We start from the raw sequence: 57,077 nt of genomic DNA on the forward strand, positions 1-57,077 counted from the left end.
CAGCATGGGCATTAAGGTCGCAGGGCCCGCCTTGGCCTCCACCTCGGTCTGTTGCCACAGACCTTCACTGTCGCGGCTCAGCATCCGGCTTTCGCTTAAAATCAGTAAATTCTCAAAGGGCTGGCTTTGTGCCCATATCAGCCCCTGTTCAGGCGAAAACACGAAGTTGCCCCGGCTGACCAGTGGCCGCTTTAACGCCTTGAGGGTACGGGTCTGTTCAAACTCGCCGCGCACCGCGCCCTGTGGCTTAAGGGCCGTGCTGAGTGCCCCGAGACTGACGTCGGCGTTCTGGGCAGTGTCTGCAGCCTGCGCTGGTAGCGAGAACAGCACGGATGCCAGTATTCCAACGCAAAACTTAACAATCAGCCCCATAGATACCTCTTTGTCCGTCAGTGGTTACAGCTCGCCCAGCAGCGGGCGAATTTTGGCCTGAAACACCTCGGGTGTGACGAAGCAGAGTTCGTTATTGCTCATGTCCACCGCCGCCTGAATGGTATAGCCCTTGGTAAGCCGCTCGCCACTTTCGGCGTCACGCACCTGATAATTGATCCGTAAGCGGTTTTCCCACTCTACCAGATCGGCGCTGACGCGAATTTTCTGCCCGAAGGTGCTGCTGCGAACATACTTTATCTGCACATCCACTATCGGCCAGGCAAAGCCGGATGCCTGCATCTGGCGGTAGTTGTAGCCAAGTCTGTCCAACAGTTCACAGCGCACAATTTCAAAGTAACGCAAATAGTTACCGTGCCAGGTGATCTGCATCGGATCCACATCGTGGAAGGGAATAATGATTTCCGTCTCGGCGTGAAGCAGTGACTTCATCGGCACACCTCCCACTCAGCGGCCTGAATACGTGCCAGCGTCTGGCGCAGTGTGGCTTCGAGCGGTCTGTCTTCGGTCACCAGCGGGCAAGCCTCGCTCACCTGAGCCAGGGTCTTGGCTACAGAAGCGGTAAGTGACGACTCACACAGCTCGCCCTGACGGATGCGCAGACGCATACCCTGCGCCATCGCAAGCAGCGCGGCGGCGGCCACCTGTTCGGTCAGCTCCAGCACCCGCAAACAGTCTCGGGCGGCAATGGTGCCCATGCTGACTTTGTCCTGGTTGTGGCACTCGGTGGAGCGGGAGAACACGCTGGCGGGCATGGTCAGCTTGAGCGCTTCGGCGGTCCAGGCCGATACGCCAATCTGCACCGCCTTGAAGCCGTGGTTGATGGGGCGGCGGGCACCTTCGGCGCCTGAGAGATTCGCTGGCAAGCCATTGTTAAACTTGGGATCCATCACCAGCGCCATCTGGCGATCGATAAGATCGCTGATGTTCGCCACCAGGTTCTTGAGGCTGTCCATGGCAAAGGCGATATGGCCGCCGTAGAAGTGGCCGCCGTGGAGAATGTGCTCGCCCTCACCATCGACAATTGGGTTGTCGTTGGCGCTGTTGAGTTCGTTCTCAATAAACTGGCGCAGCATCGGCTGGGCGTCGGCCAGAACCCCTATGATGTGAGGCGCGCAGCGGATGGAATATCTGTCCTGCAGCCGGTCGGAGTTGCGTGGATGCTCGTGGTGATTGAGGTCGTCACGGATCCAGCTTGCGACCCGGCTCTGGCCCGGATGGGGCTTGGCGGCGAACAGGATGTCGTCAAAATGGTTGGAGTTGCCCTTGAGGGTCAAGGATGCCATGGCGGTAATGCGCGACGACAGGCGGGTCAGGTAGTCGGCGCGGTCATAGGCAAGACACGCCAGCGCCGTCATCACCGCGGTGCCGTTCATCAGCGCCAGGCCTTCTTTCGGCCGCAGCTTCAATGGGGTGATATTGAGCTGCTGGAACACTTCACTGCTGGGCAGGCGTTCACCGCGGTAAAACACGTCGCGCTCGCCTATTAACACCCCGGCCAGATAAGACAGCGGAGTCAAGTCGCCGCTGGCGCCCACCGAGCCTTCTTCAGGAATAACCGGGCAGATGTCTTCATTAATCAGGGTTTCGATGCGCTCCAAAAGCTCAAAACTGACACCGGACTTGCCGATGGCAAGTGAATTCAGGCGGCAGGCCATCACAGCGCGGGACTGCATGGGCGTGAGCTCGCGGCCCATGCCGCAGCCGTGGAAGCGCGACAGGTGCAGCGGCAGTTCGTGCACCAGATCCAGCCCTACAGTCACAGTACAGGAGTCGCCGTAACCTGTGGTTACGCCGTACACCACGCCCTCTTCAGAAAGCAAACTGTCGATAAAGCGGGCGCCGCGCTGGATGTATTCCACGTATTCCTGGTCGCGTCTCAGTGCAACCCTGGCGCCTTTGGCGATGGCGACTACCTGCTCTATGGTCAGGGCACCGTAGCCAAACTTAACAGTCTCGTTCATTTCAGTTGATTGGTTAGTCATTTTACCGTTCCTGTGGCGTTTGCCCGGGCCCAAGCCTCATTGGCCGCGGCGCCAAAAATCGAAAAAGTTGAACCACTGCAGCGGCTCTTTGCGGGCGTAATGCTCAAGCCTTTGGGCATAGCGTTCGACCGCGTTTTGAATACGTTCACTTCTGCCGGCTCTGGGGCCCTTGAGGGTGTCGGCAAAGGGCTCCACATGTACCCGGTAGCGGCCATGCTCCCGCAGGCAAAACATCAGAAACACCGGGCAGTCCAGCAGGCTTGCCAGAATAAAGGGCCCCTGTGGGAAAGGCGCGGCTTCGCCAAGGAAGGGCACTTCCACTACCCGGCCAGCATTGCCACTGGCGGTGCGATCCCCGGCTATCACCACCAGTTCACCGGCGGCGATTTTGTCTGCCAGCATGATGGAGGTAGAAGGGTCCAGCTCATTGATATGAATGAGATTTAAGTCGCTGTCCGGGTTTAGCTGCTTCAGCACCCTGTTAAAGTTTTCGGCGTTGGCGGTCATCACCATCACGTTCACTTTGACTTTGCGCTGGTGGATGGAGATGGCGCGGCAAAGCTCAAGGTTGCCAAGGTGCGATACCAAAAGCACGCCGCCCTGACCGCGCGCAAGCATGTCTGCCAGTAGCGCCCGCTCGGGGAAATCGACTTCGCTCAGCTTAATCCGGTCGCACCAGGCATCGATACGGTCAAGGGCGGCATTGCCAAAGGCGAGGAAGTGCCTGAGGCTGTGTCGCCAACTGACCCGAGGCTGCAGCCCTGGATGATTTGGCTCCAGTGCCTGTACCCGTTCAAGAAACGCCATCGACGCCTTGCGGGCTGCGCCGCCGGTCATAAAGAAATAGGCAATCACAGGGTACATAATGGCGCGGCACAGCCAGTGGCCGCCGAAGCGGTAACTCTCGGCCAAAAGCTTAATGCCCCAGTAACTGCCCCGCTCGCTGATGGACGACCAGTGGGTTTGCTTTCTGCCGCGGCCAAGCAGGCTTGGCAGGCGTTTAAGCATGCCAAAGAAGAGTTTGGTGTGCAGGGCGCTGATGCGTACGTTATCGGCAACGCCCTGAAAATGGCTGACGCCGTCTTCGGGATAAATTACCGCTGTCGGCACATGCACCACATCGACACCACGCCAGTAGAGCTTGACCAGCACTTCGATATCAAAATCCATGCGCTCGCCAAGCTGTTCGCTTAAAAACAGCTCCTCAGTGGCCGCAAGCGGATAGACCCGAAAGCCGCACATGCTGTCCTGAATATCGAAGCTTAAGGTCTCGACCCACACCCAAAAATGGGTGATGTAGCGGCCATAGAGGCGGCCCTTTGGCACAGAATCATCGTACTCTGGCTTGCCGGAAATCACGGCTTCGGGGTGCTCGGTTGCGGCAATCAGCAGGCGCGGAATGTCATCCAGATTGTGCTGGCCGTCGGCATCCACCTGCAGCGCATGGGTAAAGCCTGCTTTGTAAGCGGCGCGCAGACCGGTCATTACCGCCGCGCCCTTGCCCCGGTTAAAAGGGTGATGCAGCAGGGTGACCCAGGGGTATTTGGCATCGAGGGCCATCAGCAGATGGCAGGTGGCCTCGTTGCTGCCATCGTTGACCAGAAATACCGGCAGCCCCAAAGGCGCCAGTGTTTCGAGGGTGCGCTCGATGGCGTTGGTGTGGTTGTAATTGGGGATGACGATAGCAACGCGCATCAAGACTCCCGGCTGTTCACGGCAAGTGCGATGCGGCCTGAGCCAAAGCGGCGCTCGCCATCGCTGTAGGCGAAGGTGAGTTTGCCCTTGGCGGCGTTGTTGCTTATCAGCAAATCCACTTCGGTGCCGGGCAGCAACAGCTGCTGAAACTTAAGCACTTCAAGGCTTGCCACGCTGGCATCATAACCAAAATGTTCGCAGCCAAACCGCACCGCCCAATCGAGTTGAGTCACCCCGGGAAGCACGCTTTGCCCCGGGAAGTGGCCATTAAAAAACGGCAGGTCAGCATCGATGGCGAGCCTGAGCCTAAGCTCTATCTCAGTTTCTTCGCGCGCCAAAACCTGTGGCAGCAATGACTTAATCATGGGTGAACAGCTCAATCAAAGTTTGGTGAACGCGCTTGCCCTGTTGATTCAATGGCAGCTCATCGGGGTAACGCCAGCGCCTTGGCAGAGTGACCCGCTCAAATTCACTGAGCAGATGGGCTTTAAGCTGATTATTGAGCGCCAGCTTGCCGTTGGTCGCAAGCCATGCCTTGCCCTCGGCAGATAACTCGACCACCGCGCCAAGCTGAGTGCGCGGCTCTGTTAGCAGCACCAGTGCGGCGCGGCTCACCAGCGGGTGGCGCTCGAGCAGGGCTTCCATTTGCACCAGTGACAGGCGCTTTTCTTCAATTTTGACAATCCGGTCCAGCCGACCCTGCAGCACAAAGCGGCCATTGTCATCGATGGCGATTTTATCTTCGCAGCGCATCTGTTTATCTGGCTGTTCAAGATAAGGCGAGCGCAGCAGCAGCGCGCCATCGCCGGCGCTGGCTATCTCAATGCCGGGAAAGGCCTGCCAGGGTTCGGATGCCGAGGCTTGTCTGCGCCAGCCAATGCCGCCGGTCTCGGTGCTGCCGTACACTTCAATCGGCAGGCTGCCATAGACTTTCTGAATGCCGTGGGCGGCTTCTTCACTCAGAGGGCCGCCGGAGGAGAATACCAGGCTTGGGGAGTGCAGCTGGCGCTCGTTTTCCAGCGCGTCCGGCAGGCGGCTTAGCTGCGCGGGGCTGCTGATAAGGCACAGGTTTGGCAAAAGCGCCGTGTAGTAACTCAGGGTTTCAGGGTATTCAATCTGCTCACTCAAAAACGGCCGGCTGGCGGCGAGTGGCCAGAGAATTTTAAACAGCAGACCGTAGATGTGTTGGTGGGAGACAGTGGCCAGCACGCTGCAATGGGGCAGGGCGGCGGCAAAGGTGGCTTCAAGGGTGCTGACTTCGGCATCGAGCTGCGACAGGGTTTTGTGTACGGGTTTTGCATCGCCGCTGGAGCCCGAGGTGTAGAGCGTCAGGCTGCCGCTGGCGCTGACATCCGGCCATGGCGCCTTTGGCTGAGACAGCTCTTTTTTAAGCATAATCCAGGGTTTGTCAGCGTTTTCTGTGCCAGTCAGCGGCAATTCAACGTCGCTCAGCACGCCGTCGATATGGGCCGCGAGCCCCTGCAGCGTGCCGCTTTGGGTATTGGGCGGCAGCACCAGCTCTTTGCCCGCCAGCAGGCCGGCGCACAGGCCGATGGCGAACAAATCGGAGCTTTCGCTTGAGAGCAGCCAGCGTTTGGCGGGGGTGTCATTCAGACGCTGCCACAGGTGATGCACCTGAGTAGTAAACAGGGCGCCGGTAAGAATGTCGTGGTGGTTGAAGCTAATAAGCTGCGCCGGCGCCGGGCCTTTGCCTAACCATTCCTTGAGCAGAGATTTCATGCGGTTACAGTCCACTTGTCATGCATTTTTCCGGCGCCCCTTTTTCAGCACCAGAGTGCGGTACAGCCACTCGCCGCCAGCCAGCAGACCCATCAGCAGGTAGGCAATCAGGCCGTTGTACAAAGTCCAGATTTCCAGGCTGGTGAATTGGGCGGTATAAAACGCCATGCCGCCATTGACCACAAACAGCAGGCACCAGAGCACTGTGAGCCGGCGAAGATAAGGTATGGCTTCGTCCGGCAGGTCCGGCTCGCCGAGGCGTGCCAGCCGCTCTACCATGCTGGGGCCGCGCAGCAGCGACTGACCAAATACCCCGAGCATGGTCAGGTTAATCACTATCGGATAGTAGAGTAACCAGTCCTGGCGTTTGGCTATCAGGCTGCCGGCGCACAGGGCTATGCCGGCAAACAGCGGCAGCGCCATGGCGCTCAGTTGTTGGCGCTTAAGCACCAGCCGCAGCAGTAACAGCAGGCACAGCAGGCCAGCCAGCATGCCGGGCGGCAGGTAAGTAAGTCCAAACCAGACCGCCAGCGGATACACCAGCAGCAGCGCCGCGGTCAGCAGCTCCAGCGCACGCATCAGGCCTGAACCAGCGCCTCGATGGCGTTAACGACATCTTCCACTGTGCGTACCGATTTGAACTCTTCCGGCTTAATTTTTTTGCCGGTGAGCTGCTGCAGCTTAATCACCAGATCCACCGCGTCTATGCTGTCCAGATCCAGATCCTGATACAGGTTGGCTTCGAGGCTGATGGCATCGGCGTCGATTTCAAAGTCGTCCACCAGGATGGCGCTCAGCTTTTCAAGAATTTGCTCACGATTATCCATGGCTTACCCCTGACCGCGCTGCGATTCGATAAAGGCCGCCAGCGTCGCTACGCTGTAAAAATGGGCCTTGGTGGCGTCGGAGTTGGCTTCAATTTTCACATCAAACTGTTTTTTGATGGCAAGGCCCAGTTCCAGCGCATCGATAGAGTCGAGCCCCAGCCCGTCGCCAAACAGCGCAGCCTCGGTATCTATATCCGCTATGGTCACGTCTTCGAGGTCCAGCGCATCGATGATGAGCTGTTTGATTTGATCCTGTAATGTCATAATTCTACTTCAAGTCGTTGTTTATAATAATTTTCCATATCCCTTGTCAGCTTCCTCGCCATCCTGGCTTCTCCTCCGTCCCCGTCCTGATAATCCAGTACCTTAAGCGGCATGCCGATTTCCACTGTCATGCCTATGGTGCGGCGGGGAATTTCCCACCAGGGGTCCTGCTTGGTCAGTCCCGGTGGCTTGGTGTGCAGCAACACGGGTAACACATCGCTGCCGGTACGCAGCGCGATATTGGCCGCGCCGCGTGCAAAGGGGTTAATCTGCTCGCCAAGCACGGTGCGGGTGCCCTCAGGGAAGATTATCAGATTGGTGCCACGGCCGAGTACTTCGCGGCAATCTTCCAGCAGCAGTTCGGCACCGCGATTGGGAATATAACCCGCCGCCGACACTACGCCACGTAAAAATGGATTGCGCCACAACCCCTGTTTGACGATGCAGCCGGCGTTGGGCATCAGGCTTATCAGCACCACCACATCAATCAGGGTCGGATGATTGGCAATCACCAGCATGGCCTCGGCGCGGCTGAGTTTATCTATATCTTTGGTCGAAAGCCGGATAACGCCTGCCGCCGAGAGCATGCGCACAAAGCCGCGAAACATCAGGTGCACGGCTTTTTGCACCCGCTTGATACGCACATCGCGCTCGCCGGGCCAGTATTTAAGCAGTGGCAGAATCGTCAGCGAGCTCAGCAGGCCACCGAGGCCAAAACAGACGTAACACAGCATGCCACCAAGCCAGCGTGGCACATAGGCAATCCCGCTCAGGCGTCGCTGGCAGGGATCTGTACCTGTGAGCCTGTGGGCCTGCTCAGTCATGTTGCAGGCTCCAGTCAAATCCCGACAGGTGGCCCTGGCAGTTCTCGCCTTTGGCAAGGCTTGCAAGCAGTTGGCCGTAGCTGATGGGTGTGAGCGCATTGCCCTTGCTGACACTAAGCTGCGGCCGACCGGCCTTTGGCGGTGCCAGCAACATGCCCAGCGCCAGTGGCAGCTCATATTCTTCGGTGTAGTCGTTGTAGACAGGCGGCACCGGGTCGTCGCCAAACACCAGTAGCAGCGGGCTTGGATCGTCACACAGCTGGGCGTAGGCCTCAATCATCGCCTGCGAAAGGCTTTCGGTGCCGGCGGCAATGGACGTTGAGGCGGCGCGATTGTCATTGAGAATGCCGAACAGGCCGCTGGCGGTGTTGTGCACCGACTGGCTGAACCCCATGGGCGACAGGGGCTCGCGGCTGATCACGCTTTGCAGTAATTCGATGGTGCGGTTGAGTTCGCCGTGGCGTGATGCAAAAACGCTGCGGCACTGGGATTGGGGAGTACATTGAAAGGCGACTTCCAGCATCATGCGACTTAAGCGACTGAACCTGCGTCGCTGCATGGCGGGCACCTGTGCCAGGGCAGGGCTGATGTCACTCTCAGGCTGAGAAAGTGATTTCTGCCATTGGGCCCAGCTGTCCCTGTCTTGATAAGCGGGAGACCATCCACCCCACGCCATCACGCTGAAAGTTAATTGCACTGCTTTGCCTCTGACGCCCGTAACGGCCGTCGTAAGTTATCCATCACTTGAGCCGCATCGGGCAGGTGTGTTGTCCGGTTATCGTTGGCAGGCGGAAACCCTGTGGCTGTCCGTCATTTTTTGGACTGAATATTCTATCTCAAAACACCCTGATAACAGAAGCCCCCAGAGGCCTGATGGCGTCTGGGGGCTAGTACTCTAAGTTGTACACATTATTGCAACAGCGGGCGCAGTTTCTGCAATGCCGCTTTGACCTTGCGGGCGTTGTCTGGCCCCATGCGGATCATCAGTTTTTGTGCCGGTGGCAGGGCTTCGAGCGCCGGATCGTCAAACTTGAAGTTGACGCTGACACTGTGCAGCTCCATCGGTTGATCCACAAGCGGTGCCTCCAGCAGCTGATCTATGGCTTGCTGGGTGCGGTCGGCGAAGGAAATGTCGGTATAACCCAGCTCGTCGAAGGCTTGTTCGAGCAGCGGCGACAACTGGTTATACAGGGCTGCAAGCTGTACATCGCTCATGCCGGCGAGCATGTTGGCGTACAGGTCGTAGCGGCCGTAACCGGCTGGGTCGAGGAAGGTTTTGTTGCCAATGTCGCTCACGGCAAACTTCTGCTGCGGCCCTTTCACGGGGCTTTGTTTGCGGGCAAGCTGGCCAACCGCCAGGTTATCGACAAACACCACAAACTGGCGCACCAAATCCTGCTGGGCCAGCAAGGGGCCAAGTTTTTGCGCGCCATTAAGCGAGGTTACCTTACCGGCAACAAAGGCATCGCTTTGCTCCAGCGGCGGCACAGGCTCAGGTGGCGGCAGGGTTTGCGGCAGGCTGTTTGCACTTTCCGATTCGGTTTGCGCTGGCGCGTCCAAATCCAGCGTCGAAAGACCGGGGTCAACCGGCGTTTCTTCAATTACTGGCTCGGTTGGAGTCAGGGTTTGACCGCCATTGATATCGGCGGGCAGTTCGCTTGCCTGTTGCCCTTGCTCCAGCAGATTGGCGCCGGTTGGCTCGGGCGTGCGGCTGAAATAGGCCCACAAACCGGCGATGGCGGCAATCAGTGCCAGAATAAGAATCGCCGACATGCGGGTGCCGCGCTGGCGGTTGTCAGCGTCGTGATGTACCCGCGCCTCGGTCATCAGCGGCGCAGGGGCACGCTCAGCCTCGGTGCTGATGGCAGGCTCGCTGGCTGCGGCTTTTTCAGCCTTGCTGTCAGCTGTGCTGCGCTCAGCGGCGGCTTGGGTTTTGCTGTCCGCGTTGTCGGCGTCAAGCGCTATGGCCGGCTCAGCGGGCTCGGGCTTGATAGTCACGACCGGCTCGGTGTTGGCAGCCGTGGTATCCAGCACAGGTTCAATTTTGTCAGGGGTTTGGCTGTCGCTCGCCTGTGAAATTCTGTCTTCGGGATTGACTTGCATCCTGGCTCCTCGTGCTCAGACTTGGGGTCAAAGGCCTCCATTGTCCCAGTTCAGCGTCGGAAGTCCATAGTTGGAGGCTGAACAAAAACAATATTTAATCAGCGGCGCGGTGTGCCATGGGGCCGCAGGTGGCTTAGGCTCAAGCCTGCACGTACTGCTCGCGCCCGCCAAGCCAGCGCTCGATAATGGCGTCTACCCGTTCGGGGTTTTGTGACATCAGGTGCCGTGCAAGTTTTTGAATATGCGGAATAAGTGCCTGATCGCGCACCAGGTCTGCCACCTTCATCTGCGCTATGCCGGTCTGGCGGGTGCCGAGCACTTCGCCGGGGCCGCGCAGCTCCAGATCTTTCTGGGCAATCACAAAGCCGTCGTTACTTTCGCGAAGCACCCCGAGGCGCGACTGGGCGGTGAAACTGAGCGGCGCCTTGTAAAGCAGCACGCAGTGGCTTGCCACCGCGCCCCGGCCGACGCGGCCGCGCAGCTGATGCAGCTGGGCAAGCCCAAGCCGCTCGGGGTTTTCGATAATCATCAAACTGGCGTTGGGCACATCCACACCCACCTCGATAACCGTGGTGGCAACCAGCAAATCCAGTTTGCCCTCTTTAAAGTCGGCCATGATGGCCTGCTTTTCTGCGCCCTTCATCCGGCCATGCACCAGACCTATGCCAAGCTCCGGCAGGGCTTCTTTTAATCCTGCGGCCGTGTCTTCGGCGGCCTGACACTCGAGCACTTCCGATTCTTCAATCAGGGTGCAGACCCAGTAGGCCTGACGTTTATCCTGCAGCGCGGCCTTTCGCACCCGCTCTATGATGTCCATGCGGCGGGTGTCGGGAATAGCGACCGTGGTGATGGGCGTACGCCCCGGCGGCAGTTCGTCGATGATGGAGGTGTCGAGATCCGCATAAGCCGTCATCGCCAGGGTGCGGGGAATAGGCGTGGCGGTCATGATGAGCTGATGCGGGAAAAAGCCCTGCTGCATGCCTTTTTCGCGAAGGCCCAGGCGCTGATGTACGCCAAAGCGGTGCTGCTCGTCGATGATGGTGAGCGCGAGGCGGGAAAAGCTCACCTGCTCCTGAAAGATGGCGTGAGTGCCCACTATCATTTGCGCCGCGCCGCTGGCGATATCTTCAAGTGCCTGGGCGCGGGCCTTGCCCTTTAATTTACCGGCAAGCCAGGCCACCTTGAGCCCCAGGGGCTCGAACCAGCGGGCAAAGTTGGTGGCGTGCTGCTCGGCGAGAAGTTCAGTGGGCGCCATCAGTGCCACCTGACAGCCATTTTCGATGGCGGCCAGTGCCGATAACGCCGCGACAAGGGTCTTGCCCGAGCCCACATCGCCCTGCACCAGGCGCATCATCGGCGTGGCCTTGGCCATATCCAAGTGGATTTCGCTCACCACCCGCGACTGGGCCTTGGTGGGCGCAAAAGGCAGGCTTGCCAGAAACGGCGGAATAAGTTGGCCGGTGGCGGGCAGTGGCTCGGCTGCGTCCTGATTACTGCGCTCGCGGATTTTCAGCATGCTTAAGTTGTGGGCGAGCAGCTCTTCCTGCACCAATCGCTGCTGCGCCGGATGCTGGCCCTGTTCAAGTTGCCATAATTCGGCATCCGCAGGAGGGCGGTGCAGGGTGCGCACTGCATCGGCCAGGCTCAAGCGGTTGGGCTGCAGCGATTCTGGCAAAAGCTCCGGCAGGCCGCCTTCTTCGAGCAGTGCCAGTGCCTGCTCGGTGAGCCTTATCCAGCTGGCTTGCTTCAGGCCTTCGGTGGTTGGGTAAACCGGTGTGAGGGTATCGGCGAGGCTTGTCGACTCACCGGGGGCGGTGAGTTTGTATTCCGGATGGATGATTTCCAGTTGATGCATGCCGGTGCGGATTTCGCCGAAGGCGCGGATAAACATACCCGGCTGCAGGCCGTTTTTTTGCGCCATGGTGAAATTGAAAAAGCGCAGTGTCAGGCCGCCGCTGGCATCGCGCACATTGCAGGTGAGCATGCGCTTGCGGCCGTTGACGATTTGGCTGGAAATCACTTCGGCCTCGATAGTGGCCTGAGTGCCGGGGATTAATTCGGCAATCGGGTAAATCCGGGTTCTGTCTTCGTAACGCAGCGGCAGGTGAAACAGCAAATCCTGGACGGTATTAACCCCCAGTTTGCTGAGCCTTTCTGCCACTCGGGCGGCCACGCCCTTGAGTTCGGTTACGGGAACAAGATCCAGTCTTTGCAATGCCTTGGCGCCGGATTACTGTGAATTTATACATATACTAACAGAGAATTCTGCCGGAGCAACTTAGAGCCAGCCCTTCTGGGCGGCGATGCGCGCGGCATCGACCCGGTTGGCGGCGCCAAGTTTGCTGATGGCTTCGGACAGATAGTTGCGCGCCGTGCCTTCGGCGATAAACAGCTGCGCCGCGATTTCGGCGGTGCTCTTGCCTTCCTGAGCAAGCCGCAGCGCCCGCCGCTCTTTATCTGACAGCGGGTCTTTGTCACCGAGGGCCATCATGGCAAGCTCCGGGTCTATCACCTTGCGCCCCGCCATCACCCGGTTGATGGCATCGAGCAGCTCTTCGATGGGGGCATCTTTGAGCAAGAAGCCGGTGACCCCCGCTTCGAGCGCGCGCCGGATGTAACCGGCGCGGCCAAAGGTGGTGATAATGATGACTTTAAGCTCGGGGCGATTGTCTCTGACCCATTCGGCGAGCTCGATACCGGTGTAGCCGGGCATTTCGATGTCGGTGAGCAGCAGGTCAAACTGGCCCTGTTTAAGTTGCTTCAGCGCCGCGTCGCCATCGCAGGCCTCGGTGACTTTGGCATCGCCTTCGAGTTTCAGCAGGGCGGCCAGCGCACTGCGCACCATGTTTTGATCTTCTGCGAGCAGGATGTTCATCCGTGTTTTCCTTACTTTTCTATCTTTGCCAGCGGTAACACTATGCTGGCGTGAAAGCCGCTTTGGGTGTCGATGTGTAACGTGCCGCTGAAAACGGCCAGCCGCTCGCGGATGCCCTTAAGACCGTTGCCTTCGTCAATCTTGCCCGCTTTGCCATCGTCGGCAACCTCAATAATCAAGTTATCCTGGCGCTGAGTGGTTTGAATGCGGCAATAACCGGCATCGCTGTGGCGCAAAATGTTACTCACCAGTTCGGTCAGGATGAGCCCAAGTTCGCGCTCAAGGGCGGCGCTCATTTCGGGCAGGTCGCCGCTGATGTCGACCCCGAGGCCCTTTTCCCGCAGGCGCTGACCGAGGTCATTGATGATGTCGGCAATATCTTTGCGTTTGTACTGGCCAACCGCGGCGCGCACCTGGGCCAGACTGTCGCGGGCGATTTGGGTGAGGTCGTTAAGCTCGCTGCGGCAACTGTCGTGATCGCCCTTGGCAAGCAGGCGCGAGGCCAAATCGGCTTTTAATGCAATGGATGCCAGATGGTGGCCCATGATGTCGTGCAGATCGCGGGCAATGCGCTCGCGCTCCAGCGCCTGAGCGAGGCGGCGGATTTCGGTTTCGCTCTGTGCCAGCACGCGCTTGGCCTCTTCGCGCTTGGCCTGCGCCAAGCCAATCAAACTGATGCCAAGGGTAATGGCGCCGCCAAACAGCAGGAAATAGTAGTTATTGAACCCAAGCACCCAATGCAGCGCCAGCATCAGTGCGCCCATGCCCGCCAGCCACAACAGGTAAGTATTGCCGCGGTAAAAAAAGCCGATAAAAAAGCCTGCAAACGAAAACAGTGACATAGAGCCGCTGTTGAAGGGGGTCGCGATCGCGCCGCACAGGGTCATCAGCAGGATAGGCATCCAGGCAGTGGCCCGGCTGCTGCGGTAGGCGCGAAAATAGCCGTAGAGAAAGGGCACCATCAGCGCCAGACTTATTGCCACATCCAGCGTGGATGGTTTGGATAACAGCAAAGGCAGGAAGTAAAACACCAGGTTGGCCAGATAGTATTTGGCCAGACGGTGTTCGAGTTCAATCGGGTCTTTCATGTCCACTCCTTGGGCAAGGCCGTCATCATGACGGCTTTACCTGAGGTTGTAAATTGAGCCGGGTGCGCTCAGCGTTTGCTTTCAGCCAGCATATAGGTGGCCCAGCCGTAGTTGGGGTCGACTTTCAGTGCCTGTTGCCACTGCGCGGCAGCTTTGTCTTTAAGCCCTTGCTGCTGATAGATAAGCCCGCGCCAGGTATAGGCTTCGGCCTCGCCCCAGCAAATCTCGGTGCAGGGCTGCTTAAAGCCGCTGATGGCCTGATCGAGTGCCGTCAGGGCTTTTTGCTCGCCGCCGCCGAAGGCAACCGGGGTATAAAAGGCGTTGGCCGCTTCAATTAGGGCGAGGCGGGGATTATCGGGCGCCTGCTGTTTGGCATCGGCAATCAGTTGCTGGATTTTCCGGCCCAGAGATTCGCCGAGCGTTGGGTTCACGCTTATCTGCAGGCCATGCACAGCGGCCAGCAGCACCTTGGCCTCGACGTCGTCATTGGCGCTTTGCTCAAGCAGCCCAGCGGCCAAATCAGCGCTGCGGGATTGTTCGGCCTTGTTGCCCATCACGCCGCTTGCCACGGCGTGGCGGTAGGCGCCATAGGCCTTGGTGTAGCCGTCGCTGCTGTCGGTCAGTGTTTTAAGTGCCTGCACGTCCATGCGGTTCATGGCATCGTCAATGTCGCTGATGCTGGCGGCATGGGCACCAATGCTCAGCAGCGTCGACAGCGAGAGGGCGAGAGCCAGTGATTTCTGAGCCAATGATTTTTGAGTCAATGATGTCATGGTGATGTCCTTATGTTAGTTACCTGCCTATCAGGTGAGGCCAGTATCTCAAGTGGCACCTGATTACTGCAGGCACAAAGGTCATCAATCCGGGGTGACAAATGTCACTGAATTTGAAAAGGAGGAACTGATTTAAAGAAGAGGGCCAATAAAAAAGGCCCCCGAAGGAGCCTTGGATACCTAAGTACGCATCAGGCGGCGGTGGCGTTTTGCACCAGATAACCCATGTACACCAGGTTGGCGACCAGCAGCAATGCGCCTTCGCGGCGGCCAATACGCAGACCGGTCCAGGCCAGTGGCAGCAATATAACGGCAAAACCGAGCATAACGGCGAAATCCACGTTGCTGAAACCGGCGCTGCTGATGGGGTGCAGCAGTGAGGTAATGCCGAGGATTGCCAGAATGTTGAAGATGTTGGAGCCGACCACGTTACCGATGGCGATATCGCTCTCACCCTTGATGGCGGCAACCACAGAGGTGACCAGCTCTGGCATGCTGGTGCCGATGGCGACTATAGTCAGACCAATCACCACTTCGCTGACGCCAAAATGGCGGGCGAGCTCTACGGCGCCGTTAACAAACAAAATGCCGCCGCCAACCAACATACCGATACCCACAGCAATCATTACCACTGCCAGCAGAGGGTTTTTCGGGCCTTTTTCGACTTCTTCGATATCGGCGTCTGAGTCATCTGCATCGCCGCTGCGATAGCTGTAAACCAGATAAGCCGCCAACAGCGCCAGAAACACCAGACCGTCGATGACATCGACTTCGCCATCCATCACGGTAAAAAGCAGCAGGGCTGAAACTGCCACCATAAAGGGGATGTCGCGACGAACCATCTGGGATTGCACCTTGATAGGCTTAATCAGGGCGGTGATGGCGAGAATAAGGCCGATGTTGACTATGTTGGAGCCAACCACGTTGCCAAGGGCAATGCCCGAGTTACCGGCCAGCGCCGACTTAATGCTGACCGCAAGTTCCGGCGCCGAGGTGCCGAAGGCGACGATAGTCAGACCAATCACCAGCGGCGCAATGCCGAGGCGCAGTGCGATGGCGCAGGCGCCCCGCACCATGGATTCGGCCCCCAGGGTGAGGATGATAAAGCCACCAAGAATGGACATCAGGATTAACATTTGGGTTTCACTCTTTATTTACGGGTGTTGGTCAAAGGCCCCGCACGTGCGGGGCCTTGTTTGATTTTACCGGATATTGCTCCGGTCAGCAGAAAATCGGTTGTATTACTGGAATAAATCTTCTGCCGGCGTTTCCTGTGGGTTGGTCGGGTTTTGCTCAAGCCCGGTAGCATACTCGGTCGGCACAGTACCGGCAGCAAAAAACTCAAAGTCGCTGGTATGATCTGTGCGGCGGCTAAGCTTACCTGAGTTGAGGTCAATCCGTGCCGACACTATGCCGGCCGGCGGAATGGTAGGCTGCTCAGGCACATCTTTAAGCGCCATCAGCATAAACTCGTTCCAGGCCGGGCCTGCGGTCTTGGCACCTGCCTCGGCACCGGAAATCTGATCTTTTGGACCGTTGGCGCTCCAGGCAACCTTGCCAAGCTCACGGGCATGGTCATCAAAACCCACCCATACCGTGGTGGCAAGACCCGGGCCGAAGCCACTGAACCAGGTGTCCTTGGATTCGTTGGTGGTACCGGTTTTACCTGCAATGTCGTGACGCTTAAGCAATCTTGCGGCGCGCCAGGCGGTACCGTTCCAGCCGGTGCCTTTACTGAAGTCGCCACCACCCCAAATCACACTCTTGAGCGCTTCGGCAATCAGGAAGGCGTTTTGCTCAGAAATCACCCGATTGGCATAACGCACGCCCTCAGCGCCGCACTGGTTTACGTCGGTCTTGCTGACGAGGGCCTCGGTGGCATTGCCGCTGATGGCGGCGGCCGCCATGGCTTCAACCACTGAGGTTGGCCCTTGGCTTTGTTCGGCGCCAGTCTCAGCAACCTCGGTTGGCGCCGGGGTGGCTTGCTCGCAGGCCAGGGTTGGTTTGGTCTTTTCAATCACCTGACCATTGGCGGTTTCGACCCGGTCAATATAGTAAGGCTCAACCAGGTAGCCGCCGTTGGCAAACGCGGAGAAGGCGGTAACAACCTGCAGCGGCGTGACTGATGGAGAACCCAGCGCCAGAGACTCGTTGCGATACAGGTCGTTGCGGTCAAAGCCAAAACGGGTCAGCAAATCTATGGTGTTATCTAGCCCGGCGTGACGCAGCGCCCGCACCGCCATCACGTTGACCGATTGCGCCAGCCCGACCCGCAGGCGGGTTGGGCCTGTATAGATGTCGGGAGAGTTTTTCGGGCGCCAGGCGGTGCCCATACTCAAATCCGGTTTGTTAATCGGGGCGTTGTTGATAAGCGATGCCAGAGTGTAGCCGCGCTCCATGGCGGCGGCGTAAATAAACGGTTTGATGTTGGAGCCGAGCTGGCGCTTGGCCTGGGTCGCCCGGTTAAACTGGCTCTGGCTGAAGCTGTAACCGCCAACGAGAGCCCGGATAGCGCCATTATGCGGGTCGATAGACACGATGGCGCTGGAAACTTCAGGCACCTGCGCAAGTTGCCAGGCATCGTTGCTGCTGCGGATCCAAATGCGCTCACCGGCATTCAGCACTTCGGTTGCGGCTTTGGGCGCTCCGCCCTGGCGGGTGTCGGAAATAAACTTGCGCGCCCACTGAATGCCCTGCCAAGGCAAGGTAATGGTTTCGCCGTTGGCGCGCAGCACAGTGGCTTGCAGCTCCTGCACGCTTAATACGGCGGCAGGCTCAAGGTCCTGCACTCTGGCGGTTTTACGCAGCAACTTAAGAATTTCGTCGGTGGCGGGGGCATCACCACTCCACAGCACTTCTGCCGCGCCGCGATAGCCATGGCGCTCATCATAAGCATAGATATTGTTGCGAAGCGCGAGCTCTGCTTTTTGCTGCAGATCTGAACTCACTGTGGTGTAAACGCTGTAACCACCGGTATAGGCTTCTTCTTCACCATATTTGGCGACCATATAGTCGCGGGCCATTTCTGACACATATGGCACATACAGGTCGAGTTCGGCACCGTGATAAGCGGCTTTGATTGGCTCGGCGAGGGCGAGATTGTATTCGCTGTCGTTTATAAAGCCGACCTCACGCATCCGCATCAGCACCACGTTGCGACGCGCCAGCGCACGCTCGGGTGACGATAACGGGTTGAGGGTGGATGGCGCCTTGGGCAAACCGGCAATCACCGCCATTTCGCCAAGAGACAGATCGTGCAAATCCTTACCGAAATACACCTGTGCGGCAGCGCCGACACCGTAGGCGCGCTGACCCAGATAGATGCGGTTTACATATAATTCGAGGATTTCATCCTTGGTGAGCAATTCTTCAATGTGAAAAGAAATAAAGATTTCTTTAATTTTGCGGATAATAGTTTTATCGCGCGTCAAAAAAAAGTTTCGGGCGACCTGTTGTGTGATGGTACTGGCGCCCTGTTTCTTTTCACCCGAGGCAACCCACACGGTGAAGGCGCGCATAATACCAACCGGGTCAATGCCCTGATGCTCGTAGAAACGGGCATCTTCGGTGGCCAGAAACGCCTGCAGCAGCGGCTTTGGTACTTCATCAAGCTTGACTGGTATGCGGCGTTTTTCGCCGTATTGGGAGATGAGTTTGCCGTCCTGACTGTATATTTTCAGTGGCGTTTGCAGCTGAATGGTCTTGAGGGTGGCGACATCCGGCAGTTCAGGCAAAACATAAAAATATGCCGCTACAATAGCGCCAACACCGAGTAAGGCTAGACTAAATAGGGCAATGATAATACGTTTCAGCCACTTCACCAGATTATTCCAAAATAGTTGACGGAAGCGACAGTATATAAGGCCATTTGGCTTGGGTGAAGTAAAAAGCAGCGTCAAAAAATTGCCAATTGTAAAAAGGATAAACATTCTATACAAATAAGTATAACGAGTTGATTTTGTGCTACTCTATCTCTGAACCTATAAAACTAAAGTGACAATGGACTATGCTTTCAAATCTATGGAAGCGTCAGGCTCCGCAGATGGTGGGGATCGACATTGGCTCCCATGAAGTCAAAGCGATTCTGCTGAGCAAGACGGCTGATGGCTATAAAATAGTAAGTCATGCCACAGCTCCTGTTAAAAAAGGAGCCGTGAACGATCACGATATTCGTGACTCTGCCGCTGTGGTGGATTGTTTGCGCCAAATTAAGCGCAGTCTTCCCAAAAATTGTAAGTTTGCTGCGGTGGCGGTGTCAGGTTCAGCCGTAATGACCAAGGTCATTTACATGGATGCAGCGCTGAACGAATCTGAGATGGAAGCTCAAATCGAGATTGAAGCCGATAACCTTATCCCTTACTCCCTGGATGAGGTCAGCATTGATTTTGAAACCCTCAGTGTTAACAGCATTGACCCAAGTAAAGTCGATGTACTGCTGAGCGCTTGTCGTACCGAAAACATCGATGCCCGCGTCGATTCCCTCGACGAAGTTGGTCTTGAGGCCAAAGTGGTTGACGTTGAAGGTTATGCGCTGGGTCGTTCGGTTGAGCTTATCTACGGCCAGTTACCCGAAGGTGCCGATCGCAAAGTGGTGGCGCTGGTGGATATTGGTGCCAACATGACGACTTTTGCGGTAGTGGATAATCGCGACACAGTGTTTATCCGTGAGCAGGCGTTTGGTGGCGAGCAGTTTACCCAGTCCATTCTGTCATTTTATGGCATGTCTTACGAGCAGGCTGAAAAAGCCAAAGTTGAAGGGGATTTGCCCCGCAACTACATGTTCGAAGTTTTGTCGCCATTCCAGACTCAGCTGCTGCAACAAATTAAGCGTACCCTGCAGATTTACTGCACCTCTTCCGGCAAAGACAAGGTGGATTACATCGCCCTTTGCGGCGGTACGTCCCGTCTGGAAGGGATGGCCAACCTGCTGACCAATGAGCTGGGTGTGCATACCGTGATTGCCGATCCGTTTCAGGGCAGCCTGCACGCCGAAGAATCCGTTAAATCCACCTTGCAACCCAGTATCAGTAAATACATGGTTGCCTGTGGCCTGGCATTAAGGAGCTATGGTCAATGGCGAACATAAACCTGTTGCCCTGGCGCGAAGAAGCCAGAGAAAAACAAAAGCGTGATTATATCGGCACTCTGGCACTGGTGTTTTTGCTGTCCTCGCTGCTGGTGTTTGTGTGTTTGCAGGTTATCGAGATGATGACCGATGAGCAGAAAGCACGTAATGCCTACCTGACGGCCGAAATTCAGCTGCTGGATTCGCAAATCGCTGAAATCAAGAAAATCACCGAGCGTAAGAAAGACATTGAGCGTCGCACTGCAATCATTCTGGATTTGCAGCAGGCGCGAAACCTGCCAACCCACGTACTCGATGAGCTGGTGCGGGTAGTGCCGTCTGGTATTTATCTCTCAAGCGTGGAGAAAAAGGGCACAGTGGTGTGGATTGAAGGGCGCAGTGAGTCCAACAACAACGTCGCCAACATGATGCGTAAGATGAAAACATCGCCCTGGCTTGATGACCCTGTGATGCAAAGCATTGTGTCGGAAAATGAAGACATCCGGACGTTACAACGCTTCAGCTTGAAGGTGACAGTAGTTGATAAGGCAGCTCGGGAGCTTGAAAGACTCGCCGCAGAAAAAGCCGCAGCGAAGAAAGGAGCGGCCAAATGAAGCTGGATCTGAGCGAATTCAACGATATCGACTTTGAGAACATTGGTGGTTGGCCCACTCAGGTTAAGTTTGTGTTCGCCTTGCTGCTCACCATCTGCGTGGGCGTGGCGGGTTACTTCCTGTTTATTTCCGATGCCATTGATGGCCTTAAGCGTGAGCAAAACACCGAGGTGCAGCTTCGTCAGGACTTCCAAAGCAAGTATCAGCTGGCGGCAAACCTTAAGCTTTACCGCGAGCAGCTTAAAGAAATGGAAGCCCAGTTTGCCGAGCTTTTGAAAATGCTGCCATCCGAAAACGAAATGGATGGTTTGCTGGACGACGTCACCTTTGTTGCGACCGATTCCGGCCTTCATATTGAGAGTCTGGATTGGGAAGGCGCGATTCAGCGCGACTTCTATATCGAGTTCCCAATCAAGATGGTGGTAAGCGGTAACTATCACCAGATGGGCCATATGGTCAGCGGTGTCGCCAAGTTGCCGCGGATTGTGAGTCTGCATGATTTCGTGATCAAAAATCTGGATGGCGAAACCCTGACAATGGACATTCTCGCCAAGACCTACCGCTTCAAGGAAGGCGCCGAATTGCCACCTGAAAAGGATGCTAACGGCAAACCTGTACAGGGAGCCAAGCAATGATGAAATATTTATCTTTGATGGCGTCTCTGTTGTTTTTGACCGGCTGTGTTGGCGATCGCAGTGATTTGGAACTATTTGTTACTACAACAAAGGCTCAGCACGTTGCCAAAATCCCACCACTGCCAAAGCCACCGGTATTTGAGCACTTTGTGTACCAGGCGGAATTACTTCGCAGCCCCTTTGTGCCCCCTTCCCGCGAGTTGTCTGACGAGTCGGTGGATTTGACCAAAAACTGTACTCAGCCTGATTTGAAGCGTCGCAAAGGAAGACTGGAAACCTATGCGCTGGATAACCTGACCATGCGCGGCACGTTGAAGCGGGATAAGAATATCTGGGCATTAATCCAGACCAATGAAGGCAATGTGTTCCGCTTGGGTGTGGGTGAGTATTTAGGGCTTTACCATGGCCGTATTACGAAAATCACTCCGCTGAATGTCGAAGTAATAGAATTAATCCCGGACGGTTCCGGTTGCTGGGCTGAGCGCCCAAGCACCTTGGAACTGGCCGGAGAATAACCTGCGAAGGATGAGGGAATGATGGAATCTTCTGCCGCGTTCATGACACGCATCACCAATCAGGGATTGGTGAAGTCTCTGGTAGGAATCGCGTTGTTTTTTGGCGTATCGACGGCAACGTTAGCCGCTAACCGACTGGTCGATGTTAAGTATCACTCAGTGATTGATACCCAGTTGGAGTTGGAGTTGGTGTTCGAAAACCCCATAACCGAGCCCGAAATTAACTTGAATGCCTCTCCGGCCAAAATTCTGCTGTCATTTGATGACAGTGTCTCCGGTATGACCAAGGCCGATGTTGCGGTAAATCGCGGTGGTGTAACAGCCCTGACGACATCGCAGCAGGATACCGATCTGGTTGTGGCGGTGAATTTGAGCAAGGTGCTGCCCTATCAGGGCGCCGTTGTTGGTAACAGTTATCGCCTGACAGTTAACGACGCCATGGTCGACACCTCAGCGCCAGCCGCCGCTTCAGACTCTGGCAGCAATGAAGTGAAAAACATCGACTTTCGCCGCAACAGTGCCGGCGGGGGTGACTTGATTGTGCAGCTCAACAATTCCAAAGTCGCGGCCGACGTCGAGCAAATCGGTGCCAAACTCGAAGTTAAGTTTTACAACACTGATATTCCGCAGGACATGCTGTACGTCATGGACGTGCAGGACTTTGCCACCCCAGTTAAAAGCTTTGAGACGTTCAAAGATGGTACGTTAACCCGTATCCAGCTGGATATAGGTGGCGAGTATGAATACAACTACCTGCAGGAAGCCAGCCAGTTCAAGCTGTCGATGAACAAGGTGGTGCGTAAAACCTCCATCAAGCCTGAAAAGACCTACAACGGTAAGACGCTGTCGCTGAACTTTCAGCGCATTTCTGTGCGAGCTGTATTGCAGCTTATCGCTGACTATCAAAACCTGAACCTGGTCACCAGTGACTCGGTCGGCGGCGATATCACCCTGGTGCTCGACGATGTACCATGGGATCAGGCGCTGGATTTGATCCTGAAAACCAAAGGTCTGGATAAGCGTATCGAAGGCAATATCCTGATGGTTGCTCCGGCTGAAGAGCTGGCCGTGCGTGAAAGCATGGAGCTGCGTAATCAGCAGGAAGTCCAGGAATTGGCGCCGCTGTACTCTGAGTACATGCAGATTAACTACGCCAAGGCCAAAGACATCGCCGAGCTGCTCAAGAGCAAGGATTCAAGCCTGCTCACCGAGCGTGGCAGTGTCGCGGTGGATGAGCGTACCAACACCTTGCTGGTAAAAGACACCTCAGAAACCCTGCTCAACGTGCGCCGTATGCTGGAACTGCTGGATATCCCAATCCGTCAGGTACTGATTGAATCACGCATGGTGACAGTGAAAGATAACGTGGCGGAAGATTTGGGGATCCGTTGGGGCGTTACCGATCAGCAAGGCACCAAAGGTACGTCTGGCTCGCTGGAAGGCGCCGGTAACATTGCCAATGGTGTGGTGCCATCGATTGACGATCGCCTGAACGTGAACCTGCCTGCGCCAACCAACGCTGCCAGTATCGCTTTCCATGTTGCCAAACTGGCCGATGGTACAGTGCTGGACATGGAGCTGAGTGCTCTCGAGCAGGAAAACAAGGGTGAGATTATCGCAAGCCCTCGTATCACCACCTCAAACCAGAAAGCGGCTTATATTGAGCAGGGTGTGGAAATTCCATACGTGTCTGCCTCATCCAGCGGTTCAACCACAGTTGAGTTTAAAAAGGCTGTGCTGTCACTGCGGGTAACGCCACAAATCACCCCTGACAACCGGGTTATTCTGGATCTGGAAATTACCCAGGACAGCCGCGGTGAAACAGTTGATACCGCGACCGGCCGCGCCGTGGCAATCGATACCCAGCGTATCGGCACTCAGGTGCTGGTCGATAACGGTGAAACCATTGTTCTTGGCGGTATCTATCAGCAAAACCTGATTAGCCGCGTGAGCAAGGTACCGGTGCTGGGCGACATTCCACTGGTGGGATTCCTGTTCCGCAACACCTCAGACAAGAATGAGCGCCAGGAACTGCTGATTTTCGTGACGCCCAAGATTGTGACTGAAAAAATCTAATCCGGCTTACCAGAGCAGATTTACACAGAGGCCAGCCATTGCTGGCCTCTTTCTTTCCAGTCCGCAGGGCAATTTATCAGGCTTTCGCCGCATCGTGACTTGCGTTTGTACCGCCACTGCTGAGATAATCCTCGGTCAAGTCTCTTTAGAGCAAGGTACTGAGATCGTCGTCTCTTCACAGAGTCGGCATAGGCAGATCATTCATAAAAGATTCAGACGTACACGAAATGGCTGAAAAACGTAATATTTTTCTCGTAGGCCCTATGGGCGCAGGTAAAAGCACCATAGGTCGTCATCTGGCGCAAATGCTGCACTTGGAATTCCACGACTCGGATCAGGAAATCGAAAGCCGTACCGGCGCCGATATCGCCTGGGTATTTGATGTTGAAGGCGAAGAAGGTTTCCGTCGCAGAGAGGCGCAGGTTATAGCCGATCTCACAGAAAAACAGGGTATTGTGCTGGCTACAGGCGGTGGTTCTGTACAAAGCAAAGATATCCGCAACTTCCTCTCCGCCCGTGGCATTGTGGTTTATCTTGAAACGACCATAGACAAACAGGTCGCCCGGACCCAGCGTGACAAGCGCCGGCCACTGCTGCAGGTTGATGACCCGCGCTCTGTGCTGGAGCGACTCGCTGAATCCCGTAATCCTCTTTACGAAGAGATTGCGGATTTGGTGGTGAAAACTGACGACCAGAGTGCCAAAGTGGTCGCCAATCAAATCATCGAACAACTGGGATTCTAAGCGCTTATGAAACAAATTCAGGTTGATTTGGCAAATCGTAGTTACCTTATCCACATCGGCCCGAATTTGTTTGCGCAGCCCGAATTGCTGGCCCCTTGGGTGAGAGGCAAGAAGGTGCTGATTGTCAGTAACGAGACAGTCGCACCTCTCTATCTTGAGCTCATCAGCGCCCAGGTGTCCGCAGCTGCCGCTCAGGTAGCCTCTGTGGTGCTGCCCGACGGTGAGCAATATAAAACCCTTGAATCCCTCAATCTGGTATTTGATGCCCTGCTTGAGCGTAACTATGGCCGCGATTGCGTGCTGATTGCGCTGGGCGGCGGTGTTATTGGTGACATGACCGGATTTGCCGCCGCCTGCTATCAGCGTGGCGTAGATTTCATTCAAATTCCCACAACCTTGCTGTCGCAGGTGGACTCCTCCGTTGGCGGCAAGACTGCAGTAAACCACCCGCTTGGCAAAAATATGATAGGTGCCTTCTATCAGCCGCGGCAGGTTATTATCGACACCCAGTGCCTGCAAACCCTGCCCAAGCGTGAGTTTGCTGCCGGTATGGCTGAAGTCATCAAATACGGCATCATCTGGGACAGCGAGTTTTTTGCCTGGCTTGAAGCCAATGTCGATGCCCTTAAACGGCTTGAGCAGGATGTCATTATCGAGGCCATCGCCCGCTGCTGCGCCATCAAGGCAGACATAGTCTCGCGGGATGAAACCGAGCAGGGCGAGCGGGCGCTGCTCAATCTTGGCCATACCTTTGGCCATGCCATTGAAGCCGAAATGGGCTACGGTAACTGGCTCCATGGCGAGGCAGTGGCGGCTGGCATGGTCCTTGCTGCACAAACTTCGGTAACACTGGGGTTAATCGACGAGTCAATTCTTTGTCGCATTATTGCGCTGATAGAGGCATTCGATTTACCCGTCCGGGCTCCGGAGTCCATGGACTTTGACAGTTTCATCAAACATATGCGGCGAGACAAAAAAGTGCTCGGCGGCCAGCTGAGGCTGGTATTGCCCCTGGGTATTGGCCGGGCCGAAGTCAGCAGCCGGGCCACCGAGGTCGAGCTGGCCGAGGTCATTCGCCGCCCCTGACCGTGGGTGAACAATGGCGTTTTCGCTTTCTGTACTACTTCCATCGCAAGAGGCGCTGCTGCTGAGGCTGCAGCACCTGGCTTGCTATAGCCAGCAACTGGTAGTGTTGCTTGGCGAGGAAGGTGCAGGCAAATCGACCCTGTTAACTGCCTTGGTGAGCGAGCAGGAAGAGTACAACGCCGCGCTGGTGGTGTGCCCTATGCACGCTGACGCCCCCGAAATCCGCCGTAAAATTCTGATCCAGCTTCTTGCCGATCCCTTGTTTGACGACGAGGAGCCGCTGGCCGATACCCTGGCGCGCTTTCGCGCCAGACAGCAAAAACCCGTTCATATTCTGATTGATGATGCGCACCACATGCCCACAGTGTTGTGGGCTGAGTGTCTGTTGCTGTCACGCCAGCGTATCGGCGGCAGGCCAATAGCCATCACGTTAACCTCAACGCCTCAGCATGCACGCGAACTGTATCAGCAGCTCAATGCCACGCAGCGTGAGCTGATGCTGCCGATTGAGATTGAGCCGCTGGTGCAGTCTGAGCGCGAAGCTTTGTATTACACCCTGATGAGCCGCACCGAGGATGTGCCTTACGTCCCCCGCGACATAGTCAAATCCCAGCTTGAAAGTCAGCATGGGCTGCCGGGTGAAGTCATAGCCCTGCTTGAAAAGGCGCTGAAACCGGATACCGCCGACGCCCAGTCAGGCAAGCCGCTGTGGCAGTTTGGGGTGGCCGCTGCCATCACTTTGGTGGTCACGGCTGCGCTTTGGTATTTACTGCAAACCCATCCAAGCGATGAGATTGATGATAAGTCGCCGGTGTTTGCCGCAACCGATAAGCTTGCGCCGTTCGCCAAGTGGCGGCTTGAGCCTTATTTTGCCGGCCGTCAGGCCGCGCTTAAGGCGTTGGAGGCCGAGCTTGCCGAGGCAAAGCATAATGAACTCGTGCAGGAAATGGCCGATGTGGCGGCGCTTGCCGAAGCCAGGGTGCTGGCCGGCGTTGAAACCGCCGATACCCTGGCCGCCAACGCGGGTTCAGCCAAGGTTCAATCTGCCGCTGACAAGGCATCGAAAAAGGCAGACACAAAAGCCGCTCCAGCTAAAACTGCGGCTAAAACCGCAGCTAAGCCAGATGCAGAGGTTGCGATTTCTTCTGCTCTGGTATCCGCGCCGGTCTGGAGTGAAAGAGATGTGCTCGCCGAAGGGTTGCCCGCCAGCGGTTACACTCTGCAACTTGCCACTGTCGGCAAGCGTGAGTCCGCCGATGCGGTGCTGAAGCACTATGCCAGCGAAAGTGGGCTTAAGCTTGCCGGTTACAAGGATAAGCTGGTGATTTTCGCCGGCAATTATGCCAGTCAGGCAGAGGCCAATGCGGCGGCGGAAGCCATGTCGCAACGTTACGGCGTGGCCAAGCCCTGGGTGCGCGCCTGGAAGGATCTCGGTCGCTACAAGGCCATCGCCGATGTATCCGGCGGTGAAATTTCAAATTAAACGAAGTACAATCAGGGGCTTCATATTTCTTTCTGCCGGCGACCTTCCCAACCATGACGATTAAACAAAGGGCCTTTCTCAAATGGGCCGGTGGCAAATTCAAACTGATGGAAGACATTCGTCAGCATTTGCCCAAGGGAAAGCGTCTGGTTGAACCCTTTGTCGGCGCCGGTTCGGTGTTTTTGAACACTGACTATCAGTCTTATCTTCTTTGCGATATTAATCAGGATCTTATTAGCCTTTATCAGATAGTGAAGCAGCAGCCTGATGCCTACATTCAGGCGGCAAGAGCGCTGTTTTGCGATGAAATGAATGCCAAAGATGCCTATTACGACATCCGCAAACGCTTTAACAAGAGTCGCGATCCCTTCAGCCGCTCTGTGTATTTCTTGTACCTCAATCGCCATGGTTTCAACGGCCTGTGCCGCTATAACCGTAAGGGTGAATTTAACGTTCCCTTCGGCTCGTACAAAAAGCCCTACTTCCCCGAGCAGGAAATCCGCGCCTTTGCCAAAAAGGCCGCCAAGGCAGAGTTTATCTGCGTGAGTTACGAGCAGGCCTTTGCCATGGCAACATCCGGCGATGTGATTTACTGCGATCCGCCCTATGCGCCGCTGTCGACCACCGCGAGCTTCACGACCTATGTAGGGGCGGGATTTACCCTCGACGACCAGGCGCTGCTCGCCCGTCACTCGCGCCATACCGCCATTGAGCGCGGCATACCCGTGCTTATCAGCAACCATGATATTCCACTGACCCGCGAGCTGTACCATGGTGCCCGGCTGGAAACCGTTAAGGTGCAGCGCAACATCAGCCAAAAAGGCAGTTCACGTAATAAGGTGGACGAATTGATGGCGCTGTACGACGAGACCTATCACATCGAGTCGCTCGACTAGCGGATAACGGGCTGGGGCCGCTGTTGATATGTGCACTGAGGCCACTGTTTAAACTGAACTGTTACACAGTGCGATTTGGTTTACCCACCCTGGGATGACAGCACCAGATTAACCAGAAAAATCAGTCCGGCGACGAGACATGCTGCGAGTATCAGCCCCATCACAATAAAAGGGATTGGAGAGCTGTCGCTGAAGTCTTCACGGCGGCGTGCGTCGCTCTGCACCCCGAAAAATGCGGCTATGGTACTTGAAAATACCCGCAGCAGACGTTTAAACACCTTGCTTGCAATTAATGCTGGGTAGCGGATGGGCGCTCGGTTGGCTTGTTGTCGTGGCCATGCAGCAACTCAAGCAAATCGAGGAAGTGGAACTGGGTGGTGCGGCTGCTGCCGCTGAGCCAGGATTTCCAGCTCAGATCCTGAGTCTGGTTCGCGCAGCGGTTGCTGGGATGGCTGGCTGGCAGGCTGGGGTTGTAGCTGTTTGATGCGCTGCAGACGCAGGCCGAAGTCTCATTACTTTTGGCGCTGGATTGATACACCACACCGGCAACAATCACCGAGCCTGCGACCGACAACGCCATAACGGCCTTGAGGTTGGCAAAGCGGCGTGACGCTTTTGGTTGGTTGATGGTACCCATCGTCATTTCCTTTGAGCTAAAGAGATTTCAGCCGAAGCAGCTGGGTTGGGATTATAACAAAAGCGTGTGCTTTTTGAACAATTTTCTTTCATCTGTCACCGCGATGGCAGTGAAACATGCCTGCTACGTGTGGCAAAGGCCATAAAAACGACAGAAACTGCAGAAAAAACCGGTCACTTCGGGTAGAATATCCGCCCTCCCGATCCTGTCTGAGACTGTGAATTATGCGTCCTTTCCTGATTGCTCCTTCAATTTTGTCCGCCGATTTCGCCCGTTTGGGTGATGATGTAAAAGCCGTGCTCGATGCAGGTGCCGATGTGGTGCACTTTGACGTGATGGATAACCATTACGTGCCCAATCTGACCATTGGCCCTATGGTGTGCAAAGCGCTGCGTGACTATGGCATCACCGCCGATATCGACGTGCACCTGATGGTGAAACCGGTTGACCGCATAGTGCCAGACTTTGCCAAGGCCGGTGCCTCCATTATTACCTTCCATCCGGAAGCCTCTGAGCATGTCGACCGCACACTGCAGCTTATCCGCGACCATGGCTGTAAGGCCGGTCTGGTGTTTAACCCCGCCACGCCGCTGCATTATCTCGATTATGTGATGGACAAGCTGGACGTGATTTTGCTGATGTCGGTCAACCCGGGCTTTGGCGGCCAATCCTTTATTCCGGCGACGCTGGATAAGCTCAAGCAGGTGCGTGCGCGCATCGATGCCAGCGGCTTTGATATTCGCCTCGAAGTGGATGGCGGCGTGAAAGAAGACAATATCGCCGAAATCGCCGCCGCAGGTGCCGACATGTTTGTGGCCGGCAGCGCTATCTTCGGCAAGCCGGATTACAAGGCCGTGGTTGACCGTATGCGCGCCGAGCTCGCCAAGGTATCTGCGTAATGTTGTTAGCAGAACGTATCAGTGCTATCGCCTTTGATTTGGATGGCACTTTGGTTGACAGCGTGCCGGATCTGGCCGCTGCCGCCAATGAAACCCTGAAAGAGTTGGGTTTGCCCCAGTGCAGCGAAGAGCTGGTGCGGACCTGGGTTGGCAACGGCGCGCGGGTGTTGATGGCGCGGGCGCTGACCCATGCCCTTGGCCGCGATGTGACGGGCTCGCAGCTTGATGATGCCATGCCGCTGTTTATGCGTAACTACGAGCGTTACCTTGAGCACTACAGCCGCCTGTACGACGGCGTGCGTGAAACCCTCAATGAACTCTCTGCCATGGGCTATCGGCTGGCGGTGGTAACCAACAAACCACACCGCTTTACCGAGCCGCTGCTGCAGGCGTTCGGCATAGATCAGCATTTTGAGCTGGTGCTTGGCGGCGATTCGCTGGCGCGGATGAAGCCCGATCCGCTGCCGCTGCAGCACATTCTCGAGCAATGGTCGCTCAAACCTTCTGAACTTCTGATGGTAGGCGACAGCCGCAACGATATTCTCGCCGCCAAAGCCGCTGGAATTACCTCCTTTGGCTTGACCTACGGCTACAACTACGGTGAAGATATTGGGCTTTGCGGCCCAGACGCCGTATGTCACACCTTTGCAGAGATCCTGACCCGCCTGAATGCGGCAGAATGAAACACGGAGTAAGCACACAAATGACCAAACCCATTGTACTCAGCGGCGCGCAGCCATCCGGCGAGTTGACCATAGGCAACTATATGGGCGCACTTCGTCAGTGGGTCGCAATGCAGGACAGTCACGACTGTCTGTACTGTGTGGTGGATTTGCATGCCATTACCGTGCGTCAGGATCCCAAGGCGCTGCGTGAAGCCTGTCTCGATACCCTGGCGCTGTATCTGGCCTGTGGCGTTGACCCGAAAAAGAGCACTGTATTTATTCAGTCGCAGGTGCCGCAGCACACTCAGCTTGGCTGGGCGCTGAACTGCTACACCCAGATGGGTGAGCTGTCGCGCATGACTCAGTTCAAGGACAAGTCACAAAAGCACGCCAACAACATCAACGTGGGCCTGTTTGGTTACCCAGTGCTGATGGCGGCCGACATTCTGCTGTACCAGGCCAACCAAATCCCGGTTGGTCAGGATCAAAAGCAGCACCTGGAGCTGACCCGCGATATCGCTATCCGCTTCAACAATGCCTACGGCGACACCTTCACCGTGCCTGAGCCCTTCATCCCGCCGGTGGGCGCCAAGGTGATGTCGCTGCAGGACCCGACCAAGAAGATGTCCAAGTCTGACGACAACCGCAACAACGTCATCGGCCTGCTTGAAGATCCCAAAGCCGTGCTGAAAAAGCTGAAGAAGGCGGTAACCGACAGCGACGAGCCGCCGGTGGTGCGCTTTGATGTGGACAACAAGCCCGGCGTATCCAACCTGCTGAGCCTGATGTCCGGTGTCAGCGGCCAGAGCATTGCGTCGCTGGAAGCCGAGTTTGAAGGCAAGATGTACGGTCACCTCAAGGTTGCCTGCGGCGAAGCCGTGGTCGCCATGCTGGAGCCGCTGCAGGCACGTTTCCGCGAGTTGCGTGAAGACCGCGCGTTGCTCGACGCCGTGATGAAAGACGGCGCCGAGAAGGCCCAGGCCCGCGCCGAAGTGACCCTGAAGCAGGTGTACGAGAAAATCGGCCTGTTGGTGTAACCGCTGCCGCAGATAAAAAATCAGCCCAAGTGGCTGATTTTTTTATGTCAGTTCGCTGACGAAAGCGGCCTGGCTTCAGCCGTTTGCCTGCTCGGCAATCCAGTGGGCAAAGGCGGCCACGGCGGGTTCTTTCAAGCGCCGCTCGCGGCAACTGAAATGAAAGCCAAAGCCGGTTTCCAGCGCAGGCCAGGGCAGGGCAACCAGCTTGCCGGCGCTGATATCCCCTTCGACGATAAAATCTGATGCCAGCGCCACCCCTTGCCCGGCTATCGCCGCTTCAATTGCCAGCAGCACATGGCTGTAGCTCTCATGCAGCGCGGCAATCTGCCTGTTATTGACCTCGGCCCAGCGCTGCCAGTCCAGACCTATGTCGATGTCATCCACCGACAGCAGCGGCAGGCTGTCGAGCCGGACAGGCAAGGTAAGGTCGGCGCCGAGGCTGTGGCGCAGGGCATCGGCGAGGGACGGGCTGCACACCGCAATCAGGCGCTCCGGGCGCAGCAGGGTGTGAAAAAAACCGCGCTTGCGCTCGGAGCCGCAAATAAACATGTCGGCCACCTGATCTGAAAGCTCAGGATCGCCGCTGACCATCTCCAGATGAATTTTTACCCCGCCATGACGGCGGCGAAAGTCGCCGAGGCGCGGTATCAGCCACTTCACCGCAAACGAGCTGTACACCGCGAGCCTGAGTTCGCTGCTCTCGCTTTGGCTGAGTTGGCGATACAGGCTGTCGAGTCCGTCGAGGGCCGACTGCACCGCCAGAAACAGTTGCTCGCCGCGCTCGGTCAGTTGCAGCTCTTTACCGAGGCGTTCAAACAGCGGCTGGCCCAGATGCTGCTCCAGCGCCCGCACCTGATGGGATACGGCGCTTTGGGTCAGGCACAGCTCATCGGCGGCGCGGGAAAAGTGTAAATGGCGCGCGGCGGCCTCAAATACCTGCAGCGATCTCAGGGGCGGAAGTTTTCTCATCGTGGGAAGCTTAAGGGGTTTATGCATGAATCTAATTCATGATTGATAAAAAAACATCATTTTTAATACCAGTTTGTGGGCGATATCATCCTCGCCGGTTCATGAGTTAAGGAAGTTTTGTGCAGCGCGCTACCCTGATAGGTCTGGCTTTATTGTTGGTTGGCAATGTGTTCAGTGCCCTCTATGACGTGTCGGTCAAGTGGTTGCCGGACGATGCCAACGCCGGCAGCTTTTTGCTGCTGCGCCAAATTACTTCCTGCCTGATGCTGCTGCCCCTGTGGTGGCTGGCCGGCCGCCCGGCAACCAACCATCTTCCGCTCCACCTTTGGCGCGCCGGCATAGGTGTTGTTGGCGCGCTTTTTTTAATCATGGGTTTGATGGCATTGCCGCTGGCGACCGTGAGCTCGCTGTTTTACTCGGCGCCACTGATGATCATGTTGCTGGGGTGGTGGCTTTTGGGAGAGCGGGTAACGGCGGGTCAGTGGCTTTGCGCCCTGCTTGGCTTTGGCGGCATTTTGCTTATTCTGGCACCGAGTGAAATCGGCTGGGCCGGTATACTGGTGCTCGGGGCGGCGCTGACCTTTTCGCTGTGTCAGCTGGCGCTGCGTAAACTGCCGGTGACCGAGAGTCCGGCGCTCACCTTGCTGCTGTATAACCTGCTGGGGTTACCGATAGCGCTGATTTTTGCTGCCTTCAACAGCTTCGCCGGATTCAGCTGGCAGCTGTTGTGGGTGGCGCTGGCGAGCAACGCATTTTTGATGGCATATCACTGGTTTTGTGTGCTGGCATATCGCCGGGCGCAGGCGTCCGACATTGCCATTGGCGAGTACAGTGGGCTTTTGTTTATCGTGGCGCTGGGCTGGTGGTGGTTTGATGAATGGCCGGGGCCTATGGTATGGTGGGGTGCGGCGCTGGTGGTATTGCCGTCACTGCTGTTGCCGCTGTTTGCCCGGCTGATGCGGGCAGACAGCGACATCAAAGCGCAGTCTGGCTCTACTCAATAACTTCGAATACCCGCACCACTTTACGCACGCCCGCTGTGTTGCGGGCTACCTCTACGGCAAGCTCCGCCTGCGAGCGGGGGATAAGCCCGAGCAGGAATACTTCGCCGTTTTCGGTGACCACTTTCACCCGGGTGATATCCAGATCTTTCTCATTCAGCATCCGTCCTTTGACCTTGGTGGTGATCCAGGTGTCATTGCTGCGGGTGGTGAAGGAGGTCGGGTTACCGATACGGATCTGGTTGTGGATTTTGCCGCCAAGCTTCATTCCCTGCACTATCGAGATAGCCCGGTCGCGCAGGGTGGAGTTGGGCGCCTGACCAATCATCAACACGTTGTTGTTCATTACCACGGCGGTGATATTGGTCTTGGCCTTTAACTCTTCGTCTTTCATCAGCTCGCTGGCGATGACCAAATCGGCGTTGGTGTCATCAAGTTGAGTCTTGATGGTGCGCTCGTCATTGGCCATCACGGCGCCACCAACGGCGCCTACCATCACGGCGCCGGCACAGCCAGTGAGAGTGATACAGGCAAGGGCAGTCAGCAGCAGTTTGGTCATGCTTGTTCGTCCTGGGGGAACAGAGTGCGGTCGATGTTGTCGCACAGGCAGTGGATCACCAAAAGGTGCACTTCCTGAATGCGGGCAGTGACATTGGATGGCACGCGGATTTCCACGTCGCTGGCGCCGAGCAGGCCGGCCATGGCGCCGCCGTCTTTGCCGGTCAGGGCTACTATGGTCATGTCACGGCTCAGTGCCGCTTCCATGGCTTTGATCACGTTGGACGAGTTACCGCTGGTGGAAATGGCCAGCAGAATGTCGCCCGGTTGTCCCAGCGCCAGAATTTGCTTCGAGAACACTTCATCGTAGCTGTAATCGTTGGCGATGGCCGTCAGGGTTGAGCTGTCGGTGGTCAGCGCGATGGCTGGCAACGGTGGACGTTCCACTTCGTAACGATTGAGCAGTTCAGCCGAAAAATGCTGGGCATCACCGGCGCTGCCGCCGTTACCGCAGGCGAGAATTTTGTTGCCGCCAAGCAGACACGCAACCATCATTTCCGCCGCCTTGGCGATGGAGTCCGGCAGGGCTTCTGCTGCGTCGATCTTGGTCTGGATCGACTCGGTAAAGCTGTCTTTGATACGTTCTAACATGGTGGATCCTTACAAAATAAACTGGCGCTATCATGCCATAAAGCGGCGCCGGAGTAGAGGGTAAGGGGGTAAATTGTTGTTAATTCCGGCGCGAAGCTGAGTAAAACCTCAAAACGCGTCCTTGATCCATTGCAGTTGGGTGCCGGAAATGGCCACCACGTCAAAGCGGCAGGGGGCATCGATGTGCTGGCGTTGCAGATAGTGACTGGCGGCGCGGCGCAGCCGTTGCTGCTGGGCAAAAGAAAGGGCTTCGACGGCATCGCCAAAGCCCTTGGGAGTGCGGTATTTGACTTCGACAAACACCCAGGTGCGTCCGTCGCGCATCACTAAGTCCAGCTCACCGAAGGGATAGCGCACATTGCGTGCTTCAAGCTTAAGCCCCTGATTGCACAAGTAGCTTAAGGCGTTGTCTTCGGCAAGCTGACCTGTATTCACAGTGGTCTCAGCACGCCCCGCTCGATTTTGCCCCACGACAGCTGGCGTTTAATCACGCCGTTTGGCGCCACCGACAGCACGCCGCCGCGGCCTTCAAACTGATAGCCGGGGAAAGAGCGCATCTGGGCGAGTTTGCCAACCAAATCCAGCGCGTCCCAACCCATGATAAACAGTCGTTTCTGACCGTTGTTCCAGTTGGGATACAGGGCGTTGACTTCACGGGACTCGTCGGACAGCTCCATCAGCCACGGAATGTCACTCACCATCACGTTGTTGAATTCCTGCGGCACCTGATGGGTGTTGTCCTGCGGTCTGGCGCGGCTTGAGGTGTACATGGGCACAGGGTCGGCAAACACCGAAAAACTCACGTCGATAAAGGGCTTGAGCAGCTGAATTTCTTTTGGACTGGCAATCATATAGATGGCGTCCACATCTTCGCGGGAGCGGTAGTCGGCTTCGATTTTACGACCGGCGACTTCTTTCATGCGGGCGATGCGGGCCTGACTGTCGATGACCCCAAGCGCGCGCTGCACTGTGAGTTTCATCTCGTTGCCCTGCTCAAAGTAATGCACTTCGGCCTGATCCTGGGTTTGTTTCATCCAGGTCTGGTTAAAGGCTTCGGCCATGCGCCGGCCCGCCGGATCGGCACTCGCCAGCAGCAGCGGTTTTTCAACGCCATCGCGGTACAGGCGTTCAGCCGCATCGCTGGCCTCTTCCGAAGGTGACAGCGAGAAGAAGAACTTATCCAGACCGGGTGTGAAGTTGCTGAGCTGATTCAGATACAACTTGGGCACCACGGGGCCACCGCTTGGCGGCAGCGCTTCGATGGCTTCGATGGCCGACGGCAGCAGCGGGCCAATCACAAACTCGGCGCCTTCACTGAGCGCCTGTTGATAGGCGGCCACCGGATTGGCTGCGCTGTCGTAAAAGTTCACGTTGAGGCTGGCATTGTTGGCAGCGAGGTAGCCTGCGACTATGCCCTGCTTGATGGCGTAACCCGCCGAGGCGGTATTGCCAGATAGTGGCAGCAACACCGCGATATTGCGCGCTGTGTATGGCTTGGCGTGCAGTGCCCGGTCAAGGTCGGCAGGCAGTTTTTGCGCCGCCGGATGATACGGGTTTTGTCGCTGCCAGTCGCCGAGGTAGCGCACCAGTGTTTGCGGGTCTACCGCATAATGTTTGGCGATAAAGGCCAGTTGCAGCCAGCCCTTGTACATGGGCGAGGCGGCACTGTTCAATTGGGCTTCGAGGGTGTCTTCATTGACAGGCGCAAGCAGTTGCCAGATTTGGTCGCTCACCTCGGCAGCTTCGGTGGCGCTTAAGTATTTGCCAAGCTCCGACAGTTCGCGCACCTGCTCCAGCGGCTGCTTTTGGGCTTTAAACAGATACGCCCGCAGCTGGTGGTAAGAAACCCATTGCCAATCAGGCAGTTTCCAGTGAGATGGATAGACCAGGGTTTGCAGCGCCGCGGCATTATCGCCGGATTGTTCGAGGGTTTTCGCGGTCAGGAAGCGAAATTCTGCCTGAATTTCGGTATCCTGCGCCAGCGTATCCTTGATAGACGCGAGCAATTGCCCCGCGCCCTGAGGATTTCCTTCGTTCAGCATGGCGTGCGCTGCCAGCAATTGCAGGCGGCTGCGATTCTGCAGATTGTCGGTTTGCTGGGCCTGGGTGAGGTAATGGCTGGAGGAATGCTCCACCTTCACCAGAGAAACCACGTTCTGAGGCTGGCTGATGTCTGACTTAGGGCTGCTGCCACAACCTGCCAGCAGCGACAGGAACAGGGCAACACCGGCAAGTTTCAATTGATTGCGGCTTTTCAACACTTGGCTTCACTCTGGTAAAATGCTGCGCTAAGTTTAACCTTCTCCGGCCCGGCGTGAAAGTCTTGGCCGTCATACTCCCGAGGTAATTATGTCACTGCCCCCAGCGCTTTATATCGTCCCGACTCCCATAGGCAACCTGGGAGACATGAGTCCAAGGGCGGTGGAAGTGCTCAAATCCGTGACCCTGGTGGGCTGTGAGGACACCCGTCACTCGGGAAGATTGTTCAGTCATTTTGGTATTTCCACCAAAACCGTGTCGGTGCACGACCACAATGAACGCGCCCGCGCCCAGTGGATCATCGAAAAACTTGCCGAGGGCGAGGCGGTGGCGCTGGTGAGTGATGCCGGTACGCCGCTGATTTCGGACCCCGGCTACCATCTGGTGTCGTTGGTGCGCGAAGCGGGCTTTAATGTGGTGCCGCTGCCCGGCCCCTGCGCTGCCATTACCGCACTGTCGGCGTCTGGCTTGCCGTCCGATCGTTTTTCGTTTGAAGGTTTTTTGCCTGCCAAGGAAAAGGGCCGCAGCGACAAGCTTGAGGCGCTGCGCGAAGACCCGCGTACGCTGATTTTTTATGAGTCGCCCCACCGCATTATTCAAAGCCTTGAATCCATTGTGGCTGTGCTTGGCGCAGACAGACCTATGGTGATGGCGCGGGAGCTCAGCAAAACCTTCGAGACCTTCCTGTCGGGCACCGCCGCCGAGGTGCTGGCCAAGGTCTTGGCCGATGACAATCAGCAAAAAGGTGAGATGGTGCTGATGTGTCATGGCTTCGTGGCACCCGAGCAGGATGACGAAGGCGTTCCGGCCAAGGCGATGGAGACGCTGGCGCTGCTCGCCGCCGAGTTGCCACTGAAAAAGGCGGCAGCGATCGCGGCACAAATTTATAACCTGAAGAAAAACGCCCTCTACAAAGCCGGTCTCGACGCCGGGCTCTGACTTCAGTAAAGAGCACCGGCAAAAGCAGCGGCAAAAAAGCAATGGGATAAACTCCTTGGTCGGCGCGGCCCCTTGGGCTATAATCCGCGCCGAGTCGACTGGGCAGTCGCTGCGCTCGCAAGAGCGGGGAGGAAAGTCCGGGCTCCACAGAGCAGGGTGCCAGATAACGTCTGGGCGGCGTGAGCCGACGACAAGTGCAACAGAGAACAGACCGCCTGCCTTCGGGCCGGTAAGGGTGAAACGGTGCGGTAAGAGCGCACCGCGCGGCTGGCAACAGTTCGTGGCAAGGTAAACTCCACCCGGAGCAAGATCAAATAGGGTTCCTTATGGCGTGGCTCGCGTTGGAACCGGGTAGATTGCTTGAGCCTGCGAGCGATTGCAGGCCTAGAGGAATGATTGCCGCTCCTTCGGGAGATACAGAACCCGGCTTACAGGTCGACTCAACTCATCAAAAACAAGGCCGCCTCAGGGCGGCCTTGTGCTTTCTGCAGCGGACACGGCTCTCAGAACCTGTCTTTCACCAAGAAACGCCACTCCCAGTTATCAACATGCTCCCCGCTTGAAAACGGCACGGTCAAATCGATATGGGCCACGTTACCGTAGCTTGAGCGGGACGAGTAAATCCGCGCGCCTATGCCGATGGAGCCTATGGGGCCTGACACTTCGTTACGCTCAGCCTCTGGTCCGCCAAACGCCTGCCCCACGTCGATAAATGCCGCCCAGCCAAGCTCAGCCAGCTGATACAGGTTGATGTTGGGATAATTGCGGATTTCGGCGCTCAGCAGCCACTGATGGTCGCCGTGCTGATAATCGTTGGGATAACCGCGCAGGCCGGTTTCATCGCCAAGCGCCAGAGTGGTGTCCACATAGGTGTTATTGGAGGTGCCGACGACGGCCTTGCCGTAGGCGGTCCACTTGGGGTTTATCTGGTAAAAATACTCGGCAATGCCTGACAGCTGGAAGTTGTCTTTCTGGGTGGTGTTAAAGGTGCCCTGTCCTTTAAGCCACAGCAGCAGCAGGCTGTCGCCACTCTCAAAACCCTTGGATGACTCGGTGGCCACATGCCAGCCGGGAATATCGCCGTCGGTATCCTGGGTCTCCACGCCAAAGCGCAGATAGTGCTGCCAGCCTAAGTTAAAGTCTTCGTTGTAATTGATTAAGTGGACGTTATTCAGCACGCGATAGTCATCTTCAATAAACTGCCAGCCAAGCCAGGGGTAGAGAAAATCCCTGTCCTGTGGCAACTCGGCATCGGGATACAGGCCCGTGCTTTCAAAGCTGTTGCTGTCTTTGGTTATCCCAACCACCCAGCGCCACAGATGCTCACTGGTTTTGTTGCCAAGCCAGCCGTAGCGCAGGTTTACAAACTCGGTGCTGTGCTCAAACTCGTTCACTTCCATGCCGTTTTGGCGCAGGGTATCGATGCGGGTGTCATCCAGCGCTTCGGCCGAATACATCAGCTTGCCATCGAGGGTATAAAACGGCCGCTCAAAAAACACATGGGATGCCTGACCATCGCTGTTATCGTAAAAATCGGCGGCGAAGGTGCCGTGGGGCACTATGGTGAGCGGTACATCAAAGGCGACCTTATAGCCGGTGCGATCCTGACTTGACTGATACTTAAGCCGGGTGCGGATACCGGTGCCGAGCAGGTTGTCTTCTTTCAGACCAAAGGAATACTTGGTGTCGCCGCCGTTGCGGCTGGCGCTGACGGTTGGCAGCAATGACCAGTTGTCCCATGTTTCGACCACCACGTCTTTATGCTCGCCGGTTTCGTCGGCTTCGGGGTCGCGTTTGGCAAACTTGATGGTGGCATCCCGCAGATAAGGTTCGGCGCGCAGCAGTCGTTGGGCTTCATCCAAATCTTTTTGGGTAATGGCATCGCCTTCTTTGAAACTGAGCAGATTTTTTACCGTGGATTCTTTGGTGTTGATGTGTAAAAAGTTGGCCCAGCGGTGAATGAAAAAGGCATCGGGATCGGATTCATCAAAAATTGGATGGCTGATAACAACTATGCTGCCCACATCGCTGCTGCCCGCATCTTTGTTGCCCGCGTCTTTGCCACCTGCATCTTTATTGACTGTGTCATTGCCTGCTTTGCTGATGGAAGTTTGCTGAGCCTGTGCGCTGCCCGCAGGGGCCTCGGAATTGGCGCCAAAGCACAGCAGCGGAAAGGCGAGTAATGCCGTATTGAAATGCGCCAGCTTCAACATCTTTACCTCGACCAAAACAGCCTGAATCTACAATTCATTAACACTGTCGAGGCTGTGATAGTCAAGCGCTGAAGCGAAAAAAACTCAAAACTATACTTAAGGTTAGCTGAATTTAACCCGGCCGCGAAACCTCCGTGGCCGGGCCATTGTCAAAGGGTGCGGCGCGGCGGAACTGCCACGTTGGCGAAGATAAGGCCAGCGATGAGCGACATAAAAATCAGGAAGATTTGCGAGCCAATATGCACCTGATTGAGCATGGTCTCGCCTGAGATAAGGGCGTTAAGGCCAATGTAGGTTTTACTGCCCGGCACCAGAATCACTATCCCCTGCAGCAGGGCGATGGATGCCGGCGCCTTCATCCAGCGCGCAAACAGGTTGGAATAAATGCCCACCGCAAAGGCGCCGATAAAAATCCCGATGGAATCGCCAAGGTAAATACCGCCGGCCATGGCCGAGAAAAACGCCACAATCCCCGCCAGCACGCCCCAGGGCGCATCTTTCATTCGCGCCTTGAAGATAATCACCAGCGCCATCGACAGTATCGGCACCGCAGTCCACACCGCAAGCTTGGGCACAGGCTGGGGCTCTACATAAATTGCTTCGCCAAACAGCGCCTTGCCGACAACCATGCCCAGAATGGCACCAAAGTAGAGTTTGAACAGCAGCATCACCGCATCCATGATGCGCATGGTGCCGGACATCAAATCCCGCGCCGCGAGTTCGGCGAGGCCCAGGGTGAGAGCGAGCCCCGGAATAAAGATGATGATGCCGGAGAGGATCACCACAGGAATATTGATCCCCGGATCGTACTGGCTGATAAAGGTTGCGCCCAGCGCGCACAGGATTGCCGACAGCGGTTCGAGCATTTCGGCCATGCGTTTGGAGCGCTCGGCGCGGTACACCAGGCCGTAAACCATAAGCCCCAGCAAGCCTGACCAGAACACATCGTTCCAGCCGGCACTCATCAGCATGGCAAAGGCCGCCGCCGACGAACCAAAGGCCAGTAGCGTCAGCAGCGGGCCATAGGGATTGGGTTTATTGATGATTTCTTCGAGCCGGTCCATGGCTTCCTGCAGCGTGCGTTTGCCGCTGATAAGCTCATCCACCAGTTCGTCGGTGCGGGCCAGCGAGCCCAAATCCAGATCGCCCGGCTTTACCCTGGCAACGTGGTTGTATTCCTGATCGGCATCGTGCTGCAGCACAAAGGTCATCGAGGTAGGGGAGATAAGAAAATATCCCTCAATGCCCAGCATGCGGGAGACGTTTTGCAGGTGGGTTTCCAGCCGGTAGGCCGGGGTACCAAACTTGTGCAGCGCCTTTCCCAACTTAATGATGAATCGACGTTTTTCAATAAATTCTGCGTTATCCACGCTTCGTTCACTCGCCTGTTGAATTAGCCAGCCTGTACACCCTGTGCAAGCACGCGCCTGCACCCATGCCAAAGCGCGCGAATGATACCCCAAGTTGCAGCCAAAGGGTTAACGGGATTTAATGGCGATGCAAACAATATTGGCACTTGGAGAATTATATGCCGCTTTCGGTAACAGCTTTGTATGTCAGTCTTTCGGCACTGTTGATGTTGGTCTACGCCTATGGCGTGGTGCGCATCCGCAAAGCGGAAAAAATCGGTCTGGGCAGCGGCGATAATAAGGCGCTGGAGGTGGCGATTCGGGTGCACGGCAATTATCTCGAGTATGCGCCCATGTTTCTGCTGCTGTTTGCCTGCGCAGAGCTCAACGGCCTGTCGCCGCTGTTGCTGCATGTGTTTGGTGCCAGTTGGCTGATTGGGCGGGTGCTGCACGGCATCGGTCTTGCCGAGGGGCGAGGTGGTTATCATGCCGGGCGTTTTTACGGCACCCTTATCACCTGGCTGTTGATTGTTGCCCTGGCGCTGGTGAATCTGGGGTTGTGGGTGTTTGCCGCGGCGCAGTGACGTTACAAAAGTAACGAAAAAGAAAAGCGGCAACTAAGCCCGAAGCCAGGTTGAACAGTTGACAAAAAAACTCAGGCTTTGGCGATTTTTTGGTCACACTTAAGGGCGGAGTCCTGTTATACTCCGCGCCCTTGAAATGCACCGCCAGCGGTGGTGCCTGTTGTGATTAGCATCGTCGGGTTTTGTCATGCGCGTTGAAGCCAGCCTTTTCAACTATCCAAAATACTGGGCCGAGTGTTACGGCACAGCTCCTTTTTTGCCTATGTCCCGCGCCGAGATGGACAAGCTGGGCTGGGACAGCTGCGACATTATTATCGTCACCGGCGATGCCTATGTGGATCACCCAAGCTTCGGCATGGCGGTGATTGGCCGCATGCTCGAGGCTCAGGGGTTCAGGGTCGGCATTATTTCCCAGCCCGACTGGTCCAGCAAAGACGATTTTATGAAGCTTGGTCGCCCCAACCTGTTTTTTGGGGTGACGGCGGGCAACATGGACTCGATGATCAACCGCTACACGGCCGACAGAAAACTGCGCCATGACGATGCCTACACCCCGGGCGATGTGGGCGGCAAACGCCCCGACCGCGCCGTGACTGTGTACACCCAGCGCTGCAAAGAAGCCTTTAAAGAAGTGCCCGTGGTGATTGGCGGTATCGAGGCCAGCCTGCGCCGCATCGCCCACTACGATTATTGGTCCGATAAAGTGCGCCGCAGCGTGATTTTCGATGCCAAGGCCGACATTCTGGTGTACGGCAACGCCGAGCGGCCGCTGGCCGAAATCGCCCATCGTCTGGCCCGTGGTGAAAGTGCCAGTGAGCTGACCGATGTACGCGGCACAGCCGTTATCAGCAAAACTGCCATGCCCGGCTGGCGCGGCATGGATTCGCGCAAAATCGACCAGCTGCATAAAATCGACCCTATTCCAAACCCTTACGGTGCCGATGACGTGGGCTGTCAGAATCTCTCTGGCCCCACAGATAAAAAAGTCTTTAACGATGAAACCGCGCCCGATGGCGTGACCGTGGCCAAGCCCATCAGCATTCAGCCGCCCAAGCCGCGCCCATGGGAGCAGACCTATGTGCTCCTGCCAGCCTTTGAGCGGGTGAGCGAAGACAGATACCTCTACGCCCACGCCTCGCGCATTCTGCACCAGGAGCAAAACCCCGGCTGTGCCCGTGCGCTGTTCCAGCCCCATGGCGATCGCGGCGTGTGGGTCAATCCGCCGGCCTGGCCATTGTCCACCGAAGAGATGGACTCGGTGTTCGACCTGCCTTATCAGCGGGTGCCTCATCCTGCCTATGGCAAGGAAAAAATTCCTGCTTACGACATGATTAAGACTTCCATCAACATCATGCGGGGCTGTTTTGGCGGCTGCTCTTTCTGCTCTATTACCGAGCATGAAGGCCGGATCATCCAGAGCCGTTCAAAAGAATCTATTGTTCGTGAAATCAAAGATATTCAGGCTAAGGTGCCCGGCTTTACCGGGGTAATTTCTGACCTTGGTGGCCCCACCGCCAACATGTACCGTTTGGGCTGTAAGAGCGAAAAGGCCGAGAAGACCTGTCGTCGCCTCTCCTGTGTGTATCCGAGCATTTGCGGCCATCTGGACACAGATCATCAGCACACCATCGACCTGTACCGCGCCGCCCGTGACGTGCCAGGCATCAAAAAGGTGCTGGTGGCCTCCGGCGTGCGTTATGACCTCGCCATCGAAGATCCGCGCTATGTGAAGGAGCTGGCCAAGCACCATGTGGGCGGCTACCTCAAGATTGCTCCCGAGCATACCGAAGAAGGGCCGCTGTCGAAGATGATGAAGCCCGGCATGGGCGCCTACGACAAGTTTAAAGAGCTATTCGACAAGTACTCGAAAGAGGCGGGCAAGGAGCAGTTCCTTATCCCTTACTTCATCTCGGCTCACCCGGGCACCACAGATGAAGACATGCTCAACCTGGCGCTGTGGCTTAAGGAGCGCAAGTTCAAGCTGGATCAGGTGCAGAACTTCTACCCATCGCCCATGGCCAACGCCACCACTATTTATCACACCGAGCTGAACTCGCTGAAAAACGTCAAGCACAGCAGCGAGCAGGTGCCGGTGCCGAAAAAAGGCCGCCAGCGCCGTTTGCACAAGGCGCTGCTGCGCTACCATGACAGCGCCGGCTGGCCGCTTATCCGTGAAGCCCTGATTGCCATGGGCAAGGAGCACCTGATAGGCACAGGCCCACAGCATCTGGTGCCGCCGGAAGGCCGCGCCGAGCAATGGGCTGCCAAGGGGCAAAATGGCAAGGCTGATAAGGGCCAGAAAGCCTTCACCCGCTTCAGCAGCAATCAGTTTGACGATCGCAAAGGCTCGGCCGAGAAGGGCGCTGGCAAGCAGTCCAACGCCAAGGCAAACGGCAAGGCAAAGGCTGGCCAAGGGCAGGCTCAGGGTAAGACTCAGGGCAGCAGTCAGGCTAAGACTCAGGGGAACAGTACGAGTCAGGCTCAAGGCAAAGGCGGCAATCAGCGCCCCGGTGCCAAACCTATATTCGGCAAGCCAAAACCTGCCGGACAAGGTCAGGGCCGCAAGTCGAGCAAATAAGCTAGAGTCATAAATACGAAGCTTGAGTCATAAAAAACGCCGCACCATGCGGTGTTTTTTATGGCGATGCCACAATGCGGCGTTTTTTTATGGCGATGCCACGCTGCGGCTTCATATCGCCGCAAACTCTTGCTGCAGCCAATGGGCGAAGGCGCGCACCCTGTGGTTATGTTCGCGCTTGGGGTTTAGCCGCAGGCAATAGTTGTAGCCTGCAAATTCCGGCAGGTGGCTTTGCTTTGCAAGCCACCCTTGTTTGACCACGGATTCTGCGAGCACATTGCTGATAAGCGCCATCCCTTGCCCCGCCAGTGCCGCCTGCAGTGTGTACTGTTCCTGCTCGAAACTTTTGATAGTAAAGCCCAAACCGCCAACATATTGCTGCCATGGCAGATTGCCAAGGGCGCTGCTCTCCCGCCAGTGAGTCACAAACAGTCTGCCCGATGGCTGAGGGTTGGTACTCAGTTGGTAGCAGCTTTGGGTCTCGGTCGCGAGCAGGATTTCCCCCTCATTCACTCCTTTACCGTAGCGCAGGGCGATATCGAGCTGCGTGGCTTCGCTGAAGTCTTGCAGGCTGTCGCTTGCGAGGATTTGTACGTCGATGTCCGGATAGCGCTGCTGAAAATCTGCAAGCCTTGGTGCCAGCCACAGGGTGGCAAACGAGGTGCAGCATGACACAGTAATTTGCGTGGCAGGCCTGGTCAGCTCTGTCAGGGTGTTATTGAGTTCGCTGAACATGCGCTCTGTGGTCGCTGCCAGTTTTTCTCCTTCGGCGGTTAACACCACCTGGCGCACCTGCCGCTCGAACAGGCGAACATTCAAAAACTGCTCCAGATGCTTTATCTGATGAGAAATGGCGGTTGGCGTGACATTAAGTGCCTCGGCGGCGACTTTAAAACTGTTGAAATGGGCCGCTGCCGCAAAGGCTTTAAGGTTATTCAGCGAGGGTAACTGTGAAAACATGGCAACGACTATAGGTGAGGTAAGCTAAGTTATAGTGTGCGCTTTCTCGTTTGTCCGTCAAGGCGGTGCTTGCAAAAATGCCAGGGTCTTCATTACTTCAAGGAATTCCCATGGCCACATTATTACAAATCGACTCCAGCGCCCGCAGCTTTGACCCTGAAAAGTCACAGCATCAATCCATCTCACGAAAACTGGCCGATTGTTTTGTAAAAAAGCTATCGGGCGCAGTATACAGGTGCCCAGTACATTCAGCGTGACCTGGCACTTGCGCCACCAGATTTTATCAGCGTAGATTGGATTGCCGCCTGCTTTAAGAAGACGGAGCTTAGCGATGAAGAGGCGAAGGTATTGGCACTTTCAGATGAACTGATAGATGAGGTTGCGTCAGCCGATGTGATAGTGATTTCGGCGCCCATGTATAACTACGGCATGCCAGCGGCGCTGAAGGCCTGGTTTGATCAGGTCATACGTATCAACAAAACCTTTTCCTTTGATTTGGCCCGTGGTGATTGCCCGATAGAGCCGATTTTTGGCGGTAAAACCCTGGTGCTCTTAAGCTCCTGCGGCGAATCCGGCTTTGAGCCCGGCGGCGCCCAGGCCCACAAAGACCATCTCGTCGCCCACATTAAGCTGCTAAGTCGCTACCTCGGCGCCAACCGGTTTTTCCATATTGTAGCCGAATATCAGGAGTTTGGTGACGAGCGGCATCAAAAGTCAGTTGCCGAAGCACTTAAGAAGGCCGAGTTGCTTGCTGCCGAGCTGGCATCACCACTGGCAGCCTGGCGGTGAATAACCAGTTCAGGCGTTACCCTTCGGCAGCGGCAAGGCGTTATTGATAAGCCGCTGCACCTTTTCAAGCTTGGGGGCGATATATACCTGTCAGAAGGGGCGCTCGGGGTCGGTTTGATAGTAGTTTTGGCAAGCGAGGGGGCTTTGCCACTCCCTTCTGTAAGTCGAACGGCAACTCGGCAGAAGCAAAATGATAACGTAAAAAATTTCATGTTGTTGAGAGTCAGTTCATCTGGCATTGCTTTTTGTATGCCAGTTGCAGGTCAAGGTGGGTTTTATTAACATTAGCCCAACTTTTTGTATCAATGTGCTACATAAGTGACGCCTTGTATTTTTATAGTGTTCGGCCTCATATTTTCAATATTTAATGCTGTTCAGTAATTGAATAAAGCCATTAAAATTCAGTCGCGTTTATTTGGAAACTGTTTTCTGAGAAGCGGAAAATAATTGAGCGAGTGAGTCCATTCTGATCGAGTAAAAAATAACCTGCCGTTGTAATTAATTAACTATTTGAGTCTTGTCATTTTTTTGACAGTGGCCATAATTTGGTCATTTTTAGGTGGTTGACTCTAAAGTAGTACTATGCATAATGCCACGCTGTAGCAAGGACGCAGGGTATTTTTCGCCTTTTTAAGAAGCAGTTAAGTTTCGTTCTTCTCGCAACGTCAAGGGACTCTGGCTTGTCTGATTGTTATTTAGCCTCCCTAATGACTTGCTCATCCTGCTCCCGCTGCAAAATAACGTTTAAGTGTACCTTTATCCTTTTTTGATGAATCCAGTGGTTTAAAAAACTGCAGTAAAGCCAATTGCTTTGCCATAGGGCTGGATGAGCATTCATTAGAAGGGGTGTTGGCTAAGTCGTTGAAAATAAAATGAAAATATTTTTAGCTCCACAGTCTGACTGTTATGGGGCGTGCGGTAGCTATGCCCCTGGCAAAGCTATGGCGACAAAAAGCGGTGCCCATAAAAAAGTGGGTTGCAGGTGTGGTTTTTAATATTCGATTAATACTTGGCTGGTAGTGCCTGTGAAAAAATAAGATTGAATGCTCAGTCAGGGTGCAGGGTAATTCACTTTCACCCGTAAAGTTTTTCAAAATAAAAATCTTAAAACCACATCGTTAAAAGTGAGTCTTGTAGGTCGAGAAATATGTCTTCTGCAGCAAAGTTCAGGCGCAGTCACTGGCAAATAATGTGTGATGTCATTTTTGCGCTGATCATTCGTGAGCTCAAAACGCGTTTTGGGGCAAACCGCTTGGGCTACTTTTGGGCTTTGGCAGAGCCAATGGCTCAGGCTGGCATCTTGGTATTGATGTTTTCATTGATTGGAAGAAGCAGCCTTGCGGGCGTTCCGGTCGCCATGTTTATGTTGGTGGCAATTCTGCCATTTAAACTATTCAGTAAGATCTTGCCGCAATTATCTGCTGCGATTGAAGCCAACAAAGGTTTATTAGGCTATCGGCAGGTTACGGCGGCCGATCCGATAATCAGCCGGCTGATTATCGAGGTAATTACCTTTTTTATTGTGTATGTGCTGCTGATGGGCATTATGGCCTGGATTGGCTTTTCAGTGCTCCCCGACGACTTGCTACAGTTGCTCGCTGTAAGTGGGCTGACCTTGGTCATGGCCACGGGAATGGGGCTTATGCTGTGCGCCGCCACCACCTGGTGGAAAGATACCGGCAAGATAGTGTCCATGATAATGCAGCCTATGTTCATTGTTTCCGGAATCATGTTTAGCGCCACCATGATACCGCAGCAGTATTGGTTTTTGTTTGTCTGGAACCCCTTGTTCCATGTGACAGAGCTTAGCCGTGATGCGTATTTCAGCGCTTACCAAACCCCGGTAGGAAGTTTCGAATATCTTGGCCTTTGGGCGATTGCCAGTTTCACCCTGGGTTTAATGGCTTTCCAGGTTAACCGGCAGAGGTTTATCACCTCATGATTTATTTTGACAACGTCAGCAAGTATTACCCCACCAAACAGGGGCGGCATTATGTGTTTCGCGAGCTTAATTTAAGCCTGCCCACTGATAGAAACATTGCCGTTTTAGGCCCTAACGGCGTGGGCAAATCAACACTCATCCGCATGATAGGCGGCACCGATTTGCCAAACGCAGGGCGCATCCATTCGCCGCAAAATATCTCCTGGCCTCTGGGGCTTCAGGGAGGGCTGCAAGGCTCGATGACGGCGCGGGAAAATGTGCGCTTTGTGGCCCGAATTCATGGCTATAAAGACACCAAACCCATAGAAGAGCGGGTGCAGGAGTTTGCCGAAATCGGCAAGTACTTTGATGAGCCGGTAAAAACCTACTCCAGCGGTATGCGCTCGCGGGTGACCTTTGGCCTCACCATGGCATTTGATTTTGATTTCGATGTGCTACTTATCGATGAACTGGGTGCCGTGGGTGATGCTAATTTTCGCAAAAAAAGTGAAGACCTGCTGCTCAGCAAATACGAAACGACCAAGCTCATCATGGTTAGCCATTCGGTGCCCAGTCTGAAGAAGTTCTGCCAGGCAGGACTGCTGATTAAAGATAAACAGTTACATTTCTTCGATGACTTAAATGAAGCCATCGAATTATACGAATTCACTTACGCAAAAAGATGATGAAAGACAATACAGTAAAATCAAATCAACCGCAGGGCACAGAGCAGCTTAGTCCGCTCAGGCGCAAGCTTCGCAAATTCAGAAAAGACCCCAAACTGTTTCTGGTGGATTCCAAAGCCTATATCGGCACCCGGCAAACCCTGTATTTTACCTGGGCCAAACTCGGCTCGTTTGTGTTGGTGCTGCTCGCCTCTCTGGTAGTGGTTGGGTATTACTCGGTCATTGCCTCGCCCCGCTACGCTAGCCAGGCGCAGTTTGTGGTAAAGCAGGCCAGTGATAACGATTTGCCGATTGCAGGCCTGGCGGCTATCGGTGCTGCGTCGCCTTCGACCCGGGATGCATTAATCCTGCAGGAATACCTGCAATCGATGGAGATGGCAGAGGCGCTAAACGCCGCAGTCAATCTGAAAGCCCATTATGAAAGCGAGCAGTGGGACAGACTCAGCCGGCTCGAATCGGGTAGCTCAAATGAAGAGTATCTGGACTTCTTTAAGCGCCATATTTCGGTTGAATACAACGAAATGTCCGAAATCCTGCGGGTAGAAATGCAGGCATTTACCCCTGAGTACGCGCTTACGCTGACCCAGGCCATGCTCAGTATCAGCGAGACATTTATCAACGAGCTTGGCGTCAACATGGCTAACTCTCAGCTTAAATACGCCCAGGAAGACGTTACTCGCAGCCATGAAAAACTCAAGCAACAGCAAGTCAGGTTGGTTGAATTTCAAAACACTCACAAGCTGATAAGCCCCGACACCCAGAGTGGCGCTCTGCTCAGCGCCGTACATCAGCTTGAAGCAGAAATTATCACCCAGGAGACGGAACTCAAGTCGCTGCAGGCCTATATGCGCCCGGATACAGCCCAGGTGAAGGCGCTTAAATTCCGCATCGATGCGTTAAAAGAGCAGCTGCAGCACGAAAAGGCCAAGTTGACCAGCTCCGACCAAGAGTCACTCAACCAACTGGCGGCAGATTTCAAAGAAATTGAGCTCAATACCAAGCTAAGCGCCGACCTCTATGCCTCGGCGCTGGCGAGTCTGGAAGTGGCACGTGCAGAGGCCATGAAAAAGCTCAAGCATTTGCTGATTGTTGAACAGCCAAGAATGGCAGAAGAAGACAGCTATCCACGACGCCTCTACAACATCACCACCTGGTTTGTGGTGTTGCTGCTGCTCTACTTTGTTGGACGGCTGACATTGGCCGTGATTAAGGAACACAGAGATTAAATCATGCGAAACCTCCTACTTTCAGCAAGTGTGCTGACTCTCAGTTTCATCATGGGTGTGCCGGCGCAGGCCGCTGTGTCATTCCAGCAGGATGTTGATGCTGAACAGGTTCAAACCATAGTCACCGAAGGTAAGCAAAACCGTTACGGCAGCTGGTTGTTTTCCGGCGCTTTTTCGCAGCACTCCTTTTCGGCCACCAACCCGGAATACCGCATTACCCAGGGCGATAAGTTACTCATCCAGGTGTGGGGCGGTATCGATTACCAGTCCGAAGTGCAGGTTGATCCACAGGGCAATATCTTCATTCCGAAGGTTGGCCCCATCAAGGTGCTCGGTGTCAGCAATGCCAAGCTGAACGACGTCATCTTAAGCAGCGTCAAGCGGGTGTATCAGTCGAATGTCGAGGTGTACGCCTCGCTGATGTCCAGCCAAACCGTGAAGGTGTTTTTGTCGGGCATGGTCAACAAGCCCGGCCTCTATGAAGGACAAAGCGCCGACAGCGTGCTGCGCTTTATCGATCAGGCTGGCGGCATTCGTAACGACATCGGCAGCTATCGCAACATTCAGGTTAAGCGTGGCAGCAAGGTAATAAGCCGCATCGACCTGTACGCGTTTTTGCAGTCCGGCACCATGCCTGCGCTGCAGTTGCAGGATGGCGACATCATCTTCATTGCCCCCAAGCAAGGTGAAATCACCCTCGAGGGGAAAATGGGCTTTGAAGGGCGTTATGAGCTCACCACCGAAAATACCCTCAAGCCCATTTTGGATGCCGTGGTTGCCGACGAGCAGGCCACCCACGTGACTATTGTTGCGCCGGATTTTCAATCCCGCACCCAAGTCAATGGCAACCGCCAGGTTAACGCAGTGCAATACAACATCGGCGAAGCGGCCAATATCAGGGTAGAGCCGGGCGCCCTGGTGAAGGTCACCGCCCAGCTGCGCCCCAACTCCATCAGTATCGACCTGATTGGCGAGCATAACTCCGCACAGGAAGTGGTATTGCCCTGGGGCGCCAGCCTTAAAGACTTGCTCGACAACACTGAGTTTACCCGCCTGTCCAACCCCGAAGCCGTGCAGCTTTACCGCGAATCGGTGGCCGAGCGTCAGTTCGAAATGCTGCAAGCCTCGCTGTCGGCACTGGAGCAATCTGTGCTCACCGCGCGCTCCGGCACCAAAGAGGCCGCCGAGCTTCGAGTGGCTGAGTCAGAGGTGATCCTGAAGTGGATTGAAAAGGCCCGCCAGGTTAAGCCCAAAGGCCAGGTACTGCTGACCAACAGCAGCGACCTGTCGCAAATCACCCTGCAGCAGGGCGACAAGGTGATTATTCCCGCCAAGCGCAATCTGGTGATTATCCACGGGGAAGTGATGTTCCCGACCGCCATCGCCTTTAACAGCGACATGTCGATAGTGGACTTCATCGACAAGGCCGGCGGCGCCAATCAGGACATAGACGACATGAACATTCTGGTGATGAAACCCAACGGCAGCTTTATCACCGGCAACGACCAGCTTAAACGCAAAGGGGTAGTCGGGCCGGGAGATGAAATCTTTGTACTGTCCAAGCCCGATGAAAAGGGTATGCAGTTTGCCAAAGACATCAGCCAGATCATCTTCCAGATAGCCATGTCAGCGGCTGTGGTGCTCAAGCTGTAAGCGCTGGGCGTCATTGAAATTGATTTAGAGAAGACGAGAGCAAGCATCTTGACCCTCGAAGGACGTTGGCCGCTCTTAAATGCGTCAGCGCACCTAACAAATTATCCCCCAGTAACAAGGTAAAGTAAGGACCCACAATGATTGAAATAGCCAAAAGCGAAACGCCGGTCAGGCGCAAAGGAATTATACTCGCTGGCGGATCAGGGACCAGGTTGTACCCTCTGACCCAGTCAGTCAGCAAGCAGTTGATGACTGTGTACGATAAACCCATGATTTATTACCCGCTCAGCACCCTGATGCTGGCGGGGATCAGAGAGATTCTGATCATTACCACACCGGACCAGCAAGAAGCGTTCAAAAAGCTCCTCGGTGATGGCAGTCAGTGGGGAATATCGCTCGAGTATGCGGTACAGCCAAAGCCGGATGGCTTGGCACAGGCCTTTATTATCGGCGAAGCCTTTATCGGCGACGCGCCTGTATGCCTTATCCTGGGGGATAACCTGTTTTTCGGCCATAACATGTCGCGGGAAATGCTGGAGGCTGTGTCGTGCGATCAGCAGGGCGCTTTGGTCTTTGGCTGCCACGTTAACAATCCCAAAGATTACGGCGTAGTGGAGTTTGATTCTGAAGGCAACGTCTTGTCATTGGAAGAAAAGCCCGAAAATCCAAAATCAGATTACGCGGTGCCAGGGTTGTATTTCTACGACAATCAGGTGGTTGAAATTGCCAAGAGCATCAAACCCTCGCCACGGGGTGAGCTGGAAATCACCGATGTAAATAAGGTTTATCTGGAGCGCAATGAGCTAAGGGTGCAACTGCTCAGTCGCGGTACCGCCTGGTTTGATACAGGTACCCACGACAGTCTGCTTGATGCCAGCATGTTCATTCAGACTATTAATAAGCGCCAGGGGCTCAAAATATGCTGCCCGGAAGAAATTGCCTTCCGCCTGGGCTTAATCAGCGCCCAGCAACTGAGAGAGCAGGCTATCAAGTATCAAAAAAGTAGCTATGGACAGTATTTGCTCAGTGTGTTGCAGTTGGCATCTCAGCCATCGCCCAACAAAAATCCAGTCCGCAGTCATCAGCTCAACAAACCGGTATTACTATGCGTTTAATCGACACCGCCATACCCGATGTGAAAATTGTCGAGCCTCAGGTATTCGGCGATGAGCGCGGCTTCTTTATGGAGACCTTCCGTGCCAGCCTGATGAATGAATTGACCGGCGGCAAGCCCTTTGTACAGGACAATCATTCAAAGTCAGGTCAGGGTACGCTGCGCGGCCTACATTATCAGATGCAACATACCCAGGGAAAACTGGTGCGTGTGGTGCAGGGCTGTGTATTTGATGTTGCGGTCGATATGCGTAAAAACTCCCCGACCTTTGGTCAATGGGTCGGGGTGGAGCTTTCAGCCGAAAACAAACGCCAGCTCTGGGTTCCTGAAGGCTTTGCCCATGGCTTTTATGTTATGAGTGAAACCGCCGAGTTCGTCTACAAGTGCACCGATTATTATGCTCCCGAGTTTGACCGCAGCCTGCTGTGGAACGATGTGGACGTAGGGATCGTATGGCCCCTGGTTGACGGCCAGCCACCGCTGTTGTCAGAAAAGGACAAGAACGGTAAGCCGTTCAGTGAAGCGGATACATTCTAAGACGTCAGTAAAGCTTCGCTTTACGACCTCGCCTTCCCGAAGGCGAGGTCGTGCTTAAACTCAAGGTTACAAATGAAAATACTGATAACAGGTAGTAATGGCCAGTTGGGGTTCGAACTTCAGCGCGCTGTGCCTGCCGGCGTCGAGGCTATTTTTACCGGCTCAGCCGAGCTTGATATCACCAACCCTGATGCGGTGCGGCGTGTGATTGCTGAGCTTAAGGCCGATGCAGTGATAAACGCTGCAGCCTATACCGCGGTAGATAAAGCCGAATCAGACAAAACACAATGTTACCGGGTGAATGCCGATGCCGCGGGGTATCTGGCAGCAGCCTGCCGCGAGAATGATGCGCGACTGGTACATGTATCTACCGACTTTGTTTTTGATGGCACAGCGCAGCGCCCTTATTTACCGCAGGATGCAACCGCGCCATTGAGTGTGTACGGTGATTCCAAGTTGCAGGGCGAGCAGCAAGTGCTGCAGGCACTGGCTGTTGATCATAAGGCCGGTTATGCCATTGTTCGCACCTCCTGGGTATACAGCAGCCACGGCAACAACTTTGTCAAAACCATGCTGCGGCTGATGAAAGAACGTGAGCAGCTGGGCATAGTTGCCGACCAGAGAGGTACCCCTACCTGGGCCTGTAATCTGGCCTGGGTGTGCTGGCAGTTGGCATTGCAGTCTGACGTTAACGGCATATTCCACTATTCAGATGGCAGCGCCGCTGGACATAACTGCAACCAGGGTATCAGCTGGTATGAGTTTGCTGCCGCTATTCAGGAAATCGGTATAGAACAGGGCCTGCTTGATAAAGCAATTCCGTTAAATGCCATCACTACAGCAGACTACCCGACCCCGGCCACGCGCCCAGCCTACAGCGTGATGGATACAGGTACCATACAAAACTCGCTTGGGTTTACCGCACCTTACTGGCGGGATAGCCTGCAAAAAATGATGCAAGCGCTATCACTTTAAAGAGCGAGCCTTCGGCTCTTCGAGGCCGCTGCGCTTTGAGAGCGCCAGCAAAGCTGGCTGCGATAAAAAGCAGAAAGCGCAGAAAGCGAAAAAAAGCAGAAAGCTAAAACCTAACCTCTCTTAGAAAAGCTTCGCTTTGTGCCCTCGCCCTCGAAATGAGCGCAGCGAACGCTATCGTCTTCTCGAAGGCCGCAGGCCGCTCTCGCATAAACAATGTTGCGCTCTCACTGTCGAAGTGATCGCAGCGAACGAACTAAACTAAAGGATTTAAAATGAGTAAGTTACTCGTTACCGGTGGTGCCGGTTTTATCGGTGCCAATTTTGTACATTATTGGATGGCGCAGCATCCCGAGGACACAATGGTTGTTCTGGATGCCCTGACTTACGCAGGCAATAAAGCCAATCTGGAGCCTGTAGCTGACAAGGCCAACTTCCACTTTGTGCACGGCAATATCTGCGATACCAATCTGGTGGAACAGCTGCTGACCGACCACGGTATCGATACTCTGGTGCACTTCGCCGCCGAGAGCCATGTAGACCGCTCGATTTCAGGCCCGGATGCCTTTATCGAAACCAATATTATCGGCACCTACAGCCTGCTGAAAGCTGCCAAAAAAGTGTGGATTGACGCCCCCAAGGCCAAAGGCGAGTCGCCATTGCCCCACCGCTTTCACCATGTCAGCACAGATGAAGTGTATGGCACCTTAAGCCCGACCGACCCGGCCTTTACCGAAGAGACCCCGTATGCGCCCAACTCGCCCTACTCGGCGAGCAAAGCGGCATCCGACCACCTGGTGCGTGCTTACCATCACACCTATGGGCTTGAGGTGACCACTTCTAACTGCTCCAACAACTACGGGCCATACCATTTTCCGGAAAAGCTGATCCCGCTCATTATCACCAACATTTTGGCCAATAAGCCGCTGCCGGTTTACGGCGATGGTCAACAGATCCGTGACTGGTTGTATGTGACAGATCATGCCCGCGGTATTGAACTGGTGCTTAAAAAGGGCCGTCTGGGTGAGTGTTATAACATCGGCGGCATTAACGAGTGGGCCAATATCGATATCGTTAAGTTGGTCTGTAAGCTGATGAATGAAGCATTTGCCACTAATCCAGAACTGGCAGCACTGTATCCAGCCGCCGAGGCCGCGATGGCGCAGCAGGCTGAGTCTCTAATCACCTTCGTCGAAGACAGGGCCGGCCACGACCGCCGTTATGCCATTGACCCAACTAAATCGACCAAAGAGCTGGGTTATCAACCAGCCGAAAGCTTTGAAACCGGCATCAGAAGGACTGTTGCGTGGTATTTGAATAATCAGGCGTGGTGGCAGCCACTAACCAAATAGATTATCACTTCGGATATAAAATGATTACAGCACAAGAAATTTTGAATAAACTGAACAAAAAAAAATCAAACTTGCCAGTATCTAATATTAAGAATATTCAGGTTTGGATAGACAGCTGCGGAAAGCTGGGGAATAGACACATAATTATCCAGGGTTGGGCATTCCACCCGGATATCGAAGACATTAGTTTTGATATTACCTTCAATGAAGAACATGAAGAATTTGAAAACTTAAACTGTCAAAATATCGAATTTGAAGTTATTCGCTCAACCAGACTGGATGTGAACAAACATTTTTCGTATTCAGATAACCGTAAGCGTTGGGGATTTGCGATTGTTGCTAACTGGTCATTCGAATTTGAACCGAGCCCTGACAAATTAAAAGTAGTCATATACTCTGATGATAGCAATAAAACGGTTCCTCTGCTTCCCTTCGTTCCCATCGCTGGTGAAACGTTGTTTGGGCACTGTATCACTTGGCGCAGTGAAGAACGTCTCAAGTTAATGTCAGTTTTGCATTCAATGGTTGGTGATAAGGTATTTGAACTCCCTGGGTTAAAAGTAGCTGATGCACATGTTTTGCGAGAGCGCATAGAGTGGAATCTTGATAATGTACTTGCGATTCCTGGACATGGAGTATTTATTTCTGGGTGGCTACTTGATCCTGAGCAAACCCTTGCCGGTATATTTGTCCGTTCGCAGGATGCTAGTTACAGCGAAAATTTGGTGTTCAAAAGCGCAAGATATCCTAGGCAAGACGTAATAGATGCCTTTCCAGGAAAAGCACAAAGCTCTTACCAGGCAGGCTTGTTTGCCTGGATTGAAATGCCACACCTTATCGAACACTCTTCGCTGGAAATGGTGTTTGTTACTAAGCTTGGCGTTATAACGATAATTAAAATAAAACAAAGTAATGTTAGAGATGATATCACCCTGCCTAGTCAGCAAGTATTAGTTAACTTCCACGTAGGCAGACCTGACTATCAAGAAGTCATGACAACACATATAGGCCCAGCGCTTACCGCACTTTGGGATAACAGGAAACAACTATTGGGCACTCCAATGGTTGAGGTGCATCAATTTGGAAAAACAATAACCAATCCCAAACGAAGTATTATAGTCCCCTTATATGGACGATATGATTTCTTGCTGCATCAAGTAGTGCAGTTTACTAAAGACCCGGATTTTGACAAAACAGAGCTTATTTATGTTCTGGACGATCCAAAACTCTATAGTCAGTTTATCCCTTTTTGCCATGATACAAGTAAGTTGTTCCCAGTATCATTTAAAGTCATTTATGGCGGTCGAAATCTTGGTTATGCAGGGGCCAACAATTTAGGAACTCAATATGCTACAACTGATCAATTGGTTCTGCTTAATAGCGATATTATTCCCAGCCAGCCGGGCTGGCTCAGCCGTATAGAGAATGCACAGCATAAGCTAAAAGACCTGGGGGTAGTAGCACCCAAACTGGTATTTGATGATGGCAGCATCCAGCACTTGGGTATGAGCTTTGTTAAAGCGCCTGAATTTGGTGATCTTTGGCTTAATCAACACCCTGGCAAAGGCACTCCCGAGTGGTTAGCTGACGTAAAAACGGAAATGGAGTCTCCCGCCGTCACCGGGGCATGCATGTTTATCTCAAAATCCCTTTACTTGAAAGTAGGTGGACTGGATGAGACTTACGTATTGGGTGACTTTGAAGATTCAGACCTATGCCTCAAGCTAAGAAGTATGGGTTATAAACATTATGTACTGGGTAATGAAAAACTTTATCATCTTGAACGGCAATCACAGGATCTGTTTGAGAACCGTGACTGGAAATTCAAAATCACTCTATATAATGCCTGGCAACATACACAACGCTGGGGTAAATTGATCGAAGAACTTGTTGCATAAAAATATCATGAAA

Annotated in this window: 55 protein-coding genes and 1 other RNA gene (2 of these 56 only partly in view); 28 read left to right on the forward strand and 28 right to left on the reverse strand. The window is 54.9% G+C overall.

Translation table 11 applies throughout. The annotated features are described in order from the left end of the window. From KJI95_RS12275 to KJI95_RS12360, 18 genes are all read right to left on the reverse strand, one after another. Positions 1–372, reverse strand: partial view of a LolA family protein gene (locus tag KJI95_RS12275; RefSeq protein ID WP_214507495.1) — the 5' portion only. Its footprint begins 324 nt before the window's first position; the window shows 372 of its 696 coding nt (coding positions 1–372); its start codon is at positions 370–372; the stop codon falls past the left edge of the window. 24 nt (positions 373–396) lie between these two features. Further along, positions 397–822: an acyl-CoA thioesterase gene (locus KJI95_RS12280; protein WP_214507496.1), complete on the reverse strand. Its 426-nt coding sequence runs from the start codon at positions 820–822 to the stop codon at positions 397–399. Beyond that, complete coding sequence (locus KJI95_RS12285; protein ID WP_214507497.1) at positions 819–2,375, reverse strand: HAL/PAL/TAL family ammonia-lyase; 1,557 nt, start codon at positions 2,373–2,375, stop codon at positions 819–821. Before KJI95_RS12285 ends, KJI95_RS12280 begins: the two co-directional genes overlap by 4 nt. A 36-nt stretch (positions 2,376–2,411) precedes the next feature. After that, complete coding sequence (locus tag KJI95_RS12290; RefSeq protein ID WP_214507498.1) at positions 2,412–4,070, reverse strand: glycosyltransferase family 2 protein; 1,659 nt, start codon at positions 4,068–4,070, stop codon at positions 2,412–2,414. After that, a complete protein-coding gene (locus tag KJI95_RS12295) occupies positions 4,070–4,435 on the reverse strand; it encodes an ApeI family dehydratase (RefSeq protein WP_214507499.1) in 366 nt (121 codons plus the stop codon). The genes KJI95_RS12290 and KJI95_RS12295 overlap by 1 nt, the downstream gene beginning before the upstream one ends. Further along, positions 4,428–5,810, reverse strand: coding sequence for an AMP-binding protein (locus tag KJI95_RS12300; RefSeq protein ID WP_214507500.1), 1,383 nt, complete (start codon positions 5,808–5,810; stop codon positions 4,428–4,430). Before KJI95_RS12300 ends, KJI95_RS12295 begins: the two co-directional genes overlap by 8 nt. 18 nt (positions 5,811–5,828) lie before the next feature. Then, positions 5,829–6,389: a COG4648 family protein gene (locus KJI95_RS12305; protein ID WP_214507501.1), complete on the reverse strand. Its 561-nt coding sequence runs from the start codon at positions 6,387–6,389 to the stop codon at positions 5,829–5,831. Then, a complete protein-coding gene (locus KJI95_RS12310) occupies positions 6,389–6,637 on the reverse strand; it encodes an acyl carrier protein (protein ID WP_214507502.1) in 249 nt (82 codons plus the stop codon). The genes KJI95_RS12305 and KJI95_RS12310 overlap by 1 nt, the downstream gene beginning before the upstream one ends. A 3-nt stretch (positions 6,638–6,640) precedes the next feature. Beyond that, a complete protein-coding gene (locus KJI95_RS12315; RefSeq protein ID WP_214507503.1) occupies positions 6,641–6,901 on the reverse strand; it encodes a phosphopantetheine-binding protein in 261 nt (86 codons plus the stop codon). Continuing rightward, on the reverse strand, positions 6,898–7,725 hold the full coding sequence (locus KJI95_RS12320) for a lysophospholipid acyltransferase family protein (RefSeq protein ID WP_214507504.1): 828 nt from the start codon (positions 7,723–7,725) through the stop codon (positions 6,898–6,900). The genes KJI95_RS12315 and KJI95_RS12320 overlap by 4 nt, the downstream gene beginning before the upstream one ends. Further along, complete coding sequence (locus tag KJI95_RS12325) at positions 7,718–8,422, reverse strand: beta-ketoacyl synthase chain length factor (protein WP_214507505.1); 705 nt, start codon at positions 8,420–8,422, stop codon at positions 7,718–7,720. The genes KJI95_RS12320 and KJI95_RS12325 overlap by 8 nt, the downstream gene beginning before the upstream one ends. Before the next feature lie 212 nt (positions 8,423–8,634). Further along, complete coding sequence (locus KJI95_RS12330) at positions 8,635–9,828, reverse strand: DUF3014 domain-containing protein (protein ID WP_250885798.1); 1,194 nt, start codon at positions 9,826–9,828, stop codon at positions 8,635–8,637. A 139-nt stretch (positions 9,829–9,967) separates the two neighbouring features. Next, entirely contained in the window at positions 9,968–12,043 is a 2,076-nt protein-coding gene (gene recG, locus KJI95_RS12335; RefSeq protein ID WP_214507506.1) for an ATP-dependent DNA helicase RecG, read from the reverse strand. Positions 12,044–12,106: 63 nt separating this feature from the next. Continuing rightward, positions 12,107–12,703, reverse strand: a complete 597-nt coding sequence (locus tag KJI95_RS12340) for a response regulator transcription factor (RefSeq protein ID WP_214507507.1) — start codon at positions 12,701–12,703, stop codon at positions 12,107–12,109. Between the two features lie 11 nt (positions 12,704–12,714). Beyond that, positions 12,715–13,791: a sensor histidine kinase gene (locus tag KJI95_RS12345; RefSeq protein WP_214507508.1), complete on the reverse strand. Its 1,077-nt coding sequence runs from the start codon at positions 13,789–13,791 to the stop codon at positions 12,715–12,717. A 68-nt stretch (positions 13,792–13,859) separates the two neighbouring features. Further along, entirely contained in the window at positions 13,860–14,564 is a 705-nt protein-coding gene (locus tag KJI95_RS12350; RefSeq protein WP_214507509.1) for a tetratricopeptide repeat protein, read from the reverse strand. A gap of 191 nt (positions 14,565–14,755) precedes the next feature. Further along, positions 14,756–15,700, reverse strand: a complete 945-nt coding sequence (locus KJI95_RS12355; RefSeq protein WP_214507510.1) for a calcium/sodium antiporter — start codon at positions 15,698–15,700, stop codon at positions 14,756–14,758. A 105-nt stretch (positions 15,701–15,805) separates the two neighbouring features. Beyond that, a complete protein-coding gene (locus tag KJI95_RS12360; protein WP_214507511.1) occupies positions 15,806–18,385 on the reverse strand; it encodes a penicillin-binding protein 1A in 2,580 nt (859 codons plus the stop codon). A gap of 185 nt (positions 18,386–18,570) precedes the next feature. On the opposite strand from KJI95_RS12360, the gene KJI95_RS12365 reads away from it, so the two are divergent. From KJI95_RS12365 to KJI95_RS12405, 9 genes are all read left to right on the forward strand, one after another. Continuing rightward, entirely contained in the window at positions 18,571–19,650 is a 1,080-nt protein-coding gene (locus KJI95_RS12365) for a pilus assembly protein PilM (protein ID WP_214507512.1), read from the forward strand. Beyond that, complete coding sequence (locus KJI95_RS12370; RefSeq protein ID WP_214507513.1) at positions 19,638–20,243, forward strand: PilN domain-containing protein; 606 nt, start codon at positions 19,638–19,640, stop codon at positions 20,241–20,243. Before KJI95_RS12365 ends, KJI95_RS12370 begins: the two co-directional genes overlap by 13 nt. Further along, complete coding sequence (locus tag KJI95_RS12375; protein WP_214507514.1) at positions 20,240–20,878, forward strand: type IV pilus inner membrane component PilO; 639 nt, start codon at positions 20,240–20,242, stop codon at positions 20,876–20,878. Before KJI95_RS12370 ends, KJI95_RS12375 begins: the two co-directional genes overlap by 4 nt. Then, on the forward strand, positions 20,878–21,393 hold the full coding sequence (locus KJI95_RS12380) for a pilus assembly protein PilP (protein ID WP_214507644.1): 516 nt from the start codon (positions 20,878–20,880) through the stop codon (positions 21,391–21,393). Before KJI95_RS12375 ends, KJI95_RS12380 begins: the two co-directional genes overlap by 1 nt. Positions 21,394–21,414: 21 nt before the next feature. Further along, positions 21,415–23,469 (forward strand): type IV pilus secretin PilQ, encoded by a 2,055-nt coding sequence (locus tag KJI95_RS12385; protein WP_214507645.1) that lies wholly within the window; start codon positions 21,415–21,417, stop codon positions 23,467–23,469. A 227-nt stretch (positions 23,470–23,696) separates the two neighbouring features. Continuing rightward, positions 23,697–24,212 carry a shikimate kinase AroK gene (gene aroK, locus KJI95_RS12390; RefSeq protein ID WP_214507515.1) on the forward strand — a complete coding sequence of 172 codons (516 nt, stop codon included), beginning with the start codon at positions 23,697–23,699 and terminating at the stop codon, positions 24,210–24,212. Between the two features lie 6 nt (positions 24,213–24,218). Next, positions 24,219–25,298, forward strand: coding sequence for a 3-dehydroquinate synthase (gene aroB, locus KJI95_RS12395; protein ID WP_214507516.1), 1,080 nt, complete (start codon positions 24,219–24,221; stop codon positions 25,296–25,298). Between the two features lie 13 nt (positions 25,299–25,311). Then, positions 25,312–26,781, forward strand: coding sequence for an ATP-binding protein (locus KJI95_RS12400; RefSeq protein WP_214507517.1), 1,470 nt, complete (start codon positions 25,312–25,314; stop codon positions 26,779–26,781). Positions 26,782–26,834: 53 nt separating this feature from the next. Further along, the gene (locus tag KJI95_RS12405) at positions 26,835–27,677 is read left to right on the forward strand and encodes a Dam family site-specific DNA-(adenine-N6)-methyltransferase (protein WP_214507518.1); all 843 of its coding nucleotides are present in this window, start codon (positions 26,835–26,837) and stop codon (positions 27,675–27,677) included. An 80-nt stretch (positions 27,678–27,757) separates the two neighbouring features. On the opposite strand, the gene KJI95_RS12410 is transcribed toward KJI95_RS12405, so the two are convergent. Together KJI95_RS12410 and KJI95_RS12415 are read right to left on the reverse strand one after the other, a co-directional pair. Next, entirely contained in the window at positions 27,758–27,955 is a 198-nt protein-coding gene (locus KJI95_RS12410; protein WP_214507519.1) for a DUF2970 domain-containing protein, read from the reverse strand. A gap of 11 nt (positions 27,956–27,966) precedes the next feature. Further along, the gene (locus KJI95_RS12415; protein ID WP_214507520.1) at positions 27,967–28,314 is read right to left on the reverse strand and encodes a hypothetical protein; all 348 of its coding nucleotides are present in this window, start codon (positions 28,312–28,314) and stop codon (positions 27,967–27,969) included. 224 nt (positions 28,315–28,538) lie between these two features. Here KJI95_RS12415 and rpe point away from each other — a divergent pair, with 224 nt between their 5' ends. The 3 genes from rpe to trpS are packed head-to-tail and all read left to right on the forward strand — an operon-like array spanning position 28,539 to position 30,915. Beyond that, positions 28,539–29,213, forward strand: coding sequence for a ribulose-phosphate 3-epimerase (rpe, locus tag KJI95_RS12420; protein WP_214507521.1), 675 nt, complete (start codon positions 28,539–28,541; stop codon positions 29,211–29,213). Further along, positions 29,213–29,896 (forward strand): phosphoglycolate phosphatase, encoded by a 684-nt coding sequence (locus tag KJI95_RS12425; RefSeq protein WP_214507522.1) that lies wholly within the window; start codon positions 29,213–29,215, stop codon positions 29,894–29,896. The genes rpe and KJI95_RS12425 overlap by 1 nt, the downstream gene beginning before the upstream one ends. Positions 29,897–29,916: 20 nt before the next feature. Then, complete coding sequence (trpS, locus tag KJI95_RS12430; RefSeq protein ID WP_214507523.1) at positions 29,917–30,915, forward strand: tryptophan--tRNA ligase; 999 nt, start codon at positions 29,917–29,919, stop codon at positions 30,913–30,915. A 75-nt stretch (positions 30,916–30,990) separates the two neighbouring features. Here trpS and KJI95_RS12435 read toward each other — a convergent pair whose 3' ends face one another. After that, positions 30,991–31,884 (reverse strand): LysR substrate-binding domain-containing protein, encoded by an 894-nt coding sequence (locus KJI95_RS12435; RefSeq protein WP_214507524.1) that lies wholly within the window; start codon positions 31,882–31,884, stop codon positions 30,991–30,993. 119 nt (positions 31,885–32,003) lie between these two features. On the opposite strand from KJI95_RS12435, the gene KJI95_RS12440 reads away from it, so the two are divergent. Further along, positions 32,004–32,888: a DMT family transporter gene (locus KJI95_RS12440; protein ID WP_214507525.1), complete on the forward strand. Its 885-nt coding sequence runs from the start codon at positions 32,004–32,006 to the stop codon at positions 32,886–32,888. Here KJI95_RS12440 and KJI95_RS12445 read toward each other — a convergent pair. From KJI95_RS12445 to KJI95_RS12460, 4 genes are all read right to left on the reverse strand, one after another. After that, positions 32,878–33,444 (reverse strand): BON domain-containing protein, encoded by a 567-nt coding sequence (locus KJI95_RS12445; RefSeq protein ID WP_214507526.1) that lies wholly within the window; start codon positions 33,442–33,444, stop codon positions 32,878–32,880. The two genes, KJI95_RS12440 and KJI95_RS12445, sit on opposite strands and share 11 nt — an antisense overlap. Beyond that, positions 33,441–34,034 (reverse strand): phosphoheptose isomerase, encoded by a 594-nt coding sequence (locus KJI95_RS12450; RefSeq protein ID WP_214507527.1) that lies wholly within the window; start codon positions 34,032–34,034, stop codon positions 33,441–33,443. The genes KJI95_RS12445 and KJI95_RS12450 overlap by 4 nt, the downstream gene beginning before the upstream one ends. A gap of 108 nt (positions 34,035–34,142) precedes the next feature. Then, positions 34,143–34,469 (reverse strand): YraN family protein, encoded by a 327-nt coding sequence (locus KJI95_RS12455; RefSeq protein ID WP_214507528.1) that lies wholly within the window; start codon positions 34,467–34,469, stop codon positions 34,143–34,145. Next, complete coding sequence (locus KJI95_RS12460; protein ID WP_214507529.1) at positions 34,466–36,295, reverse strand: penicillin-binding protein activator; 1,830 nt, start codon at positions 36,293–36,295, stop codon at positions 34,466–34,468. Before KJI95_RS12460 ends, KJI95_RS12455 begins: the two co-directional genes overlap by 4 nt. A gap of 88 nt (positions 36,296–36,383) precedes the next feature. Between KJI95_RS12460 and rsmI the strand changes: the two genes are divergently transcribed. Next, positions 36,384–37,232 (forward strand): 16S rRNA (cytidine(1402)-2'-O)-methyltransferase, encoded by an 849-nt coding sequence (gene rsmI / locus KJI95_RS12465; protein ID WP_214507530.1) that lies wholly within the window; start codon positions 36,384–36,386, stop codon positions 37,230–37,232. Positions 37,233–37,322: 90 nt separating this feature from the next. Next, positions 37,323–37,679, forward strand: an RNA gene (gene rnpB / locus KJI95_RS12470) — RNase P RNA component class A. A gap of 56 nt (positions 37,680–37,735) precedes the next feature. Here the strand turns inward: rnpB and KJI95_RS12475 are convergent. After that, positions 37,736–39,445: a BamA/TamA family outer membrane protein gene (locus tag KJI95_RS12475; protein WP_250885799.1), complete on the reverse strand. Its 1,710-nt coding sequence runs from the start codon at positions 39,443–39,445 to the stop codon at positions 37,736–37,738. Positions 39,446–39,594: 149 nt separating this feature from the next. Next, positions 39,595–40,815 carry a threonine/serine exporter family protein gene (locus KJI95_RS12480; protein ID WP_214507531.1) on the reverse strand — a complete coding sequence of 407 codons (1,221 nt, stop codon included), beginning with the start codon at positions 40,813–40,815 and terminating at the stop codon, positions 39,595–39,597. A 158-nt stretch (positions 40,816–40,973) separates the two neighbouring features. Between KJI95_RS12480 and KJI95_RS12485 the strand changes: the two genes are divergently transcribed. Together KJI95_RS12485 and KJI95_RS12490 are read left to right on the forward strand one after the other, a co-directional pair. After that, positions 40,974–41,378 (forward strand): MAPEG family protein, encoded by a 405-nt coding sequence (locus KJI95_RS12485; protein WP_214507532.1) that lies wholly within the window; start codon positions 40,974–40,976, stop codon positions 41,376–41,378. 187 nt (positions 41,379–41,565) lie between these two features. Next, the gene (locus KJI95_RS12490) at positions 41,566–43,956 is read left to right on the forward strand and encodes a YgiQ family radical SAM protein (RefSeq protein ID WP_214507533.1); all 2,391 of its coding nucleotides are present in this window, start codon (positions 41,566–41,568) and stop codon (positions 43,954–43,956) included. Positions 43,957–44,067: 111 nt separating this feature from the next. On the opposite strand, the gene KJI95_RS12495 is transcribed toward KJI95_RS12490, so the two are convergent. Next, positions 44,068–44,916, reverse strand: coding sequence for a LysR family transcriptional regulator (locus tag KJI95_RS12495; protein WP_214507534.1), 849 nt, complete (start codon positions 44,914–44,916; stop codon positions 44,068–44,070). 258 nt (positions 44,917–45,174) lie between these two features. On the opposite strand from KJI95_RS12495, the gene KJI95_RS12500 reads away from it, so the two are divergent. From KJI95_RS12500 to KJI95_RS12550, 11 genes are all read left to right on the forward strand, one after another. After that, positions 45,175–45,705 (forward strand): FMN-dependent NADH-azoreductase, encoded by a 531-nt coding sequence (locus KJI95_RS12500; protein ID WP_349356736.1) that lies wholly within the window; start codon positions 45,175–45,177, stop codon positions 45,703–45,705. Between the two features lie 1,147 nt (positions 45,706–46,852). Beyond that, positions 46,853–47,647 (forward strand): ABC transporter permease, encoded by a 795-nt coding sequence (locus KJI95_RS12505; protein WP_214507535.1) that lies wholly within the window; start codon positions 46,853–46,855, stop codon positions 47,645–47,647. Further along, positions 47,644–48,312 carry an ABC transporter ATP-binding protein gene (locus KJI95_RS12510; protein WP_214507536.1) on the forward strand — a complete coding sequence of 223 codons (669 nt, stop codon included), beginning with the start codon at positions 47,644–47,646 and terminating at the stop codon, positions 48,310–48,312. Before KJI95_RS12505 ends, KJI95_RS12510 begins: the two co-directional genes overlap by 4 nt. Continuing rightward, on the forward strand, positions 48,312–49,538 hold the full coding sequence (locus KJI95_RS12515) for a KpsE/RkpR family capsule polysaccharide export protein (RefSeq protein ID WP_250885800.1): 1,227 nt from the start codon (positions 48,312–48,314) through the stop codon (positions 49,536–49,538). The genes KJI95_RS12510 and KJI95_RS12515 overlap by 1 nt, the downstream gene beginning before the upstream one ends. 3 nt (positions 49,539–49,541) lie before the next feature. After that, the gene (locus KJI95_RS12520) at positions 49,542–51,191 is read left to right on the forward strand and encodes a polysaccharide biosynthesis/export family protein (protein WP_214507538.1); all 1,650 of its coding nucleotides are present in this window, start codon (positions 49,542–49,544) and stop codon (positions 51,189–51,191) included. Between the two features lie 137 nt (positions 51,192–51,328). Continuing rightward, on the forward strand, positions 51,329–52,306 hold the full coding sequence (gene rfbA / locus KJI95_RS12525; RefSeq protein WP_214507539.1) for a glucose-1-phosphate thymidylyltransferase RfbA: 978 nt from the start codon (positions 51,329–51,331) through the stop codon (positions 52,304–52,306). Beyond that, positions 52,297–52,842 (forward strand): dTDP-4-dehydrorhamnose 3,5-epimerase, encoded by a 546-nt coding sequence (rfbC, locus tag KJI95_RS12530; protein ID WP_214507540.1) that lies wholly within the window; start codon positions 52,297–52,299, stop codon positions 52,840–52,842. Before rfbA ends, rfbC begins: the two co-directional genes overlap by 10 nt. 72 nt (positions 52,843–52,914) lie before the next feature. After that, entirely contained in the window at positions 52,915–53,817 is a 903-nt protein-coding gene (gene rfbD, locus KJI95_RS12535) for a dTDP-4-dehydrorhamnose reductase (protein WP_214507541.1), read from the forward strand. A 272-nt stretch (positions 53,818–54,089) separates the two neighbouring features. Continuing rightward, complete coding sequence (gene rfbB, locus KJI95_RS12540) at positions 54,090–55,166, forward strand: dTDP-glucose 4,6-dehydratase (RefSeq protein WP_214507542.1); 1,077 nt, start codon at positions 54,090–54,092, stop codon at positions 55,164–55,166. 20 nt (positions 55,167–55,186) lie between these two features. Next, positions 55,187–57,064: a glycosyltransferase gene (locus KJI95_RS12545; RefSeq protein WP_214507543.1), complete on the forward strand. Its 1,878-nt coding sequence runs from the start codon at positions 55,187–55,189 to the stop codon at positions 57,062–57,064. Between the two features lie 7 nt (positions 57,065–57,071). Beyond that, positions 57,072–57,077 carry the beginning of a glycosyltransferase family 4 protein gene (locus KJI95_RS12550; protein ID WP_214507544.1) on the forward strand. The gene runs 1,227 nt beyond the window's last position, so 6 of the gene's 1,233 nt are visible here — the first part of the coding sequence; the start codon lies at positions 57,072–57,074; the stop codon falls past the right edge of the window.

Origin of the sequence: Shewanella jiangmenensis, assembly GCF_018596335.1 — a bacterium.
Taxonomy (GTDB): Bacteria; Pseudomonadota; Gammaproteobacteria; order Enterobacterales; family Shewanellaceae; genus Shewanella; species Shewanella jiangmenensis.

What these genes read in the sequence shown, in the direction of transcription:
- KJI95_RS12280 (WP_214507496.1), bottom strand. Translation starts at nt 822, where the DNA reads ATGAAGTCACTGCTTCACGCCGAGACGGAAATCATTATTCCCTTCCAC.
- KJI95_RS12285 (WP_214507497.1), bottom strand. Translation starts at nt 2,375, where the DNA reads ATGACTAACCAATCAACTGAAATGAACGAGACTGTTAAGTTTGGCTAC.
- KJI95_RS12290 (WP_214507498.1), bottom strand. Translation starts at nt 4,070, where the DNA reads ATGCGCGTTGCTATCGTCATCCCCAATTACAACCACACCAACGCCATC.
- KJI95_RS12295 (WP_214507499.1), bottom strand. Translation starts at nt 4,435, where the DNA reads ATGATTAAGTCATTGCTGCCACAGGTTTTGGCGCGCGAAGAAACTGAG.
- KJI95_RS12300 (WP_214507500.1), bottom strand. Translation starts at nt 5,810, where the DNA reads ATGAAATCTCTGCTCAAGGAATGGTTAGGCAAAGGCCCGGCGCCGGCG.
- KJI95_RS12305 (WP_214507501.1), bottom strand. Translation starts at nt 6,389, where the DNA reads ATGCGTGCGCTGGAGCTGCTGACCGCGGCGCTGCTGCTGGTGTATCCG.
- KJI95_RS12310 (WP_214507502.1), bottom strand. Translation starts at nt 6,637, where the DNA reads ATGGATAATCGTGAGCAAATTCTTGAAAAGCTGAGCGCCATCCTGGTG.
- KJI95_RS12315 (WP_214507503.1), bottom strand. Translation starts at nt 6,901, where the DNA reads ATGACATTACAGGATCAAATCAAACAGCTCATCATCGATGCGCTGGAC.
- KJI95_RS12320 (WP_214507504.1), bottom strand. Translation starts at nt 7,725, where the DNA reads ATGACTGAGCAGGCCCACAGGCTCACAGGTACAGATCCCTGCCAGCGA.
- KJI95_RS12330 (WP_250885798.1), bottom strand. Translation starts at nt 9,828, where the DNA reads ATGCAAGTCAATCCCGAAGACAGAATTTCACAGGCGAGCGACAGCCAA.
- KJI95_RS12340 (WP_214507507.1), bottom strand. Translation starts at nt 12,703, where the DNA reads ATGAACATCCTGCTCGCAGAAGATCAAAACATGGTGCGCAGTGCGCTG.
- KJI95_RS12345 (WP_214507508.1), bottom strand. Translation starts at nt 13,791, where the DNA reads ATGAAAGACCCGATTGAACTCGAACACCGTCTGGCCAAATACTATCTG.
- KJI95_RS12350 (WP_214507509.1), bottom strand. Translation starts at nt 14,564, where the DNA reads ATGACATCATTGACTCAAAAATCATTGGCTCAGAAATCACTGGCTCTC.
- KJI95_RS12355 (WP_214507510.1), bottom strand. Translation starts at nt 15,700, where the DNA reads ATGTTAATCCTGATGTCCATTCTTGGTGGCTTTATCATCCTCACCCTG.
- KJI95_RS12365 (WP_214507512.1), top strand. Translation starts at nt 18,571, where the DNA reads ATGCTTTCAAATCTATGGAAGCGTCAGGCTCCGCAGATGGTGGGGATC.
- KJI95_RS12370 (WP_214507513.1), top strand. Translation starts at nt 19,638, where the DNA reads ATGGCGAACATAAACCTGTTGCCCTGGCGCGAAGAAGCCAGAGAAAAA.
- KJI95_RS12375 (WP_214507514.1), top strand. Translation starts at nt 20,240, where the DNA reads ATGAAGCTGGATCTGAGCGAATTCAACGATATCGACTTTGAGAACATT.
- KJI95_RS12380 (WP_214507644.1), top strand. Translation starts at nt 20,878, where the DNA reads ATGAAATATTTATCTTTGATGGCGTCTCTGTTGTTTTTGACCGGCTGT.
- KJI95_RS12385 (WP_214507645.1), top strand. Translation starts at nt 21,415, where the DNA reads ATGGAATCTTCTGCCGCGTTCATGACACGCATCACCAATCAGGGATTG.
- aroK (WP_214507515.1), top strand. Translation starts at nt 23,697, where the DNA reads ATGGCTGAAAAACGTAATATTTTTCTCGTAGGCCCTATGGGCGCAGGT.
- aroB (WP_214507516.1), top strand. Translation starts at nt 24,219, where the DNA reads ATGAAACAAATTCAGGTTGATTTGGCAAATCGTAGTTACCTTATCCAC.
- KJI95_RS12400 (WP_214507517.1), top strand. Translation starts at nt 25,312, where the DNA reads ATGGCGTTTTCGCTTTCTGTACTACTTCCATCGCAAGAGGCGCTGCTG.
- KJI95_RS12405 (WP_214507518.1), top strand. Translation starts at nt 26,835, where the DNA reads ATGACGATTAAACAAAGGGCCTTTCTCAAATGGGCCGGTGGCAAATTC.
- KJI95_RS12415 (WP_214507520.1), bottom strand. Translation starts at nt 28,314, where the DNA reads ATGGGTACCATCAACCAACCAAAAGCGTCACGCCGCTTTGCCAACCTC.
- rpe (WP_214507521.1), top strand. Translation starts at nt 28,539, where the DNA reads ATGCGTCCTTTCCTGATTGCTCCTTCAATTTTGTCCGCCGATTTCGCC.
- KJI95_RS12425 (WP_214507522.1), top strand. Translation starts at nt 29,213, where the DNA reads ATGTTGTTAGCAGAACGTATCAGTGCTATCGCCTTTGATTTGGATGGC.
- trpS (WP_214507523.1), top strand. Translation starts at nt 29,917, where the DNA reads ATGACCAAACCCATTGTACTCAGCGGCGCGCAGCCATCCGGCGAGTTG.
- KJI95_RS12435 (WP_214507524.1), bottom strand. Translation starts at nt 31,884, where the DNA reads ATGAGAAAACTTCCGCCCCTGAGATCGCTGCAGGTATTTGAGGCCGCC.
- KJI95_RS12445 (WP_214507526.1), bottom strand. Translation starts at nt 33,444, where the DNA reads ATGACCAAACTGCTGCTGACTGCCCTTGCCTGTATCACTCTCACTGGC.
- KJI95_RS12450 (WP_214507527.1), bottom strand. Translation starts at nt 34,034, where the DNA reads ATGTTAGAACGTATCAAAGACAGCTTTACCGAGTCGATCCAGACCAAG.
- rsmI (WP_214507530.1), top strand. Translation starts at nt 36,384, where the DNA reads ATGTCACTGCCCCCAGCGCTTTATATCGTCCCGACTCCCATAGGCAAC.
- KJI95_RS12475 (WP_250885799.1), bottom strand. Translation starts at nt 39,445, where the DNA reads ATGTTGAAGCTGGCGCATTTCAATACGGCATTACTCGCCTTTCCGCTG.
- KJI95_RS12485 (WP_214507532.1), top strand. Translation starts at nt 40,974, where the DNA reads ATGCCGCTTTCGGTAACAGCTTTGTATGTCAGTCTTTCGGCACTGTTG.
- KJI95_RS12490 (WP_214507533.1), top strand. Translation starts at nt 41,566, where the DNA reads ATGCGCGTTGAAGCCAGCCTTTTCAACTATCCAAAATACTGGGCCGAG.
- KJI95_RS12495 (WP_214507534.1), bottom strand. Translation starts at nt 44,916, where the DNA reads ATGTTTTCACAGTTACCCTCGCTGAATAACCTTAAAGCCTTTGCGGCA.
- KJI95_RS12505 (WP_214507535.1), top strand. Translation starts at nt 46,853, where the DNA reads ATGTCTTCTGCAGCAAAGTTCAGGCGCAGTCACTGGCAAATAATGTGT.
- KJI95_RS12510 (WP_214507536.1), top strand. Translation starts at nt 47,644, where the DNA reads ATGATTTATTTTGACAACGTCAGCAAGTATTACCCCACCAAACAGGGG.
- KJI95_RS12515 (WP_250885800.1), top strand. Translation starts at nt 48,312, where the DNA reads ATGAAAGACAATACAGTAAAATCAAATCAACCGCAGGGCACAGAGCAG.
- KJI95_RS12520 (WP_214507538.1), top strand. Translation starts at nt 49,542, where the DNA reads ATGCGAAACCTCCTACTTTCAGCAAGTGTGCTGACTCTCAGTTTCATC.
- rfbA (WP_214507539.1), top strand. Translation starts at nt 51,329, where the DNA reads ATGATTGAAATAGCCAAAAGCGAAACGCCGGTCAGGCGCAAAGGAATT.
- rfbC (WP_214507540.1), top strand. Translation starts at nt 52,297, where the DNA reads ATGCGTTTAATCGACACCGCCATACCCGATGTGAAAATTGTCGAGCCT.
- rfbD (WP_214507541.1), top strand. Translation starts at nt 52,915, where the DNA reads ATGAAAATACTGATAACAGGTAGTAATGGCCAGTTGGGGTTCGAACTT.
- rfbB (WP_214507542.1), top strand. Translation starts at nt 54,090, where the DNA reads ATGAGTAAGTTACTCGTTACCGGTGGTGCCGGTTTTATCGGTGCCAAT.
- KJI95_RS12545 (WP_214507543.1), top strand. Translation starts at nt 55,187, where the DNA reads ATGATTACAGCACAAGAAATTTTGAATAAACTGAACAAAAAAAAATCA.